Annotated in this window: 52 protein-coding genes, 5 pseudogenes and 1 riboswitch (1 of these 58 running past the window's edge); of the genes and pseudogenes, 9 read left to right on the top strand and 48 right to left on the bottom strand. The window is 40.4% G+C overall.

What is annotated here, in order from left to right:
• From AC04Q6_RS14565 to AC04Q6_RS14485, 17 genes and pseudogenes are all read right to left on the bottom strand, one after another.
• Positions 1-333 carry the 5' portion of a GNAT family N-acetyltransferase gene (locus AC04Q6_RS14565; RefSeq protein ID WP_118063099.1) on the bottom strand. Its footprint begins 180 nt before the window's first position, so the window shows 333 of its 513 coding nt (coding positions 1-333); the start codon lies at positions 331-333; the stop codon falls past the left edge of the window.
• A 79-nt stretch (positions 334-412) separates the two neighbouring features.
• On the bottom strand, positions 413-1,249 hold the full coding sequence (locus AC04Q6_RS14560) for a YitT family protein (RefSeq protein ID WP_174087644.1): 837 nt from the start codon (positions 1,247-1,249) through the stop codon (positions 413-415).
• Positions 1,250-1,394: 145 nt separating this feature from the next.
• On the bottom strand, positions 1,395-1,910 hold the full coding sequence (locus tag AC04Q6_RS14555) for a DUF2318 domain-containing protein (RefSeq protein ID WP_021976624.1): 516 nt from the start codon (positions 1,908-1,910) through the stop codon (positions 1,395-1,397).
• A 22-nt stretch (positions 1,911-1,932) separates the two neighbouring features.
• Positions 1,933-3,288 carry an urease accessory protein UreH domain-containing protein gene (locus AC04Q6_RS14550; protein WP_294417946.1) on the bottom strand — a complete coding sequence of 452 codons (1,356 nt, stop codon included), beginning with the start codon at positions 3,286-3,288 and terminating at the stop codon, positions 1,933-1,935.
• A 188-nt stretch (positions 3,289-3,476) separates the two neighbouring features.
• Positions 3,477-4,397 (bottom strand): response regulator, encoded by a 921-nt coding sequence (locus AC04Q6_RS14545; RefSeq protein WP_476389756.1) that lies wholly within the window; start codon positions 4,395-4,397, stop codon positions 3,477-3,479.
• Positions 4,333-5,052, bottom strand: a complete 720-nt coding sequence (locus AC04Q6_RS14540) for a PAS domain-containing protein (RefSeq protein ID WP_476389755.1) — start codon at positions 5,050-5,052, stop codon at positions 4,333-4,335. Before AC04Q6_RS14540 ends, AC04Q6_RS14545 begins: the two co-directional genes overlap by 65 nt.
• Before the next feature lie 143 nt (positions 5,053-5,195).
• Positions 5,196-5,271: riboswitch (cyclic di-GMP riboswitch) on the bottom strand.
• A gap of 78 nt (positions 5,272-5,349) precedes the next feature.
• Positions 5,350-7,512, bottom strand: a complete 2,163-nt coding sequence (gene gnpA / locus AC04Q6_RS14535) for a 1,3-beta-galactosyl-N-acetylhexosamine phosphorylase (RefSeq protein ID WP_021976627.1) — start codon at positions 7,510-7,512, stop codon at positions 5,350-5,352.
• 34 nt (positions 7,513-7,546) lie between these two features.
• Positions 7,547-8,662, bottom strand: a complete 1,116-nt coding sequence (locus AC04Q6_RS14530; RefSeq protein ID WP_118064697.1) for a phosphotransferase enzyme family protein — start codon at positions 8,660-8,662, stop codon at positions 7,547-7,549.
• A gap of 77 nt (positions 8,663-8,739) precedes the next feature.
• Positions 8,740-10,764 (bottom strand): beta-galactosidase, encoded by a 2,025-nt coding sequence (locus AC04Q6_RS14525; RefSeq protein ID WP_118064695.1) that lies wholly within the window; start codon positions 10,762-10,764, stop codon positions 8,740-8,742.
• Positions 10,765-10,885: 121 nt separating this feature from the next.
• Complete coding sequence (locus AC04Q6_RS14520) at positions 10,886-11,716, bottom strand: carbohydrate ABC transporter permease (RefSeq protein WP_021976630.1); 831 nt, start codon at positions 11,714-11,716, stop codon at positions 10,886-10,888.
• The gene (locus tag AC04Q6_RS14515) at positions 11,709-12,608 is read right to left on the bottom strand and encodes a carbohydrate ABC transporter permease (protein WP_118071565.1); all 900 of its coding nucleotides are present in this window, start codon (positions 12,606-12,608) and stop codon (positions 11,709-11,711) included. Before AC04Q6_RS14515 ends, AC04Q6_RS14520 begins: the two co-directional genes overlap by 8 nt.
• 107 nt (positions 12,609-12,715) lie before the next feature.
• On the bottom strand, positions 12,716-14,005 hold the full coding sequence (locus AC04Q6_RS14510) for an ABC transporter substrate-binding protein (RefSeq protein ID WP_021976632.1): 1,290 nt from the start codon (positions 14,003-14,005) through the stop codon (positions 12,716-12,718).
• 321 nt (positions 14,006-14,326) lie between these two features.
• Positions 14,327-14,839 carry a hypothetical protein gene (locus tag AC04Q6_RS14505; RefSeq protein ID WP_118064704.1) on the bottom strand — a complete coding sequence of 171 codons (513 nt, stop codon included), beginning with the start codon at positions 14,837-14,839 and terminating at the stop codon, positions 14,327-14,329.
• A gap of 85 nt (positions 14,840-14,924) precedes the next feature.
• Complete coding sequence (locus AC04Q6_RS14500; protein ID WP_021976634.1) at positions 14,925-15,860, bottom strand: helix-turn-helix domain-containing protein; 936 nt, start codon at positions 15,858-15,860, stop codon at positions 14,925-14,927.
• A gap of 198 nt (positions 15,861-16,058) precedes the next feature.
• A complete protein-coding gene (locus AC04Q6_RS14495; RefSeq protein ID WP_195565752.1) occupies positions 16,059-16,265 on the bottom strand; it encodes a hypothetical protein in 207 nt (68 codons plus the stop codon).
• A gap of 129 nt (positions 16,266-16,394) precedes the next feature.
• Positions 16,395-17,249 (bottom strand): annotated as a pseudogene (locus tag AC04Q6_RS14490) (aldo/keto reductase); the annotation flags it as partial.
• Between the two features lie 203 nt (positions 17,250-17,452).
• A complete protein-coding gene (locus AC04Q6_RS14485; protein WP_476389753.1) occupies positions 17,453-18,211 on the bottom strand; it encodes a hypothetical protein in 759 nt (252 codons plus the stop codon).
• 170 nt (positions 18,212-18,381) lie between these two features.
• On the opposite strand from AC04Q6_RS14485, the gene AC04Q6_RS14480 reads away from it, so the two are divergent.
• Positions 18,382-18,783, top strand: coding sequence for a TM2 domain-containing protein (locus AC04Q6_RS14480; protein ID WP_021976639.1), 402 nt, complete (start codon positions 18,382-18,384; stop codon positions 18,781-18,783).
• A gap of 180 nt (positions 18,784-18,963) precedes the next feature.
• Here AC04Q6_RS14480 and AC04Q6_RS14475 read toward each other — a convergent pair whose 3' ends face one another.
• From AC04Q6_RS14475 to AC04Q6_RS14455, 5 genes and pseudogenes are all read right to left on the bottom strand, one after another.
• Positions 18,964-22,083 carry a glycoside hydrolase family 38 N-terminal domain-containing protein gene (locus tag AC04Q6_RS14475; protein ID WP_476389752.1) on the bottom strand — a complete coding sequence of 1,040 codons (3,120 nt, stop codon included), beginning with the start codon at positions 22,081-22,083 and terminating at the stop codon, positions 18,964-18,966.
• Positions 22,084-22,113: 30 nt separating this feature from the next.
• Positions 22,114-22,353 carry a hypothetical protein gene (locus AC04Q6_RS14470; RefSeq protein WP_118064685.1) on the bottom strand — a complete coding sequence of 80 codons (240 nt, stop codon included), beginning with the start codon at positions 22,351-22,353 and terminating at the stop codon, positions 22,114-22,116.
• Between the two features lie 117 nt (positions 22,354-22,470).
• Positions 22,471-23,253: a ZIP family metal transporter gene (locus AC04Q6_RS14465; RefSeq protein WP_476389751.1), complete on the bottom strand. Its 783-nt coding sequence runs from the start codon at positions 23,251-23,253 to the stop codon at positions 22,471-22,473.
• Between the two features lie 205 nt (positions 23,254-23,458).
• Positions 23,459-24,580, bottom strand: a complete 1,122-nt coding sequence (locus AC04Q6_RS14460; protein ID WP_476389435.1) for an ISAs1 family transposase — start codon at positions 24,578-24,580, stop codon at positions 23,459-23,461.
• A gap of 155 nt (positions 24,581-24,735) precedes the next feature.
• Positions 24,736-26,436 (bottom strand): annotated as a pseudogene (locus AC04Q6_RS14455) (recombinase family protein).
• A gap of 314 nt (positions 26,437-26,750) precedes the next feature.
• Here AC04Q6_RS14455 and AC04Q6_RS14450 point away from each other — a divergent pair.
• The gene (locus AC04Q6_RS14450; RefSeq protein WP_118170809.1) at positions 26,751-26,939 is read left to right on the top strand and encodes a hypothetical protein; all 189 of its coding nucleotides are present in this window, start codon (positions 26,751-26,753) and stop codon (positions 26,937-26,939) included.
• A gap of 616 nt (positions 26,940-27,555) precedes the next feature.
• Here AC04Q6_RS14450 and AC04Q6_RS14445 read toward each other — a convergent pair.
• From AC04Q6_RS14445 to AC04Q6_RS14425, 5 genes are all read right to left on the bottom strand, one after another.
• Positions 27,556-28,812, bottom strand: a complete 1,257-nt coding sequence (locus tag AC04Q6_RS14445) for an RNA-guided endonuclease InsQ/TnpB family protein (RefSeq protein ID WP_243279087.1) — start codon at positions 28,810-28,812, stop codon at positions 27,556-27,558.
• Positions 28,813-28,829: 17 nt separating this feature from the next.
• Positions 28,830-29,240: an IS200/IS605 family transposase gene (tnpA, locus tag AC04Q6_RS14440; RefSeq protein ID WP_202030833.1), complete on the bottom strand. Its 411-nt coding sequence runs from the start codon at positions 29,238-29,240 to the stop codon at positions 28,830-28,832.
• Between the two features lie 562 nt (positions 29,241-29,802).
• The gene (locus AC04Q6_RS14435) at positions 29,803-30,579 is read right to left on the bottom strand and encodes an ATP-binding protein (RefSeq protein ID WP_118071948.1); all 777 of its coding nucleotides are present in this window, start codon (positions 30,577-30,579) and stop codon (positions 29,803-29,805) included.
• Positions 30,580-30,596: 17 nt separating this feature from the next.
• Complete coding sequence (locus AC04Q6_RS14430; RefSeq protein ID WP_476389750.1) at positions 30,597-31,367, bottom strand: nucleotide-binding protein; 771 nt, start codon at positions 31,365-31,367, stop codon at positions 30,597-30,599.
• A 743-nt stretch (positions 31,368-32,110) separates the two neighbouring features.
• The gene (locus AC04Q6_RS14425; RefSeq protein WP_118071949.1) at positions 32,111-32,737 is read right to left on the bottom strand and encodes a DUF3786 domain-containing protein; all 627 of its coding nucleotides are present in this window, start codon (positions 32,735-32,737) and stop codon (positions 32,111-32,113) included.
• A gap of 273 nt (positions 32,738-33,010) precedes the next feature.
• Between AC04Q6_RS14425 and AC04Q6_RS14420 the strand changes: the two genes are divergently transcribed.
• A complete protein-coding gene (locus tag AC04Q6_RS14420) occupies positions 33,011-33,460 on the top strand; it encodes an Rrf2 family transcriptional regulator (RefSeq protein WP_118064724.1) in 450 nt (149 codons plus the stop codon).
• A 283-nt stretch (positions 33,461-33,743) separates the two neighbouring features.
• Entirely contained in the window at positions 33,744-33,902 is a 159-nt protein-coding gene (locus AC04Q6_RS14415) for a helix-turn-helix domain-containing protein (RefSeq protein ID WP_118064722.1), read from the top strand.
• A 100-nt stretch (positions 33,903-34,002) separates the two neighbouring features.
• Here AC04Q6_RS14415 and AC04Q6_RS14410 read toward each other — a convergent pair whose 3' ends face one another.
• The 4 genes from AC04Q6_RS14410 to AC04Q6_RS14395 are packed head-to-tail and all read right to left on the bottom strand — an operon-like array spanning position 34,003 to position 37,146.
• Positions 34,003-34,980 (bottom strand): SIR2 family NAD-dependent protein deacylase, encoded by a 978-nt coding sequence (locus AC04Q6_RS14410; RefSeq protein WP_476389749.1) that lies wholly within the window; start codon positions 34,978-34,980, stop codon positions 34,003-34,005.
• A gap of 53 nt (positions 34,981-35,033) precedes the next feature.
• On the bottom strand, positions 35,034-35,429 hold the full coding sequence (locus AC04Q6_RS14405) for a C-GCAxxG-C-C family protein (protein ID WP_118071950.1): 396 nt from the start codon (positions 35,427-35,429) through the stop codon (positions 35,034-35,036).
• 5 nt (positions 35,430-35,434) lie between these two features.
• A complete protein-coding gene (locus AC04Q6_RS14400; RefSeq protein WP_242997052.1) occupies positions 35,435-36,271 on the bottom strand; it encodes an SIR2 family NAD-dependent protein deacylase in 837 nt (278 codons plus the stop codon).
• Positions 36,272-36,276: 5 nt separating this feature from the next.
• Positions 36,277-37,146 carry an SIR2 family NAD-dependent protein deacylase gene (locus tag AC04Q6_RS14395; protein ID WP_118071952.1) on the bottom strand — a complete coding sequence of 290 codons (870 nt, stop codon included), beginning with the start codon at positions 37,144-37,146 and terminating at the stop codon, positions 36,277-36,279.
• Positions 37,147-37,300: 154 nt separating this feature from the next.
• Here AC04Q6_RS14395 and AC04Q6_RS14390 point away from each other — a divergent pair, with 154 nt between their 5' ends.
• The 3 genes and pseudogenes from AC04Q6_RS14390 to AC04Q6_RS14380 form a co-directional block, all read left to right on the top strand.
• A complete protein-coding gene (locus AC04Q6_RS14390; protein ID WP_055052657.1) occupies positions 37,301-37,738 on the top strand; it encodes an Rrf2 family transcriptional regulator in 438 nt (145 codons plus the stop codon).
• A gap of 445 nt (positions 37,739-38,183) precedes the next feature.
• Positions 38,184-38,807, top strand: a pseudogene (locus tag AC04Q6_RS14385) (ATP-binding protein); the annotation flags it as partial.
• A 111-nt stretch (positions 38,808-38,918) separates the two neighbouring features.
• A pseudogene (locus AC04Q6_RS14380) lies at positions 38,919-39,335 on the top strand (MobA/MobL family protein); the annotation flags it as partial.
• Between the two features lie 185 nt (positions 39,336-39,520).
• Here the strand turns inward: AC04Q6_RS14380 and AC04Q6_RS14375 are convergent.
• From AC04Q6_RS14375 to AC04Q6_RS14345, 7 genes and pseudogenes are all read right to left on the bottom strand, one after another.
• Complete coding sequence (locus AC04Q6_RS14375) at positions 39,521-41,965, bottom strand: ABC transporter permease (protein ID WP_118071953.1); 2,445 nt, start codon at positions 41,963-41,965, stop codon at positions 39,521-39,523.
• Positions 41,962-42,637: pseudogene (locus AC04Q6_RS14370) on the bottom strand (ABC transporter ATP-binding protein). The gene AC04Q6_RS14375 and the pseudogene AC04Q6_RS14370 overlap by 4 nt, the downstream one beginning before the upstream one ends.
• A 177-nt stretch (positions 42,638-42,814) precedes the next feature.
• A complete protein-coding gene (locus AC04Q6_RS14365) occupies positions 42,815-44,080 on the bottom strand; it encodes a sensor histidine kinase (RefSeq protein WP_118071955.1) in 1,266 nt (421 codons plus the stop codon).
• On the bottom strand, positions 44,056-44,745 hold the full coding sequence (locus AC04Q6_RS14360; protein WP_118071956.1) for a response regulator transcription factor: 690 nt from the start codon (positions 44,743-44,745) through the stop codon (positions 44,056-44,058). The genes AC04Q6_RS14365 and AC04Q6_RS14360 overlap by 25 nt, the downstream gene beginning before the upstream one ends.
• A 197-nt stretch (positions 44,746-44,942) precedes the next feature.
• The gene (locus AC04Q6_RS14355) at positions 44,943-46,046 is read right to left on the bottom strand and encodes an RNA-guided endonuclease TnpB family protein (protein WP_118071957.1); all 1,104 of its coding nucleotides are present in this window, start codon (positions 46,044-46,046) and stop codon (positions 44,943-44,945) included.
• Complete coding sequence (gene tnpA, locus AC04Q6_RS14350; RefSeq protein ID WP_118071958.1) at positions 46,043-46,450, bottom strand: IS200/IS605 family transposase; 408 nt, start codon at positions 46,448-46,450, stop codon at positions 46,043-46,045. Before tnpA (AC04Q6_RS14350) ends, AC04Q6_RS14355 begins: the two co-directional genes overlap by 4 nt.
• A gap of 170 nt (positions 46,451-46,620) precedes the next feature.
• On the bottom strand, positions 46,621-47,349 hold the full coding sequence (locus tag AC04Q6_RS14345) for a TetR/AcrR family transcriptional regulator (protein ID WP_118071959.1): 729 nt from the start codon (positions 47,347-47,349) through the stop codon (positions 46,621-46,623).
• Between the two features lie 198 nt (positions 47,350-47,547).
• Here AC04Q6_RS14345 and AC04Q6_RS14340 point away from each other — a divergent pair, with 198 nt between their 5' ends.
• Entirely contained in the window at positions 47,548-48,330 is a 783-nt protein-coding gene (locus tag AC04Q6_RS14340) for a DegV family protein (RefSeq protein WP_334292217.1), read from the top strand.
• Positions 48,331-48,498: 168 nt separating this feature from the next.
• Here the strand turns inward: AC04Q6_RS14340 and AC04Q6_RS14335 are convergent, their stop codons facing one another.
• The gene (locus AC04Q6_RS14335) at positions 48,499-48,927 is read right to left on the bottom strand and encodes a DUF6040 family protein (RefSeq protein ID WP_242997051.1); all 429 of its coding nucleotides are present in this window, start codon (positions 48,925-48,927) and stop codon (positions 48,499-48,501) included.
• On the opposite strand from AC04Q6_RS14335, the gene AC04Q6_RS14330 reads away from it, so the two are divergent.
• A complete protein-coding gene (locus AC04Q6_RS14330) occupies positions 48,895-49,017 on the top strand; it encodes a hypothetical protein (protein WP_255820990.1) in 123 nt (40 codons plus the stop codon). The genes AC04Q6_RS14335 and AC04Q6_RS14330 overlap by 33 nt on opposite strands.
• 55 nt (positions 49,018-49,072) lie before the next feature.
• On the opposite strand, the gene AC04Q6_RS14325 is transcribed toward AC04Q6_RS14330, so the two are convergent.
• The 9 genes from AC04Q6_RS14325 to AC04Q6_RS14285 all read right to left on the bottom strand — a co-directional run bounded on the left by AC04Q6_RS14325 (position 49,073) and on the right by AC04Q6_RS14285 (position 57,444).
• Entirely contained in the window at positions 49,073-49,327 is a 255-nt protein-coding gene (locus tag AC04Q6_RS14325; protein ID WP_118071690.1) for a hypothetical protein, read from the bottom strand.
• Positions 49,328-49,390: 63 nt separating this feature from the next.
• Positions 49,391-49,651, bottom strand: coding sequence for a DUF6809 family protein (locus tag AC04Q6_RS14320; RefSeq protein WP_117598312.1), 261 nt, complete (start codon positions 49,649-49,651; stop codon positions 49,391-49,393).
• 122 nt (positions 49,652-49,773) lie between these two features.
• Positions 49,774-51,222, bottom strand: a complete 1,449-nt coding sequence (locus AC04Q6_RS14315) for an ATP-binding protein (RefSeq protein ID WP_173740230.1) — start codon at positions 51,220-51,222, stop codon at positions 49,774-49,776.
• 11 nt (positions 51,223-51,233) lie between these two features.
• The gene (locus AC04Q6_RS14310) at positions 51,234-53,252 is read right to left on the bottom strand and encodes a radical SAM family protein (protein WP_147343513.1); all 2,019 of its coding nucleotides are present in this window, start codon (positions 53,250-53,252) and stop codon (positions 51,234-51,236) included.
• A gap of 101 nt (positions 53,253-53,353) precedes the next feature.
• The gene (locus tag AC04Q6_RS14305) at positions 53,354-54,358 is read right to left on the bottom strand and encodes a ParB N-terminal domain-containing protein (RefSeq protein WP_117557944.1); all 1,005 of its coding nucleotides are present in this window, start codon (positions 54,356-54,358) and stop codon (positions 53,354-53,356) included.
• 9 nt (positions 54,359-54,367) lie between these two features.
• Positions 54,368-55,846, bottom strand: a complete 1,479-nt coding sequence (locus tag AC04Q6_RS14300; protein ID WP_476389748.1) for an SNF2-related protein — start codon at positions 55,844-55,846, stop codon at positions 54,368-54,370.
• 2 nt (positions 55,847-55,848) lie between these two features.
• Entirely contained in the window at positions 55,849-56,247 is a 399-nt protein-coding gene (locus AC04Q6_RS14295) for a hypothetical protein (protein WP_147343512.1), read from the bottom strand.
• Between the two features lies 1 nt (position 56,248).
• Positions 56,249-57,247: a ParB/RepB/Spo0J family partition protein gene (locus tag AC04Q6_RS14290; RefSeq protein WP_117557950.1), complete on the bottom strand. Its 999-nt coding sequence runs from the start codon at positions 57,245-57,247 to the stop codon at positions 56,249-56,251.
• Positions 57,244-57,444, bottom strand: a complete 201-nt coding sequence (locus AC04Q6_RS14285; protein ID WP_117557952.1) for a MerR family transcriptional regulator — start codon at positions 57,442-57,444, stop codon at positions 57,244-57,246. The genes AC04Q6_RS14290 and AC04Q6_RS14285 overlap by 4 nt, the downstream gene beginning before the upstream one ends.
• Between the last annotated feature and the right edge of the window lie 227 nt (positions 57,445-57,671).

Below are 57,671 nucleotides of genomic sequence, written 5' to 3'. Positions count from 1 at the left end.
TCTTGCAAGGCCCTGTCCACGGTATTTCGGGAGGACCTCAAGCCCCAGAAGCATATTATTTTTCCCATCAGGATCACAAAGATCTGCATTGGTAAAAAATTTATCCTGGAAAGCCTCCTCACTGGTCGTAAATCCTGTGAGATATCCTGCCAGCTTTCCGTTTTTCCGGTCAACTGCCACAAGGAACAGCTCCGGAATTTTTTCTACACGGTCTATAACATCCGCTCTGCTTATTGCCTCTGCCGGTGGAAAACAGATCTGCTCAATTTCCGCTGCCTGTTCTGCTTCCTCCCTGTGTATAGAACGGAATTCATATTTCTCTGAAAGTCTCATAATTCTTCTCCTTTGATTTTTCTCATCCATATATAGAATAACATTTTTCCGGAGAAAAACCCATCTTTTATTGTAAGCCTTATCGCAGGATCTCATCAATAGTTGAAACAGTACTGAAAGATCCTTTATTCCTGGAAATAATTTCTTTCACTTTCTGCAGTTCAAAGTAATTCACATAACAGATCAGTGTTTTATTTTCCCCCGCGATCACACCGGAAGAATTGATAATAGTACAGGTCTTATTCAGTTCTTCTTTAATATCGCAAATAATTGAATCTGGATCTTTTGTGATGATGGTCACCTGTTTCAATGCCTCAAAATGATCTGTGAAATGATCGATGATGGAAGTTGACACGATGTACACCAGAAGACTTAAAAGTGCGGAATCTCTGTCAAGAAGTACAAACACCGCCCCATATACACAGGCATTGAACGCAATTAATATGTAGGAAATACTGTAGTCTTTTCCCGAATGATTGTAGATTTTTTTTACAATGATATTGGCAAAAATCTCAGAGCCGTCAATGCAGCCACCATTTCGAAGGATCAGGGAAAGTCCCACACCAAGAATCGCCCCTCCGAAAGCCACCGCAATAAAATGTTCTGTATTTAGTTCAAAAGGGATTTTTTCAAAGTAGGAAAGACCTATTGTGTAGATCACAAAACCTACGAACGTTTTTGCAAAGAAATATTTACCGATAAGAATGATCCCGGCGATCAGAAATGGCAGAAAGACAAGCAACACACACAACGACAGATTATACCCAGTGAGTTTGCTTATGATAATGGCAATTCCGGCAGTTCCGTAATCGATGGCATCATTGGGAAGCAGGATACAGGCAACGGAAAAGCTGGCCAGTATGGCTCCGATAATGATCATCAGATACGAAAACAATGTTTTGATTTTTTTGTTCATAAAGACCTCCTTTTTGCAAGCAAAATTGTTTGTCAATAGTAACAAAAAAGCTGTTATAATAGATTTTTCTATTGTAACAGCTTTGTTTTCCCTCTTTTGGAATGGGTTTATTATATGATGTTTTCTTTTTCCTGTCAATGCTGCATTAACTCTGATATGCACCCTTCCAGTTTGCAAAAATATCTGCGGAATCCTTCAGAAAATCATAAGATATCTGGATCTTACCATCTGCAAGTATCCAGTCACTTTCCAGAATCGGCCAGGGATTGCAGCCTCCTGCAGTTTCTCCTACCTGATCCATGGTAAAAGAATTTCCACAGTTCTGGCAGACCAGTTTATCGTCTTCCTGTTTGTAATAACCATTTCCGGAATCATAACAGATCTGACAGGTATTAAAAGCGGTACGGATAGTTCCATCCGAAGTCTTTACTGCGATCACTTCCATTTCCGTGCCATCTACATTTGCAGGATAAAAGACTGCATTTTCTGTCAGTTCATCAACCGGTATGGTCAGATTCCCACCGGAACTGACGCTGATTTCCTGATTTCCATCTGCTGCGGAAGTCTCTTCTGTAGTTTCTGTTTCTGTTACATTTCCACATCCTGCAAGCGCCGTCATTGCTATAAGAAACGCCATACCTGTTATCATAATTTTTTTCATCTTTAACATTACTCCTCTGTTTTTATTTTCCTGTTACATAAATAGTCCCTGTGATCATGCCCATCCAGCAGCTATACGTATAGACGCCTTCTTTTTCCGGTATAAATTCGATGACATTTTCTCCGTTCTCGAAAGTATGATCCATTCCAAAATCCTGAAGGATCATCCTATAATTACATCCATTGATGCTGCCCTCCGGTACATTGATCTCCCACTTCACAGGTTCCCCTGCCTTCACAGTAATATCCGGATACCATCCAGAACACAGCGTACTGGAAACATACTGCACTCCATCTTTTTCCACTGCCACATCTGTCTGATCATCATTCTGCACATTATCCGCTTCTGCTGCTACCTTTTCGCCGGACCTGCTTTCCAAACCTGACAGCACACTTCCCTGAGACATCATGGCAAGTCCCATAACAACCACCAGGATCGCTCCTGTTTTCAGGATCTGTCTGGTAAATTTCTTTCCCAGTGCAGAAAAAATTGAGCCAAATCCAAGCATCAGAGGAACCGTTCCCAGACTGAAGCAGAACATGGAAAAAGCTCCTGCTACCCAGCTTCCGGAAGCCAGTGCAACAATCTCCATAGACTGCAACGGTCCACAGGGCATGAACCCGTTACACAGTCCAACTAGAAAAGGTGTCCTTTTTTTCCATAAAGATTTCCCTCCAGGAAATGGAATGTGGATTCTCAGTTTCCGAAGCCCCGGAAAAATCCCCAGCATATTCACACCCATAACGACCATGATAATTCCGGCCAGGAGTTTCAGAGACCCCTGAAACACTGTGGAAGCCTGTAAACTGTCCCCAATTCCAGCCAGACCTCCTACGGCCCCGAGAAATCCTCCGATCACGGTATAGGAAACAACCCGTCCCATATTATAGGAAAATGTATTCCGAAACATTGACCTTGATATTTCCTCTGCGTTCGCTTCTTGCTTCTGCAAGGTCTGAGAAAGATTGATCCCGCCGCACATGGCAATGCAGTGTACAGAAGTGATCAGGCCAATGACAAACAGCATTCCATATCCCATTCCTGTCTCGGCAAGAGAATCCGGCGCAAGATGGTTAAGGATTCCAAAACGCTGCAGGATCACAAATAAAAGGGCGATCGCAAAAATTTCCGCTGCTGCCTGACGAAGCTGTTTCCTGCGAAACTGTTCCGCGGGAATTACCTGATATCCCAGATCCTCGATCATTTTTACAATTTCTTTCATCCTGATTTTCTTCGGATCATAATCAAACTCTGCCCGTGAATATTCATAGCTGACTGTAATTCCCGTGATCTCCGGTCTTAATTTCAGTACATTCCAGATCCTCGACTGACAGTTAATACAGGTCATACCATCAATATAAATAACCGTATGCTTCACTGTTTTGCATCCTTTCTCATAAAGTTTGTAAAGCGATAAAATAAAAAACTGTTACAATAGATCTTATTTCTACTGTAACAGTTTTTATATCCTACTTTTACGATAGGTTTAATTATATTATTGTATTTTTCTTCTGTCAATGGCAAAGGCCGATTTCACAGAATCTTCACCTTTTAACCAGTCAGACTTTACAGCCACTTTCTCATCACATCCCGAAGCCTTGTCATATCCAGTGGTTTGGAAATGTGTTCATTCATTCCGGCACTTCTGGCAAGCTGAACATCTTCCGCAAAGGCGTTGGCAGTCATGGCAACGATCGGAACAGACCTGGCTGCCGGTATATTGGATGTGCGGATTGCTGCTGTCGCTTCATACCCGTTCATTACCGGCATTCGGATGTCCATAAAGATCAGATCAAAATCACCTTCAGATCCGGAAGAAATCATATCCACTGCTGTCTTTCCGTTTTCTGCTGTCACGACCTCTGCTCCGGTCATCCCTATGATTTCTTTTGCGATCTCAGAGTAGTCATACGCTGACAAAATAATAATGGTTACATCATTTCCAACTATTTTCCGGATCTGCCGGGTCGTCTCCAATCCGTCCATTCCCGGCATTTTCCAGTCAATGATAATGGCAAAATAATCGTTTTCTTTTTCATAACGCGCCGCAACAAGGTTAACTGCTTCTTCTCCGGATGTTACCCACTCCCCGTCGATTCCTATTTCTTCCAGAAGTGCCACCGTATTCTCGCAGCAATTCTGATCATCATCTACCACAAGTACCGGCAGATCGATCAGCTCATCCCAGGTACTGCTCTCCTCAAACAGTCCGGATAATGTTTCTTCCACCTTCAGAGAATTAAAGCTGTTTTCCTGAAGATCCACATAGTATTCACAGAGATTTGCCGTTGTGTATGCACGGTAAAAAGCATCTACTCTCTGCGTATACTGTCTCGCTCTCTTCTCCGCATCAATATTTATAAAAATCCCGGCCATACGAAAAGCAGTTCCGTCCGCACGACGGCTCACCTCTCCCTTATCCTTAAACCACTGATAAGTTCCATCCGCCATACGCATGCTGGTATTCCACATCATATTTTTTCTCATTGGTCTTATCCTGAAAAGCTTCCTGAAAAGTCCTGGAAACCTCCTCAAGGTCCCGGGGATGAATTCCCCTTTCCCATGTTTCCAGATTGTTGGGAAAATCCAGAGTATCATGATATCCAAGCATCTTTCGAAATTCATGACTGAAGAAAACTGATTCAGGATTTCCGGACTGAGCACATTCTACAGACCAGAACCCGGAACTGAGCACCTGATTTACCAGTTCCAGATTTTCCTGCATCTCGTCAATGTGCGTGGATAATATCCATAATGCGTTTCCTTCACTGTCAATGGTATCTTTCTTATATACACGCACATTAACCGGTGCACCTTCTTTATTCAGCATCTGTGCTTCGCCTACTCCATGGATCTTTTTAAAACGTTCGATCTTTGCAAACGTACAGTTCTGCCCACAGAATACATTTTTCAGCGATCCGGAAAATTTTTCCATAAATTCTTCATAGGTATATCCAAGATTGTGAAGAAAAAATTCACTGATATAAGCAATCGTAAGATCACGGTCATAATATCCGGCCAGAACACCTACCGCCTGGTTATTTTCGATGGTTTTCCGTATGGCCGCATACGTCTCCTCACAAAGATGGGACTCTCCCACTATATATAAATTTTCTTCTTCAAATAGTGCCTTGTTTATCAACTGTTCACTCCATATTTCACCATTTGCAGCTTTTGGAAAATCCCTGTAACGCGCAGGAAACCGCAATGCATTTTATCTGTTCTTCCAACAAAAAAACAGGGTCAGGCTATAGACATGCAACTATACCGTTCCCTGTTTCTATTCTCTGCAGCTGGCTGCCATTTTAAAGGCCCTTTAGCTTTGCGTCACAGCTTTTCAACTGCTTTGCCCATATATTCTCTTTCAAATCTGTACTATTATACACTCAATTATAAATGCCTGTCAACAGCTCTCTTACAGAGTTTTGCAAAACATCTGTCAGATCTGATACCAGCGGATCTCATTGGCAGAGAGATGAATTTCAAAGCTCTTTCCGTCCCCTGTATAAACAGTTGTATCCTGTGGTTCATAGGTGTTATTTACCACACAATACTTTCCGTTTTTCACATAGGCATGAACTTCCACATTATAATTAGACGAGAACCAGCGGTGAAGTTCATCCTCTGCTGCCGCAGACCAGAGCACGGATCTGTACAGAATACGACTGTTTTTAAAGCTGTAAGGCAGCCCGCTGATATAAACGCCACGACCCTTTCCGAAGGTTTTTACCGCCATCTGGACTTCCTGGTCTTTCTGGATCAGGATCTTCGTATCCGGCAGTGCAAAGATATTCTTTTTGCCCTCGCCGAAATCTACGGTTCCGTCTGTATCTTCCAGAATAAAATGATCTCTGTGTTCTTCCCAGTTGTATTTGTCTGTATTGAGATTAAATCCTCTTTCTTCCTCTACTCCCAGGATATCATCCAGCTGAAAGAATTTTCCCTGCCACTGGTGGGCTGCCGGCTCACCAACGCCGATAAAACCGCCGCCATTGTAGACAAATTTCCGCACTGCTGTAAGGATTTCCGGATTTGCCCAGTTCTCGCCGCCGGACTGTGCAGTGTCCGCATCACCTACATTGATGATCACGTCAAAATCATTAAGAAGATCTTTATTTTCACGAATATCATCGAAACTGATAAAGGAAACATCAAACGGCGCACCGCTTAATGCCTCGATGATTCCAAAATAAGAATAATTCTGTTTGTAATAGATAGCATGATGTACCATATGGTTGCCCCAGGAGCGCATTTTTCCCCAGCAGTTTAAAACTGCCACACGTTTTACGCAGTATGGCGTGGTTCCCTGGATATTGTCATAGAGCACACGAAATTCCTGGCATACTTCTTTGATATACTGTACGAAATCCGGAAATTCCAGAGCCAGCTTCAGATAGCCGCCATAGCCGATTCTCTGGATCGGGCTTCGAAGGATAGCTCTTCTTGCAGTTACCCAGTTTACTTTTGCCTCTTTTACCGGATCTCCGCCTTCATGGAAGGTATCCGGGAAAAAGTATGGAAGAAATCTTCCTTCTGTATATTTTACATGTTTGATATCGCTGAACAGACGTAAGGTTGCTCCGTTTCCAACACTTCCCACTACTGCATCCAGTCCGATGGAAGCAAACTCATCCATAAAAGGCTCCATGCCGATCCAGTGATCGCCCATGAACATCATGGCTTCTTTTCCATACTCATGGACAATATCTACCATTTCCTTTGCAAGCTTTGCCACTTCTCTTCTCTGAAAAGCCTGGAAATCTTTAAATTCCTTTGACGGGATACGGTAGGTATTATTCATATACCCCTGGTCAATGATAAACTCCGGACGGAATTTATAGCCTACTTCCCGCTCAAACTGTTCCAGAATATAAGGGCTCACTGAGGCAGAATATCCAAACCAGTCCACATATTTTTCTCTTGCCATCTCGTCAAAGATCAGCGTAAACTGATGAAAAAATGTGGTAAATCGTACCACGTTCACATAATCATGCGAATCCAGAAATCTGCGGAGACGTTCCAGGGAATGTGCCCGTGTTGCAGGCTGGCGCACATCAAAGGTGATCTGAGGCTCTACATCCTTCCAGTCATTGACAACAGCATTGTACATATGTACCGGGTCCCACATGATATATGCAAGAAAACTTACCGTATACTCATGAAACTCTTTTGCCGGACGGATCACCACATTTCCGGATTTTTCATCATAGGACCATTCTTCTGTACCGACAGCCTCTCCTGTGGTACGGTCCATAACTTCCCACCATCTTTTAATATCATCTCTGGTATTGACAGCAAGCATATCCGGATACAGATGGTCCATCAGGTGTATCTCCAGAGTATCGGAAACTGCCGTGTGAAAAGATGTCATGATATACATCTGCTGGATCTCTTCCGGATGTGCCTTCGCCCAGGCATTATCCTTTCTGGTAGTATAATAGGTAGCATATATCTTGGCCCCTGTATTTTTCAGCTCTGCCGGAAATTCTGTTCCGTCACAGTCACGGATGGCATCTGCACCCCACTCATCCAGCATTTTCAGTGTCTCCGGAATCACATCCAGATCTGTCGGGATGGTCACTCTTCCTTTTGTCTCGCTCATTATCTTTACCTCCATTGTAAAAATCCCCTGTTTTTTATTTCTGATATTTTTTTACGATTGCCTGCATCTGCTCCCATTTCTGCTCCATATCTGCCACCAGCTTAAACTGTGTACGACAGCGGTCCAGATTATGGTCTTCACGGTCGATTTTAAAATAATGATCTCCTTCCAGATAGTCAGTAAGAAAACGGATGCCACATTCATAGGTCATCACCTTGGCGCCCATAGGAAGCATCTCGATCTCCCTGGCGTTTAACTTGTCTCCACAACTTTCCAGAAAACCTTTCACGTAAATCTCGTAGAGCTCCATGTCACAGGAGACTTTACTTAAATCTTTCTCATCTTCCAGCGCAGTGCTGGCTCCGAACCGGATCGCATCACCAAAATCATTCATGGCCAGTCCTGGCATTACAGTATCCAGATCGACCACACAGATTCCCTTTCCCGTTTCCAGATCGATCATGATATTATTCAGTTTTGTATCGTTATGGGTTACCCGAAGTGGAACTTCCCCATTTTCCAGAAGTTTTCCAAATATTCCAGCCAGATCTTCATGCTGCAGTGCAAACGCAATTTCTTCTTTTACCGATGCGGCACGGTGACAGCAGTCCTTTTCCACGGCATCTTTCAGCGCCTGAAAACGCTTTTTTGTATCATGGAAATCCTTTATGGTTTCATGCAGAGTCTCTGCCGGATAATCAGCCAGCATTTCCTGAAATTTTCCAAATGCAACAGCACTTTCGTAAAAATCCTCCGGTTTTTCCACCAGATCATAGCTTACCGCATCTGTAATAAAAATATAGGCTCTCCAGCACTCTCCGTTCTCATCTGTCAGATATGCTTTTCCCTCTTTTGTGGGAATCAGATTCAGAACTTCCCGTTCCAGATCTCCACCCTTCTCAATGACCTTCTTTTTCAGATGTCCGGTGACTCCTGCGATATTTTCCATAAGCTCTTCCGGTTTCTGAAAGATCTCCCTGTTGATCTTCTGGAGGATCACCTTGATGGAGCCCATTTCTCCGATCCGGTATCTCAGCATGTAGGTTCCATTGATATGCCCGCTTCCGCAGGGGGCGCAGGAAATCAGTTCCCCGGTAAATGCAAACTGATCCGCGATTTTTTTTATCTCTTCTTTTTGTATCTTTGTCATCTTACCTTCTCTTTCCCAGACAGCAGTAAAAAGCATACCGTCCGAAAGCAGATATGCTTTATACTTTTTTGCTGTGATTATTTTTTCCCCTTTAAGATTCTTGTAGTAAGCGGGGCCATAATTTCACTGTCCGATCCATAAAGGACTTCGTAACCTTCCGGAACAGAAACTGTTTCCGTTTTCTCCCCGAAATTCTGGATAAACAGATATTCCGTATCTTCATTTTCCCTGGTTGTCACAGAAACTCCTTCCGGTATAAACGTAAGCGGCATCTCCACACCGGCTTCTTCTGCTGCTCGTCCCAGGAAGTCCTCATAAAAGGCTGCTTCCATATCGGCTGCCACATAGTAAACATGGCCTTTTCCATATTTTTTGTGAGTCAGCACCGGATAGCCCTGATAAAAATCTTTTCCGTAACGCATCAGCACTTCCGCATCGGAAACTTTTGCTAGCTCACAGAGATTTTTGCAGGTATAGCTTTCTGTAAGTTTGAGGTGATTTCCGGTTTCCGGAATACCGGTATTTTCTTCCCAGTCATAAAGCGCATCGATTTCTTCTGCACGGATGCCTGCTGTTTCCATGAGACCGTGAGGCGTTCCCCCAAGATAACATTTATCCGTCTCATCTACAAGTCCGGACCAGTAGGAAATTACCAGTGTACCTCCATTTTCAGCAAAGGTACGAAGCTTTTCGGCGTATCCGTGATAGAACATATAGGCCATCGGTACTGTTACCAGCTTATAATCAGACAGGTCATGTTCCATACTGATAATATCGGTATTATAACCTTTTCTTCGAAGTGCACGATATTGTTTCTGTACGTTTTCCTGGTAATGCATATCTTCATTTCGAGGTCCCTGGGCATCTTTCAGCGCCCAGTCATTTTCACGGTCATAAAGAACAGCCACCGGAGACTTCGTTACACTTCCCACAGTTTCCTGGATCTGTTCCAGAACTTTTCCTACCTCTGTCACTTCACGAAAAACTCTGGTATCATCACCGCCATAGTGATCGATCACCGCACCGTGGAATTTCTCGGAGGCACCCTGACTCTGGCGGAGCTGGAAATACAGGACACTGTCGGAACCATGGGCGACTGCCTGCAGGGAAGCAGCCAGATGCATTCCCGGTTTTTTCAGCTTATTGATCGGCTTCCAGTTGGTTGCAGAAGGACAGGATTCCATCAGAAGGAACGGTGCTTTTTTGATACTCCTCATAAGGTCGTGCTGCAAGGCTCCATCCACTGCTGTGGTATAGTTGTCTTTTTTATGCCAGCTTGGGTAATTATCCCAGGAAGCGATATCCATAACATCCTTAAACTTTTTATAGTCAAGTCCGTCGTAGTCGTACATCAGATTGGCGGTTGCCGGAAGATCTGACCCGCCTGCGCGGATCGCAGAAATCTCATGTTTCATGAAATCTACAGTTCTGTCTGTAACAAAACGTTTCCAGTCCAGAGTCAGTGCATGAAGCGCATTTTCTCCTTTTGGTGACGGACTTTCGATCTGGTCAAAGCTGTTGTAGGTATGGCTCCAGAAGGTTGTGCACCATCTGGAATTCAGATTCTCAATGGTTCCATATTTCTCTTTCAGCCATTCCCGGAATTTTTCCTGGCACAGAGGACAGTGACATTCCCCGCCGTATTCATTGGAAATATGCCACAGGATCACTGCCGGATGTTTTCCGAAGCGTTCGGAAAGCTTCTTATTGATATTAAAAATCTTTTCACGGTATACAGGAGAAGTATAACAGTGGTTATGTCTTCCACCGAAAAATCTTCTTGTCCGATCCGGGTCCATACGGAGAACTTCCTCGTATTTATCTGCCATCCATTTCGGTCTGGCTCCGGATGGTGTGGAAAGGATCGTATAAATGCCTTCTTTATACAGATTGTTAATTACCGCTTCCAGCCAGTCAAAGTTATATTTCCCTTCTTCCGGCTCCAGTACAGCCCAGGAAAACATCCCCATGGAAACCGTGTTGATATGTGCTTTCTTAAAATATTCGATATCTTTTTTCAGAATGTCCGGTCTGTCCAGCCACTGCTCCGGGTTGTAATCGCCACCGTGCAGGAAATGGTCATATCTGATCTGCTTTGCCATTTTTTCTTTCTCCTTATATTTTTTATTATGACACTTTATAAAAAGGATGCTGTGTGATCCACTTGAAGCATATTATACAATACACCTACAGCTTTCGACAGCATCCTTTTAAATTTGAATCTTATTTAACAGCTCCGGTAATACCTTCTGCGAACTGTTTCTGTAATACGAAGAATACGATCATAGTTGGAATAGAACAGAATAATACGCCGCACATCAGCATACCGTAATCTGTCACATATCCGGTGATCAAATTGGCGATCAGCATCGGCATAGTCAACGCCTTGTTGTCTGTCATGATTACCTTCGGCCACAGATAAGCATTCCATGCATTCATGAATGTGATAACTGCTGCTGCCGCATAGGTAGATTTCATTGTCGGGATAAACATCTGGAAGAAGATCCTTACCTCGCTTAACCCATCAATACGTGCTGCCTCAATAATGTCGATCGGGAATGCTCTTGCATTCTGACGGAACATCATGATCATGAATGGTGTAGAAAGGATCGGAAGGATAAAACCTACCGCTGTATTTAAGAGTCCTGCTTTGGAGAACATCTTAAATAAAGGAACCATTGTTGCAACCTGTGGAACCATCATGGCAAGAAGCAGGATGGAAAACAGTCTGTCTTTCCATCTGTCATGATATACTTCAAATCCATAACCTGCGATGGAGCAGATCAGAAGGCAGAGTACAGTAGTAAGGACCGCATAAAACAGAGAGTTTCCAAGTGCTCTCCACAGCGGCTGCTGTGCAGTCAGGTTCTTAAAGTTTTCCATAAAATATGTACCTGGAAGAATCCGGCCTCTGGATACATCAGTAGTTGTATTAGTTGCTGCGGAGATCATCCAGTACAGTGGAAATACAGAGATAAATGATACGATGATCAGAAAAATATAGGTAGGGATCAATCTTCTCTGGATCGCGGATTTGTTCTTTTTCTCAGTCACGTGTATCACCTACTTTCAAGTTGATAAATGCCAGGATCGCTACCATGATAAATATGATAAATGACATTGCTGCCGCATATCCGAAGTTTGGCACATTGATAAAGCATGTATTATAAACATAATGGGACATTGTGATGGTAGTGTTCGCCGGGCCACCTTTTGTCAGGTTGACAGACTCGTCGAACAACTGCAGTGTACCATTGATTGACATGATAAATGTCATGATAATTGTCGGTTTCAGAAGTGGTACGGTAATTTTCCAGAAAGTCTTCCATCCGTTGGCACCATCGATCTTTGCTGCCTCGTATACGGAATATTCGATATTCTGAAGACCTGCCAGATAGAATACCATGTTATATCCTGTCCATCTCCAGATCAGCGCGATGATGATTACAATCTTTGCACTTGTGGAGTTACCCAAGAAATTATAACCGGTTGTTAAAATTCCAAGCTTGATCAGGATACTGTTGATCAGACCGTCTGTTGCAAACATGGAACGGAAGATCAGAGAATAAGATACCAGAGATGTCGCACATGGAAGGAATACACATGTACGGAAAAATCCTTTGAATTTCAGATCTTTGTTATTCAGAAGCTGTGCAAGCAGGATCGCAAGGATCAGCATGATCGGTACCTGAATAATAAGATATAAAAATGTGTTGACGATGGACTGCTGAAATACTTTATCCATCATGATACGTTTGTAGTTACTGAAGATCGGGTCCGCAAACCTCATGTTTGCTCCGGCACCTGTCTGTAAAGAAATGATAAATGCACGGATCATCGGATAAAAACTCATGACAGCGATCATGATGGTTGCAGGTGCCAGAAAGATCCAGCCTGCCGCTCTCTGTTTCGCTACCAGAGACATGCCACTTTTTTTGGAATTCACAGGAACTCCTCCTTTCAAACCTCTTAAGCCTTTACATAAGACAGGGGACTGCATGCAGTCCCCTGCTTCGTATTTACTTATTCATTTCAGAATGCAGCTTTCAGATCTTACTCTGTCATCTTGAATGCCAGTGTATCCTGTGCTTCCTGAAGTGCAGACTCTTTGTCTGCGCCGTTTACGATATTAACAACTGCTGTGTTGATGCACTCTCTTGCCTCATAGTGATACGGAGTCTTTGTGAATTCCGGAATGTGTGAAGAGTACTCTACAATTGTTGAGAAGATTGGCTGGTTGTTGAAGAACTCGCTTGGCTCGTTGTAAACGTCAGACTCACCAGCTGGCAGGTAGCAGGAGATTGCTCCTGTTTCCGGAAGGATCGCATCATAGAAATCTGTACTGGAACCAAATGTGCTTGCAAGGAAGTCCTCAGCAAGCTCTACGTTCTTGCAGTTGGATGTGATATACCAGGAAGAACCACCGTTGTTCGCATAGTTTGTAGCTGTGTCAACACCGTCAACTTTCGGCATTGTTGTGATCTGCCACAGACCCTTCTGATCCTCTGTTCCCATCAGTGTAGCTGTGATCCAGTTACCGTTAACGATACCTGCTGCCTCACCGCTTGTGATTGTGGAGATGTACTCATCCCAGTTGTTTACTAATTTAACAACATCGTTCTTTACAAGGTCTACATAAAGATCTACACATTTCTCAGCTACATCATTTCCTACAATGTAAGCTTCTCCATCCTCATTTACGAAGTTTGCTCCACAGGACTGGATCATCATCATCAGAGTATCGCCGCCTGTTGCCTCACTTGTAAGGAGGTATTTACCGGTTTTCTCATGAACATCTTTACCGATCTCCTCGAATTTACTCCATGTGATATCTGTAAGGTCATCGATGGTGTATCCTGCCTCTTCCAGGATATCGGTACGGTAGCAGGCGATTGTTGCACCATTATCAAATGGAACACCGTAATGTGTATCATCTACCATGGAGTAGGACTGTTTCAGTTTTCCAAAATCATCCCAGTTGATGTCCATGTCTTTCAGATCTGTGAAAGCGTCCGGATAGCTCTTCAGATATTTCTGGTAACTGTTGTCCTGCATCAGAACGATGTCCGGAAGTGTGCTGTAATCTCCGGCGTTTGCAGCTGTTGTAAGTTTCGTCTGGCAGTCATCGGAAGATGTCTCAACTACATCTACTTTAAATCCTTCATGATCCTTTGCATACTGCTCACCTGCAATGTTCATAGCCTTGATGTTAAAGTTCTGGTCCCATGCCCATACGGTCAGTGTATTGTCATCGTCACCTTTTGCATATACTGCTGTAGTTGTTGCAGCGAAAGACATTGCCATAATGCCTGTCATTAATACTGCGAGTAATTTTTTCTTCATTTACTTTTCCTCCTTTATTAAGCATTTCCCGTTTGCTTATGAATGGATTATAGCATCCGTATTCCGGCCATAGTTTGCAGAACCGTTCATATAATGTGCAATTTCAACCATTTTATTGATTTTGCACTATTTCATGATTCAGGCACCTGCTTTTTTATGCATTTTGAGTGTTTTTCATTTTTCTCATTGGTCATCATGGCAAAGAAAAACCTTCTTTTTCGACATTCTGCGAATATTTTTCGCCAAAAAAGAAGGTTTTTGTTTCTATTTCATAAAAATATATGCTATTTTTTATACATATTTCACAAACATTTTAACATATTATGCAAAATAAACCTTTTCCGGAAACTGCGTTTTCATCGTATGCAGCATTTCTTCTGTCAGATCCAGAAGAAGTTTTATTTTCCGTCCATCTTCCCGGATGATCATGGTATAGTATGGTACATCCTCTTCATAAGAAGTATAATCATATTTTTTCAGCTTCTCTGTACCGGAATTCTTTTTGTATTTTGCCACTTTTTCGTGGTAATGAGGTGCGGTCACCTCCATCTCCTCGAGATTCAGCACATGAGCTGTTTTCCGGTATTTTTTACCATAGATCACATCAATGGTCAGCTGCCCGTTCTCCAGTATATATTCATAATCTCTCTGACTGAAAATATCATACACAAAATAAAGCAGCGCCAGCAGAAACCCCGGAAGCATAAACGCCTGGGAGATGGTGATTCCCATCAGTACAAAAAGTACCGCAAAGATCACCATCACTTTTCTGAGGGCGCCTGACATATGTTTCTTTTTTCGGGAGACCTGCTCCACAATTCTGTAGTCGTACATTTTTTCCTCTTTCCATCTGTCTGATCCGGCATATAGTACGATATTTATTCTGTTATGCCAGATTCTCAGATCTGTTTTTGTTATTTTACCAGCCTTCCTCTGAATGGATATCAAACTTAAGGAGCTGCTGTTCGTAATTCTCAGGACGTTTTCTCCACTCCAGAGGTGTCATCCCCGTAACCTTACGAAAATTCCGGTTAAAAGTGGAATTCGTCGTAAAGCCACACTTATGTGCCACATCCGCAATGGGCTGATCCGTCTTTTTCAGATAGTCACAGGCCGCCTGAATCCGGATGGTATTGATATATTCCAGCGGGCTCATCTTCATGTAAGTCGTAAAGATCCGGCGCAGATGTGTCTCGCTGATGTGACAGTATTCTGCCAGCTCATCAATCCGAAGATCTTCCATGTAATGATCAGAAATATAATCCTGGAATCTAGAAATCATATCCATGATTTTTCCTCTGCCCTCACTGTAACGTTCTTCCCCAGAATCCCGGTTGATCCTTGCGATTTCCACAAGAAGTGATGCCAAAATCCCCTTGGCTTCTTCCAGATAAAATTCTTCCCCGTCCCGCATGATATCCAGGATCTTCCGAATCTTGTCTGCCATAGAACGGTTCTCCTTTTCATTCAGAAAAAGTGCTCTGGAATTGATACGATGAACAATCTTTTCTTTTTTTACCGAATTATCAATGAATTTATCCAGAAAGCCTTCCACATCAATAAAAAGATATTCCCAGCGGCTGATGGTGCCAAGATCACTGTTTGTGGTGTGGGGATAGTTGGGCGGGATCACCGTAAATTCCCGGTCATGAAACCGTACCTTGTCTTCTCCAAGAACCAGAAATCCCTGGCCTTCATAACAGAAACCAATCTCCAGATAATTATGAAAATGAAGATAATCTACATCATTTCCGTAATTTTGTATCCATTTCTGGCCCAGCAATGCAAGGATCGGGCTACCTTCCGGCATTTTGTAATACCGTAGCTCCATTTTGGGTTTTCGTTTTTTTGCCACAGATATTCCTCCGTATATTTTTCCTGTGTCTGCATGTCAGGCAGATAAAAACATCCGCACTCGCATAAAGTCTTTGTTATCTTACAGCTATCTGCCAAAAAAAGCAACCGGCAGAAAGCTCTGATCTGTTGATATCTGTGCATTCTGCAAATTGCTTTTTTATTTATTTTCTTTGTTTTATTTATTGTTCTGTTCCGGTCATTCACCGATCACCCGATAGGTTTTCCATTTGCCCTGGCGGAAACGGATCCAGAAGATCACTCTCACACCAATGGTCGTAACCAAAGAGATTCCCATGGTAAGCATGGCATCACCTGCTGCCCGGAGGCCTTTTCCCAGAGGATCCGCAAATGGAAATACCACTGCATTGGCTATATTATGGATCAATACCAGATAGAGGATCATCTGTCCTGTCTGCCTGGAAACCGCAAAAATTTTTATGAGCAGTGGTGTTATCAGAAAGATCAGGGTATTCCATCAGGAGTGGAAGTATCATATCTTTTAACTGTTTATCAGAAAACATTTCGGCGCCTCTTATTTCTTCTCATCCAGAAGGATCACACCTTCTGCCGGATTTTTGTCGATTGCGCCTACGATGGGATGGGGAACGTACATCTCTTCCAGATATGCAATGTCTTCCGGAGAAAGTTTTACATTCAGTGCATTTGTCGCATCATCCAGATATCCTGTCCTGGTAGCTCCAACGATTGGTGCTGTTACTCCTTTTGCCCACTGCCATGCAATGGCAATCTGGGACATTTTACAGTTATGTTTCTCAGAAAGTTCTTGAACCCGTTTTACGATCTTAATATCCTGCTGTTCCATACGGTCGTATTTTCCCACCGCAACCCGGTCTGTTTTTCCTCTGAGGGAATCAGACTTCCACTGCGGCCTTGCCAGATGTCCGGCTGCAAGAGGACTGTATGGCATCCGTGAAACATTCATCTGGTTACAGATCGGGATCAGTTCTCTTTCATCTTCCCTGTAAAGAAGATTGTAATGATCTTCCATTACGGAAAATGGTGTCCAGTTATTGTCCCTGGCTGCAAGCTGCATATTGTAGAACTGATATCCGTACATAGCGGAAGCACCCAAAGCGCGTACTTTTCCGGCTTTTACCAGATCATGGAGTGCTTCCATGGTTTCCTCTATGGGTGTTTCATAATCAAATCTGTGGATGATATACAGATCCAGATAATCCGTTCCCAGACGTTTCAGGCTTCCGTCGATTTCCCGCATGATGGCTTCTCTGGAAAGACGGCCCGGGTTAAAATAAACCTTGGACGCGATCACAACTTTATCTCTGGCAATGTTATCTTTCAGCGCACGGCCAAGATATTCCTCGCTGGTTCCTGCTGAATATCCGTTAGCTGTATCCTGTGCTTTATAACGCCCCCAAAAATTTTATCGAGAAGCCATTTCGCTTTCAAGAATTTTTATTTTCTGTTTCTATTGTAAATGATTCCTTATGCTATGTAAAATACCCAGTTTATAAGTTTTATTATGCCTTTCAGGCATTGTTGTCATTCGTTCCATATCATAACCCACTCTGCACACAATTTACATCAAATCCGTAAATCTCACAACATATCTCAATGATCATAAACAGAGGAAAGCATCATATCCACTCCGATCAGAAGAATGATCACAACCGCCCACGCACCAATAGCAGATACCATTTTCAGATATGCTTTTTCACTCAGAAACAACAGCACCAGCAAAGTTCCTGTATAAGTGGCTGCAACTTTCAATGTATTTGTCAGAACAATCTTCAGAAAAACAAATCCAATTGCTCCGGCAAGTCCTATTCCCAGTACAAAATACAGGACACCAACAGCCCCACTTACTGTGATCAGGGTAACGAGAACCGAAATAATCCCCTGAACCGCTTTGGGCAGGGAAACCAGCTGCCGGCAGAGAACATTCAGGATAATGGATGCAGCAAACGTGGAAAGCAACGCAGCTACCATTCCACTGATCATCTGCAGGAGAACATTATAGATTCCGCCCTTTTCTTTCACACCCATAAGCACCTGTACAAAATTATTGACCGCCTCAAAGCACACTGCGGTCAGCAGCAATATTACAACATCCTGAAAAAAATCCAGCATGGTAAGTGCTTTTATACCGATCAGATATTCGGACATATTTTTTCCAAGATTAAATGATTCTGAAAAAAGATCCACACATAACGGCGCCAGCACGTTTCCAAACGGGATATATCCGATCATGGCATACCACGCATCCAGAATCACCCCATCATCTGCCATACTGCCCAGACCAACGGTAACCGCAGTTACGATTATAAAGGCCAGCAATGCAGCAGATATCACTTTTATTACTCGATACATTTCATATCTCCTCCTTCCGTATGTGATAAGTATATCAAATCACTCCGGTTTTTGGTATAAAAAATCGGAAAAGGAAGGTAAAAAACATGTCGAGAATTGACCTTTTTTCCACATTGGTATACAATAAAAAGCAGCTTCATACAAACTATATTTTAAGGAGGATATCGCGTATGTCTCAGGGAACAAAATTTTGCAAACATTGCGGTCAGATCATTGATTCCGACTGTGTTGTCTGCCCAAAATGCGGAAAGCAGGTAGAAAATTTAAATTCTTATGGTGGTAATGGCAATGGTCCTATTATCATTAATAACAATAATAACAACAACAATAATAACTTTATGGGTGGTTACAATAGTGTGGTCAGCCCAAAAAGCTGGCTGGTAACTTTGCTTTTATGTCTCTTTGTCGGTGTATTTGGAATACATCGTTTTTATGCCGGAAAGATTGGAACTGGAATCATTATGATCCTGCTTTGCTGGACCGGGATCAGTGCGATCTGGGCTCTTGTTGATCTTATCATGATCATCCTGAGTAAATTTAAAGATGGCCAGGGACTTTTAATCCAGAGATAAGTTTTCTGTAAGCAGGCAGCACAGCCGGGTGATCTCCGGCTGTGCTGTCTTTTTTAACTGCATCAGGCTTGTTTCCGTCGACATCCCGTGCAACCATGAAACAGTCGCTGCTCGATCCTTCCGCATAAAGTTCAGGATGCAAAAAATAAAAAAACGCCGGCGCCATATTTCAGTTATTGTTTATTTTTTCGGAGTTACCCGGAAAGTTCGGATCTCATAAGGACGTACCGTTACCTTAAGTTCTCCTGTCATTTCTTCGCCATCCGGATTTTCCATCAGATCCGTCTCCTGCCAGGAGTCTACCGGAAAACCAAAATTCAGCGTTACCGGGCCACGCATGCCTGCGTACTCGTGGAAACGGATGATCAGATCTTCGGAATCTTCTGCCTTCTTTATACAGTCAATGGCTACATGATCTGTATCTGCCTTGCAAAATGCAGACTGTACCTCTGCATCCACTGCCCCTTCCACAGTCCAGAGCGGATTGTTCAGTCTCCAGGCTTCTTTCTGCACACCGGATTCCTGCCAGCTACCACTGTGTGGATAAAGTGCATAGGTAAAATCATGGATTCCCTGATCTGCCGCATAATCCGGATGGATTCCACATTTGATCAGCGACATGCCAAGAACATATCCTTTGGCACTGTAGCCATATTTGCAGTCGTTCATCAGGCTGACTCCGTATCCGGTTTCGGAATAATCCGCCCACTGGTGAGCAACGGTTTCAAATTTTGCCATATCCCAGCTGGTATTCTCATAGGTCGGACGTTTTACATTTCCGTACTGGATATCAAAAGTTGCCTCGCTGGTACGGATATCCAATGGGAAAAGAACTCTCAAAAGCTGCTGATGCTCATGCCAGTCTGCATGGGTGACAAAGTCGATCCTGCGGTTGTCATTATAAAAACGGATTTCCTGTGAGATCGTGGAATCCTGATAATTCCAATCCATTTTTACTTTTGTCATCAAAGAAGATTTTTCCACAGAAACCGTTTTCAGATCATCTACCTCGTATCCTTTTTCCTGGTAATAGATATCAATATCCCAGGCATCATACTTCATCGGACGATCTTCATAAACTACCAGGTGGTTTCCTAATTCACCTGCCTTCAGGATCTCGCGGTCATTTTCCTTATCAAAAATAGAAGTCATACGGCCCTTTTTATCCCAGACAATATGATAAAATGGCGTATCCATTTCCCCAGTCCATTCTTCTGTGCAAAAACATTCCGCCTTGGTTCCAATTTTATAAGTCAGGGTTGTAAATCCGGCAGGCTCTATACCAGAAACTTTTACAAACCAGCCATCTTCCGTATATACAGCAGGCAGCTCTTTTCCATCTGCGGAAAACCAGCTTCCCTTTCTGCCCTCGTAAGCTTTTACTTTTGCTGTTACAATACCTTCGCCTGCAAAACTGCTGTTATTTACTACAGTTACAATGGAATCTGATTCTCTTACCAGAACCTTCAGAGCATTTTCCTCGATGGTATCCAGAATTTCATTGGCTTTTGCATACTCTGCCGTGGAATCCTCATATACTTCATGAATGGAAGATCCGGGAATGATATCATGAAACTGGTTTCTCAGTGCGATCTTCCATGCTTCATGAAGCTCTTTTTCCGGATAGGAAGAAAAATCTCCGGTCCTTATGGCTGCTTCACTGGCCAGCCATTCTGCCTCCCGCAGTTTCAGTTCGGTTTTACGATTATTTTTCTTATTCCGTGCCTGAGAAGTGTAGGTTCCTCTGTGATATTCCAGATACAGCTCGCCATCCCAGGTTGGTACATGACGGTCTGTAGACGCAATGGTCTTCTGAAGATTTTCGAAATAATCATAGGCCGTTCCAGGAATTACTTCCGGAAGTCCTGGCATAGCCTTCAGATGGCGTCCCATCTCCAGCATGTCTCGGTTCACTCCGCCGCCTCCGTCTCCGTTTCCGTAAGCCAGGAGAAGATCCTGATTGATCTCTTTATCATGGTAAAGATCCCAGGTACCTTTTACAGATGCCGGATTGATAACACCATTATATGTATAGCCGCCGTCATCAGAAAATGCCGGAACACTCATAAAATGAGTCAGAACTTCAGAACCATCCACTCCAATCCAGCGGAAAGTATCGTGAGGCATATGATTATACTGGTTCCAGCTAATCTTGATCGTCATAAAGCTTTCAATACCGGAACGCTTCAGGATCTGAGGCAGGGCCCAGCTGTAACCAAATACATCCGGAAGCCAGAGAACATTGGATGTTACGCCAAACTCTTCTTTGAAAAAGCGCTGACCATTAAGGATCTGGCGTACCAGAGCCTCCCCGGAAGAAATATTACAATCCGCCTCTACCCACATAGCTCCGTTTGGTTCCCAGTTACCGGTTTTTACGGCTTTTTGTATCCGTTTATAAATATCCGGATAATCCGTCTTAATATAATCATAAAGCTGTGGCTGGGACTGGACAAAGGTAAACTCCGGATACTGCTCCATCAAAGTGCACATCGTTGAAAAAGTGCGGGCTGCTTTTTCCCTGGTGTGTTTCAGCTGCCAGAGCCAGGCTACATCAATGTGTGAATGTCCCACAGTATGGACTGTCACCGGGCTGGTCCACGAGATTCTGGAAACCTCCTTCTTCCAGACTTCCAGAGTTTTTTTCAGAGATCCATAAAAGGCATCAGAACCAGGCCTTCTCCAATCTATAGCCAGATGTGCACGATCCATAGCTGTCAGAAGATCTCTTCTTATGGAATCGTTCTCATCCAGCATACGCACAGTCTCAACAACCGCTCTGCTGCTGTAATAAAAATCATCCGCAACCTCATCCAGAACGGCAAGCTCTGCCTGTTTGAACTGATGAGTCTGTTGTGTTGGTACTCCGCCGCCTTCCAGTCCTGCCCAGAGGCGGATAGCCAGCTCCACTTTCGTACCGGCAAGCTCTGAAGGAAAGATCACTTCTTCATGGTAAGAACCGGTTTCGCAGTATGGCGAACCATTGACGTAGATCAGACCTTCGAATCCGGAATTCAGGCCCTCGCCGGTTTTTCCCATATTAAAAAGCCCGGCGATCTTTTTCCCCACCCATTCCGCCGGGATCTCTACGGACTGTCGGATCCACAGATAAGTGCCTCTTCCGATCCAGAAATCACCTTTTTTCAGAGTTCCCGTATAGACCACGCTTTCCGGCCGTTTCCCCACCGGCTCCTCCTCCGGCGTGCTCGCGTCAAATGACGGGATCTCCATCCGTTCTCTGTAACGGAGATCTTTTAACTGTTTTGTGTTTCTTTCCAGTTTTTCCAGTGTAAAAAACATTTGCTACATTCCCCCTTGTCTGCAACCTGTTTATTTCTTGTTTTTTCTTATCTCCTCATATACCCCATATCCGAGAAACAAAAGTCCGACGATCAGTGCAACAGCAGAAGCGATTGACAGGAAAGGCCCCACATACCCCAGTCCGGCAGCAAATAATGTGGCATCCCAGGTATTCACACCGCTCATAAATATCGCAGCTGAGATGTATTTTGCAGAGATCAGGATTGCCGATATCAGACAGAAAACTGCGCCGATGCCTTTATTATTCATTTTTTGTTCCTCCTTTTCTTGTGGTTGATAGGTAGAGCATATCATATATGTAGGGTGTATTGCTACTCTATTCAAATTTTTACCTATTTTTTCATACGTGCGAAATAAACAGACCAATCATCCCAACGCCACATCTAATATCATCATAAAGGAAAAACCTGTTGCAAAAAATATGGTTCCAATATTCGAATGCTCCCCTGTTGACATTTCCGGGATCAGCTCCTCAACCACTACATAGATCATAGCACCGGCAGCAAGACTGAGTAAATACGGCAAAACCGGAATAATAAGATCCGCTGCCAGAATTGTGAGTATTGCTCCAAAAGGTTCTACAATTCCTGACAGCACACCACTTATAAATGCCTTTCCTTTTCCCATGCCTTCAGAGCGAAGGGGCATGGAAATGATCGCACCCTCCGGAAAATTCTGAATTGCAATTCCTATAGAAAGTGCCATCATTCCCTTAAATGTGATATGAGTATTTCCTATGAGATATCCCGCGCAAACCACGCCAACCGCCATTCCTTCCGGAATATTATGTAACGTTACTGCCAGGACCATCATTGTCGTTTTCTGAAACTTACTCTTCGGACCTTCGGCGCTGTCACTGTACTGGTGAATATGTGGAATCACATGATCCAGCAAAAGCAAAAACAACACTCCTGCCCAAAAGCCTGCCACTGCCGGTACAAAAGAAAATTTTCCCAGTTTCCCCGACTGTTCAATTGACGGAAGCAAAAGGCTCCAAACAGAAGCAGCCACCATAACTCCTGACGCAAAGCCAGTCAGTGCCCTCTGCACGTGTTCATTTAAATTTTTTTTCATAAAAATCACACAGGCCGCTCCCACAGAAGTACCCAAAAACGGGATCAGAATTCCATAGAATACATTTATGTTCATTTTAGCGTTCCTCCTTTTTGTCATGTGTTAGTTGTAGCTAACTTATTGTTTTAAAAGAAGCCATGTGAATTTCTAATATTCTTATCCACATGGCCTTATTTGTTTAAGTATAGCACTTTCATTTTATTTCCACAAGACACTTCTTAATTTTCTCACGACAAACGCATGAATGGTTAGCAACTGCAAATTTTATTTTTTCTACTTTTTAAGCTTCTAAAAGCTCCTCTAAATACTTAATTGGACGCAAACTTACTACGAACCTTTTCTTTCTCATTGACAACTTATGTCTTGATAGTTCTGCTGGTTTCAAAATACTCAGGCTCCATTTTCTTATAATGTTCAAATTTTGTGCCGCCATTTTATCGATTGTCGTATTTACATCCTCCCGAAACGTTACATCCAAATGCCAATGCATACTTTCTATACTCCAATGACCTCGCACCGCTCGGCTGACTTCGTTGATATCCGTTTTTAAACTGCTTATAAAATATCGATATTCATACGTTATCTTTCCTGCTTTTTCTATTCGTTTCTTCTCCATTACAATGCTTCTCAGGCCTTTCCAATTCTTCTTTTGGCTCAGCCACCGGATATCTTCCGTCTGATAATACTCTCGGATCTCAATTTGCCCATGGGCTTTCTCACGGGTCTTCTTATATGCCCCCTTTTCGCGCATTTCTTTTTGAAACTCCTCATTCGAAAAGTATTCTTTTACATCTTCGTACATTGTGTATTGATTTTTCTTCAATGCCAGAACATAATCCGCTCGTTTCTGCCTGATTTTTCCTGCGATCGCTGTCTGCGTTCCCATTGCATCAATCGTAATGATCTGACCCTTTATCTGGATTTTTTCCAACAGCTCTGGAATCGCTGTTATTTCATTGCTTTTTTCTTTGACTGCTTTCTGTCCCAGACAAAATCCATCTTCCTTACTCCATGCAGAAACAATGTGACTTGCTTTTTCTTCTCCACGTTTATTCGAACACATCGTTTTTCCATCTATGCAGATGATCTTCTTCAACAGTTCTCCATCATCTTTATCCAGCCGCTCCTGCCATTTTCCATAGAGCTGCTGCAGAATTTCGGGCGATATCATCCCCATGACACGCCGGATCGTATCATGAGAGGGGATTCCGTTTTTTAGTTCAATATACTTTCGAAGATAATCCTGATAGCTTTCTGCAAACAATGCCATCTCAACCCAGTCATCCGCATTCGCAAGAGTTGCAAACAACACAATGACAAGAATATCCTTCAACGTATGACGAACCTTTGTCTGCTGACGAGTATCTTCAATGTATTCCATCCACTCTAATAATTCCTGCATAAATAACACCCCTTTTTCTTTTATTTTACTAGAAAAGGGGTGTGTTCACAATTTATTTACTCATGCGTTTGTCGTGTAATTTTCTGAACTCATGCTTGTGTGTCAAGCGGATATTCGCAATCCGCTTCGCTACTTGCTCATAACCAAATATATTATTATCTCTCCGCTCCATATTTATCTTTTCTCGAAATCAACGCTATCGTCTCAACGGTACTCTCTTTGTCCCAACAAAGTTCCTGTGTCTCCCTGTCTCCGAAATACACCGGAAAACGGAACTTTATGTGCTTTAGGAATCTGCCATCTGGCTGCTCCTGCTCATAAATGTCCACCTGTTCTACAAAGCTGTTAAGAAATTCTTTCTTCTCCAGATCAGTGAACTTATCATATAGTTTATCAAAATATAAAAGAAATTGATAGACGTTTTCTTCTGATATTTTCTGTTGCTGAATATTCAGCAGGCGATTCTTTACTTCCTCTATACTGTTTTCCACGCCTTCAATTTCATCATACAGACGATATAATCGTGTCTCCATATCCTGATATTTCTTTTCATAAAATTTATCCATGATATCCAGACTGTCCATCTGCTGTCCAAGTCTCGCTTTTGCTCCAGTCAACTGCCTGTGCTGCTTTTCCAATCCTTCAATCTCTTTTTCTATTTCTTCTGTATCTATTCTTGAGCCGATTTTATTCAGTATTGCTTTCTCAAACTTCGGGTTCTGCACCAGCTTCCGAATAACTTCTTCCACTGCGTTGTTAATCTTATCCTCACTCCATTGTTTACGATATCCTCATTTATGACCATCTACCAGGCGACGATGTTTGCAGGCATAATAGAAATAATCCTTATATAAGGTTCCGTCTTTCTTTTTCTTTCGGTTCACGTTTCCATACATACCGCTTCCACATAACGGACATCTCAATATTCCGGATAAAATATGCTCATGATCGAGGTTATGTGTCTTTTCATATTTCACACCTGTTTTTTCCCGTTTTTGATGAGCCAGCTCTCAGTCTGTTTCCGAAATAATCCCTTCATGGATACCATCGTGCAGCATATAATTTTCCTGCTTTACAATGCGATATTCATTTCTTGTACCAGAAACTTTCTCGTTTTTCCTTCGTCCATAAGCCAGCTTTCCACAGTATACCGGATTATCCAGAACGCCTTTTATAAATGATGCGGCAAATGCGTCCAGTGTATTATTCTGTCGTTTTTTCTTTTTATATCCATGCTGGTTCAGCCATGCAGCAATCGCAGAGATTCCCATATTGGTATGAATAAATTTATCATAGATCAGACGAATAATTTCCGCTTCATCCTCTGCAATCTGCAATTCTCCATTTACCAATTCATAGCCATATGGAGCAAATCCGCCGTTCCATTTTCCTTCCCTGGCTTTCTGCTTACGTCCCTCCATTGTCTGAACAAGGATATTCTCTCGTTCAATCTCTGCCACCGCAGACAGAACAGAAATCATCAGCTTTCCACTATCTTTTGAGCTGTCAATTCCATCTTCAACACAGATCAGATTCACTCCAAAATCCTGCATCCGCTGCAAAGAATTTAAAGCATCTGCCGCATTACGACCAAATCTGGAAAGCTTGAACACCAGTACAAACTGCACCTCATCTGTGCCATTCTCAATATTATCCAACATTCTCTGAAATTCCGGTCTGCCCTCTACGCTCTTTCCAGATTTACCTTCATCGGAATACTCATTTACGATTTCCATGTTCTGAAATTCCGCATATCTCTTGAGTTTTTCTTTCTGAGCATCCAGACTGTAGCCATCTACCTGCATGGTTGTAGACACTCTGGTATATATATCGCATTTAACCTTTTTATTCTTCATAATTTTCCTCGTAATATAACTCCGTTTCATAGTCCCAACTATTTTCAATACATATTTTCCATATTGACGCATTTCTCTGTCAATCGTATAATTAAAATAGATTCAGAGCATATCTGTTATCAAAATATTGCCCGCCCACCGTTGGCGACTTATAAGTGATCGGTTCGAAAATATTGTTCGCTTACCGGAAGCGTCTAATAAATGTCCGGTTTGAAAATTATTTAGAAATAATTTCTGTTTTTGATATTGTGTTTTTATTACACATTGCATATACTATAAATACACAAAAAAGCCAAAAAAGAGGAGGTGTTAGTATGGCTACTTCAAGTATTACTCATAATTTTGTCGTATCCAATCCAAATAGCGTAAAGCGTTTTGTCGCAACAATTGACGAAGCCGACCGTGACCGCACACCAAAGCAGACACTTCCCGGACGTCAGTTAACAAACCCACAGGAAATCTTAGCTTTAATGTCAAAAAGGAAGAAAAAAGCGACAGTCTGATTTACATTTTGTATTTCAGAAAACTGCCGCTTCTTTTTCTTCCTTATTCTGTTTTTCTTCCTCCAACTCCCGGAGGACTTCTTCGCCGTACTTATCAATCATACATCATAAATAAGTTTTTTACCAAAACAGGCGTGAGCCCGCTTCTCATATTGAAAAAATATCACACTCATGCCTGTTTTTACTTTTTCATAACATTATTACCGATAATAAAATCCATCAAACGAATCACGATATCTATATTTTTTCTCAAAATCACCAAAATTGTCTATTAAATCTCATAAAAATGGCGAAATCCAGCCGCTGCAGACATCTCTGAAGCCCACAAACGACAATGATGTCTTCTTTTTGAATATGTAAAATCAATTGATTCAATACTTCTTTATACGTTTTTTCTTATAATTGGATAACTCCTCTTTTCTGTCTTAGTGCAGTTATTATTTTATAAATAACATTCTTGTGGCATGTCATTAGAGTTTCTACACTTCAAGTAGATACAATATTATAAATCATATGTGAACTACTCGGCAACTGAGTTACCAGAGCATCTGAATTAAGGCGGGATACCGCCTTTTCAGGGTGCGTCCATGACACCACTACTGTTTGCTCTTTAGAGCTATACAGCTACTTTTATTATTTCTGGCGTTTTTAGTCCGGTTACGGACAGTTCCTTTTTCTCTCCGGATACGGAGAGATATTTTCTCAGGATGTTATATGCACCTACAGCATCTGCGTTATACTTCCGGTTTCTGTCCCTGTACAGTCCCCTTTGTTTTCGGTTGCATGGCTGTGCATATCTTTTTTCCACCTCTGGTGACAGCGGACTGCACTGGCTGGTATAGCTTTCTTCCTGTCTTACAAAACGGATCCCGTACATCTTAAGCTTATATTCCATCATGCTATAGAGCCTGTTATACGGCAGATTGTGGAACTTCTGGTTTGTTCTGTGTCCCAGGTCTTTTCCTTTCCGGATATTCCGGATATCCCCTGCCACAACACAGGTAATTCCCTGTTCACGGCAGTATTTTGCAAAGTATCTTGTGATCTTGTGTAGATAATCCGTTACCGAGTTCTGCTTTTTCTGATATAATCTGCGAATATGTTTTGATGTGACTGGATGTTTTATTCCCTTCACAGACTGCTGTCCATACCATTGTGCCTGCACCCTTGCAATCTCTTTATGAAAATATCTTTCCAATGCAAGATATCTTCTGCCCAGGATAAATGTATTCCCATTCCCGGAATCATAGCATGTCATAAGATTATGAAGTCCCAGATCAACTGACAGATAGTGTCCATTCTGCGAAAGTTCTTCCCTCTCTGAAATCTCATAAACAACAATAACTTTACATTCACCTTTTTCCGGTGGGTAGATCCGCAACTGTTTGATCTGATCCATGCCCTTGAAAATCTTATTTTCAAGATAAAGAAAGTTCTCATGGATCTGATACGTTTCTTCCATATATCTTTTTAATGCTTTTGGAAGGGACAGACGGACTTTTTCTGTGTCCCATTCATGTACAATTCCCATCTGCATATAGGTAATGGGGATACTTTCCTGTTTAAACCGCGGTGGTCTGGGATTCTCAATCCCTCCGGATCTTTTCAAGGCGTAAAAAGATTTCCATGCTTTATCCAGCAGCTTGCAGACTTCCTGGGCTGTCTGAGATGGAAGCTGTTTATACCACAGATCCTCTCTATGGGATTTTTTCTGATAATACCAGTCCGGGTATTTCTCCATTCCCATTTCTTTGTAATGCTGACGTTCGTAATTACAGACATTCCAGAGCTTGGATGCCGCATAACACATATGTCCGATGACGTTTGCATATTCCTGACTGACCTTTATGGATGTTTTCTTTGACAGCAGCATTTCCCACCTCTATGATCTCAATAAGCTTTACTCTGATGCTCAATATATCTGCGGATATTTTCTTCCGACACAGACCCGACCGTTTCCACATAATAGGAATGGTTCCACAGCTCTCCTTTCCAAAGCTGTTCTCTTATTTCCGGAAAACGTTCGAATAATTTCCTGCCGGTGATCCCTTTCAGATATTTCACGATCGCAGTTATGGATAATTTGGGAGGAGCAGACACAAAACAGTGCACATGGTCTCCTTCCCCGCATTCAAACAAATGGACGGTAAAACCTTTATCCGCTGCGATCTCCTGCACCAGCTCCTGAAGATATGCTTCAATCTCCGCATTCAATATCTTCCGCCGGTATTTCACTGACCATACCATATGGTAATTAATATTGCACACACAAGTGCGGTAATGTATAAGATTCTCCTTCATACATATAGTATAGCATAGTATTAAGAATATCACAATAAAATGCCGAACATATTTTCTTTTTTAATAAAGCTGGATACAGCATTTTTTAGTAAAAAAATAAATATATTTTACTTATAATGTGCAGATATGCACAGTTTACGCTTTCATCTCGGCAATTGAATTACCGAGGATTCCCGCTTATCTTCCTAAATATTCTGATTCTCTTTTATTGTATAACCACATTGATCACAAACACTGTCTCCAACCGTTTTCCCGTCCCGAACAAACACTTCTATATCAGCACCGCATTTTGGGCACTTAATTTCTACGATTGAAATCATATTTCGTGCATCCTGACATCCTGAAAAAAAACTCATTCTTTCACCTGCTTCCATACTTTTTTCATATAATCTATAACAATATCCCCTACATATGCAATATCTTCTGCCGAAAAAGCCAGCGGAAAATTGTCGGAGAAAATATTCTTTCAAGTAATATTCAAAGGATTTTCATGTCAGATTAGTCTTTCCTACACCACCTTTTCCTGTTACGGCTATTTTCATTTCTTATTACTTTCTCTCATTTATTGTTTCAAAATTTTCCTTGCAAGCGTATGAATTTCTGGAATTTCCATCATTAGTTCATTTCCAAGCAGTCCCTTTCTTGCAATTTCTGTATCTTCTGAAATAACTGCCAGTACCTTACTCTGATCGTCAATGGACTCCAACATTGTTGGTAAAATCTGTCCGTTCACTTTATTTAACACAAAAAATACAGTTTTTCCAATGCTTTCCCCAAGCTGTTGGATTTTTTTCGTCAGCTTCAATGATTCAAAAGAAGGATCTACGATCATTAAGATCAAATCTACACTGTTATCTACGCCACGTCCAAAATGCTCTACACCAGCTTCCATATCCAGCAATACAACTTCATTTTCTTCTACCGTCAGATGTTTGATAAATTGCTTTAAAATACTATTCATCGTGCAGGCACAGCCTTCATTTGCCTGATGTATTTTCCCGCTTGAAATAAGCATCACACCATTGTTTCGTGCAATATATTCTTCAGGTATCTCATTCAATGTAAATGGTTCCGAATAGAACTTTTTTGCAAATGCAGATAACTTCACAGTATCAAGAATCTCACCTACCATCATTGTTTTAAAAGCTTTCTCCTTACCGCCAAAATACTCTATAAAGTCTCTTGGAAGTTTTACTCCCAGTTGGCGATGCAGCCCATAATTTGATTCATCAGAATCAGCTACAAGGACAGTCTTTCCCATTCGTTCAAATTCTTTGGCAAGCAGTGCTGATACTGTACTTTTTCCACAGCCACCTTTTCCACATACTGTAATCTTCATGCCTTCAATCCTCCAACTCACAGTCCTAACTTCTTTACAATTTCTCCCAGTGCACTTCTTACAGGAGAATCTTTCGGAAGCTGTATAATTGGCTTTCCATCGCAGTCATACTGATAAACCTGATTATCATGAGGCACCACACCCAGCAGCTCCAGTCCCTGGTTCCTGATTTCTTCCAGAGTTCCGGCATCCAGTTTTCCATCTGGAACACGATTCACGATCAATCCTGTTTTCTGTGGTTTAAAATTCAGTTCCTTCATCAGCTTTGCAATACGTCCGGCTGCCTGAACACCTCTTCTGGAACAGTCACTCACAAGAATCGCAACTTCCATCATTGGCAGAATTCCCCTGCTGATATGTTCCATACCTGCTTCGTTATCGACTACAATGTACGGATACTGGCTCTGTAATTTTTGTACCTGGGTCTGTACCAAACCGTTTACAAAACAGTAACACCCCTGTCCCTGTGTCCTTCCCATCACCATCAGATCATAATCATCTTCTTCCGCAATCGCATCCGAAAGACGCATTTCCAGATATGCCTGTTTCGTCATACCGGATGGGATCTGATATCGTGAGTCTACGCCTGCCCGCTCAATTTCTTCTCTCAGCTCTCCAAGTGTGATCTCCGGCTCCACACCAAGCACTTCATTTAAATTGGCATTCGCATCTGCATCCACAGCCAGAACCGGACATTTCCCACTTTCACACAAATACTGGATCAATAATCCACAAAGTGTCGTTTTTCCTACGCCGCCTTTTCCTGATACTGCAATTCCATGTCCCATGTTTTTTCCTCCTGAAATTCTGAACAATCTGTTGACTTTTTCTTTAAACCTCATTATAGTTGTCACTATATAAATTACAATAATCAATCTATGAAATCTGTTCTGTTCCTCAACACATCCCAAAAACTGTTGAGAAATGATACATTGTAAAGCATACATTCAATGGAGGACATTATGTCGGAAAAAACAAGAAAGCAGGACCGCCGCACCAGATATACCAGGCAAACTATAAAAGAAACCTTTTTAGAATTATTAAAGCAGAAAAATTTCACAAAAATCACGGTCACTGAAATCTGTAAAATTTCTGAAATAAACAGAGGTACTTTTTATCTGCACTATTACGATATCCATGACGTGTTGGAAGATATTTTAAATGATATAGCACAGGATTTGAAAACAACGGTAGAACATTTATTTTGCCCAAACCAGAAAAGCTGTTCCTATCCCTTCTGCCAAAAGATTCAAATGGAAACAAAATATAGATCTCTGTTTCTGGATGACACAATCGCTCCCATTCTTCTGGAAAAAATAGCAGCAAATACAAAAGAAGGCTATGTGACCTGGCTTATGTCACACAGCCTCCTGACCTTTGAGCAGGCAGAATCGGTTTTTTATTTTCAAATGAATGGCTGCCTTTCCATCAACAGACTAATGCTCCGCAATCACTGTAATGACTGGAAACAGATTCAGACAACAATTGACAAATTTATCAAAGCCGGACTGGAAAGTTTTCTGATTCATGATCAGAGGGAAGAAAATGCTTCCGATAATTTTTGTAGCAAAATTTCTCCAACTGTTACCGCATCTTCTACGCTCAGATAATGATCAGCATGATCCTGAAGAAATATTTTGCCAGATACAGGAAATTCTTCATCTGCAAACCATATCTTTAAAGTTACCGGATATCTTGGCAGAACTGGAAAAACAGCACACAGATCCGCCTTTGTCTCTGTGAATTCTGCACCCAGACTTGTACATGCTTTCTGAATTTTCTCAGGCTCTTTGTCCTGCAAAAGCTTTTCCAGTTTCTGCTCTGCAGTCCGGTCAAATTTGGTTCCCCGAATCAATCCATCTTTCAGGTTACCAAAAGTAATGAGCTTATGTGAGCCTTCTGTGCCATCAGCCATATCCAGATAATGCAGCAATGTCAGATAATGCCATTCATCCATATTTGAGTTAATATAAAACTCAGGAAGTTGAATTTCAATCACTTCGTGAAAACTTGGTACCTCAAGCATATTTCGGCTGCTGTGAAAAACAGCCCCACTTTTTGCAGCAAGATCCTCCCCAGAACGATTTTGCAGCCGTTTTACTGCTGCCTGCAACATTTCCTGAAATGCACGATTTTCTGTTTGATTTTTATATTCCATAAATTCTCCTTTGTGAATATTTTATCGCATCATATAATAATCAATGTTTATGCAAGAATTTGGTGATTTCATTCCTGTGTTGACTTTTCCTTCAAATTTCATTATAGTTGTAATTATATTATTTACAATCGTCAAAATAAAAAATATGTACAAGTTCTCAACACATTAAAAAGAACTGTTGAGAACTTGAGATGTTTTTGGCAAACCAGAAATATCTTGTCTCAAAAATGTGAAAACAAAATCATTATATCATACTACAAGGAGTTTCTTATCATGAAATACTCAACGAAATTAAGCGATACTGTTCATGTGATGGTTCTGATTGCTATCAACCAGGAAAAATCCCTCTCCAGTGCCTCAATTGCAGAAAGTGTCCATACAAATCCCGGCTTTGTACGCCAGCTTATGTTAAAACTAAAAAAAGCCGGACTTATGACCAGTGTAGCCGGACATGCCCGTCCTTCTCTTTCAAAACCAGCAGACCAGATCACATTACTGGATATTTATAAAGCAGTTGAAGGCGAGAAACCTCTGCTTCATTTAGATACTCATACCAACCCTGATTGCGGCATTGGCATTAATATTCAGTTGTCTTTGCAGGGATTCTATGATGAAATCCAAAAAACTGCTGAAGGAAAAATGAATACGATTACTTTACAGGATATCATAAATACCTATTATCAACGAACATCCATGCAAAATAATTTGCAAAACATTATATGACAGGAGAAATAGGCAGGAAACATTTTGTGATAATTTTGGAAAACTCACTCCAAGAGTTCTCCTGCATCACTTGCTGCATACTCCCTGATGCTCTGTACATGGCGTCCTGAAATACTTTTCTTTTTGGTGCATTAACTTAATTGACTCCTTTCAGATTTGACTAATAGATTTTCAGATAAAAAGAAAAAGCCGCTGACACGTTATCTTCTAACGCATCAACAGCTTCTATCCTGCTTTAATTCAGTGTATTATTCGGTTTTGTAAAGGTTTATTTGCTTTCAGCATGAAGTTGGCATCGAATATGCTGATGCAGGAAGATAAATCTATTTCGGAAATTGCCGCCGCTGTGGGATATAAAAGCCAAAGTAAATTTACATCGGCTTTCCGAGATATATTTCAGATATTACCTACTGCATATCAGAAACTGTATCGTAATCAATAATTTTAATGCAAAACTGCACCCACAATATCCCTGAGTGCAGTTTTGTATCAATCAATATTCTAATGTTTCTCCATTAAGTGGAATATCAAGAACAAGTATCCTATACAAATGCACTTTCCTCTTTTGCTTTCCGCAAATCTTTTAACACTGTTCCTATATCTCCCAAAATAGCAATCCCCTTATCTTCAATGAATTCCGGCAAAAACTGATATTCTGAATTTACGGAGATATAATATGCATCTTTCAAGCTGTTTGTCAGTTCCCAAAACGGTTCCTGTATAAACATCGGTGTCATGCGCCCTACTCCAAGTTCTATCAAGAGAATTTTTCTATCTTTGTTCTTTTGAATGTATTTTGAGATTTTCTCATATTCTTCTTCGTATTTTTTCCCTTGCAGAAAATTCCCATATCCCCTTACCCACGGAAACATTTCCGCACCACAATGAGGGCAGCGAGGAATCAGTTCATCCGGCACCATTGTCCCCTCTCCCATAGCCGCAATCATATCTGCCACAGGTTGTACGGCATCCCATGTTTCATCCTGACAGCACCGGGAACACTGGAAGAAACAATGATCTCCCTGAATCTCACTGACCTTTTCTTCCGGATAAATCTTTACAAACTGTGTATCCTGATTAGTCGTTAAGATATGAAAATCCTTTCCCTGCAAGATTCTATCCAAATCCAGATATGGCTCTCTGATAGGAGCATTTTGTGTAGTATTTAAAAAGGTTGCCACATATCCCCAGTGTTCATTTCTTGTAGAAAACCGATGCATCATTCCGCTAAAAGCACCTTTGAATCCATACTTATCTGCAAATTTTCCAAAATGCTCACGAAAAGAAGGGGTATCACTATAATAAAAGTCACCACCTCCAGCCGCTGATAAACCGGATGCTCCGCCTACTATGATACACTCTGCCTCCTGCACTCTGCGAACAAATTCCTGAATCTGTTCCTCATAAGGAAGTGGTTTTTGTTTGCTCAACACTACAGCAGTACCGCCGGATGCATAGGTACTATAGTGTCTGGAATAGTTCATTTGTGTTTTCATTACCAAATTTTCATAACAGCTCATTATTTTCATTCTCCTATCTCACAACTGTAATATCTTTAACCACTTTACTTAGTCTATCCTTCCCTTTCTGATTCCATTGGCAACACCTCGTCAAAAGCCCGTATTGCATTGCGAATGCAATCATCACATTCACAGAGTACAACACCTGTATCCTTTCCCTTTAGGTCTTTACATATGGTTGCACCTGAATATTCCTGAAATTTGTTCAATATCTCCCGTGCCGTTATCGCACTTTTCTTCCCTGGCTTTACAATTCCCGCCATCATGGTTGCTCCGATCAATGCACCACAAGTTGCTTCCATACCTCCCATACCTACCGCAAATCCGGATGCAGCATTCGTCAGTATTTCCTTATCAGAATCTGATAAATCAATCATTGCCTTGATAACCGACTGACAGCAATTAAATCCATTATGTTTGTAATATACTGCTTTTTCTTCTCTTGTCATTTTCCTTAGATTTCCTTTCTGATTTCCTTTAACGCTACCGTAAGATTACCATCCACACCGATGGATTTTTCTTTGATTTCCTCTGGAATATAAATTTCGCCCTTGTTAAATGTGATATATCTTGCCTGTGGTTCTACTGCTGCTAGCTGCATCAAAGGAGCTTTAATCATCTGATTTCTCCAACCAATGCCAAATTCCAGAATTACCAGCTTCTTTCCATGTAAATTCTGAATAAATTCTTGATAGCGGGCAGCCTTTTCCTTCCAATTTTTCGTTTCTGTAAACGAGGACATCTCACCCCAATTTACTTCCATATCTCCACCACATTTTGGACATTTCGGCAGTAACTCTTTGGGTACTCTTCCGTTTACTTCCTCTTCTGTCATGGCGAGAACTGCTTTTTGATTAGGATAGACCTCGTCATGACATCTGTTCTTGCACCGCATCTGGGTTAATTTCCCTTCCATTTCAAAAACACGGTCTGCCTCAAAACCTGCCGGCACAAAATGATCCTCCGCATTGGAAGTTACTACGAAATATTCTTTATCCTTTACTAGTGCATAGATGTTTTTCATAATCTCACTCGGCTCATCCTGCATAGCTTTTGCCTTAACAAGTCTGCTTACAAACGCCCACTTTTCTTCTACCTTCATTGACACTGAAAATCCGTGTAAAACACAACGCAGTCCGTATTTTTCTCTGAAATCTCCCATATTTTCCTGAAACCATGCGTCATCTGCAAAAATATTATATCCCTCTGCGATAGACAAACCATTACTGGCTCCAACCAAAATACCATCTGCTTCTTTTATGATTTGACTTATCTCTTGATAGATATTCATCTTCATCACATTTCCTTTCCCACTATGTTTTCTTTTAAATCCCGCAAGGTTTCTGCCAAATCTCCTACTATATAAATGCCTTTGTCTTTTATATGCTCTGGAACTGAGGATTTCTTCTGATTCAGACAGGCATAAAACACCTTTTCATTTTTGTATGTCATTTCCCAAAAAGGAAGTTTAATAATACTGGGTGTCATATCACCAACCCCCAGCTCCAGCAGTACAACATTCTTATCTGTTCCATTCATGAGATATTTTTTTAGGAAATTCTCATATCGCCTTACACCTTCACTCCAGTCTTTCCCCTCCAAAAATGTATCATCCCTTACCCAGGGAACCATGATTCTCCCGCACTCATTACATCTTGGCAGAAGCTCAGAAGTAACACGCAGCTCCCGGATATTTTCGTTCATCCTGCGAATCATTTCTACATTGGAATAAATTTGGTCATGGCAAGGCTGACTGCATTGAACATAGCCGCTGTTACCTTGATAATCGCAAATCCTTTCTTTCTGAAAAATCCGTTCAAACTGCATATCTATATTGGTTGTTAAAACAAAGACTTCTTTTTCCGCCACAATATCACGCAGGTCATAGTATGGCTGTCCTGTAGGTGCATCCCACATACTTTGTATGTAACGTGCATAATATGCCCACTGTTGTTCCGGCGATGAATAACAGTAGTAAAAACCGTCAAAGGGAGATTTCAGTCCATACCACTCCTTGAAATCTTGTAAACATTCCTCCATATAGGGTAGCCAATGATAATGGTTATATCCCGCCGCACTGGAAAGACCAGAACCACCGCCTATTAAAACGGCATCTGCCTGACGGATTTTTTCTGCCAGAAAACTGACTTGTTCCTCCTTTTGCATACACCACCTTATCTCCTTTTTTATATCAGATTCCACACTTTTTATTTTGCTTGACTTTTATTTTTTTACTTGTTAAAATTAAATTTACATCAAGCATTAAAATCATGTTATCATGTAAGTTTAAAAATTGCAAGAAGAAAATTCGAGGTGACAAATGAAATATTCCACAAAGCTTAGTGACACCATTCATATTCTTATATTTATTGCTCTTGGAGATGACGAACAACTCTCCAGCACAAAAATTGCAGAAAGTATCAAGACAAACCCGGCTTATGTCAGACAACTTATGGCAACCCTGAAAAATGCAGGCATTGTTGTCAACACACAAGGTCATGCGAATGCCGCTCTTGCAAAATCGGCAGATAAAATCAATATGTATGACATCTACCGAGCTGTAGAGGGCGATAAGCCGCTGCTTCACCTGGACACAGATACCAATCCGGATTGTGGAATCGGTATCAACATTCAATTCGCTATTGGGGACTTCTATCATGAAATTCAAAATATGGTAGATGAAAAAATGAAATCCATTACATTGCAGGATATTATTGATCGGTATTATTTTAAAATCAGGAAAGTTAAAAGTCTCTAACTAATCAAGAATAGCAAGCACTGCCTGTGTCATGACACAGGCGAAATTCCCCACACTTTCCTATCGTCTGTGTGGTTAAATTTCCATAGGGAAGTATCCCTAACCCTCTTTCGATTTTTCTCCGGTTTTCCGTTGGAATACCTTGACCCTTCCTACCGTCTTTGCTACAATTTGCCTTGGGTAGTTACACCCAAAATTGAATTAAACACGAAATATACTGTTGTAAAAACCGAACATTTTACAGCAGTTTTTTTGTACCCATTTTAGGAAGGACGTGACTCAATGGCAAACAGAAACCGCACCAATCCGGTGTAATTTTATCTCAGCGATGATGAGCAGTACATTCTCACTACCAAATTCAAAGCATCCGGCATGAAAAGCATGTCAGCCTTTTTACGCAAGGCATGTACTTGAGCATGCAGGAATAAACTTAAAAGGATTGAATGTTGATAATCTTAAAACCAGTGGCTTACAGGACAAAGCACTCTACGACTACACGTTTGCCAGGGATAACGGCATCAATCCGGAAATAAAACTGGCACACAATTATGTAAGTAACTGGGAAGAGATGAAAGCAAACGCTTCTGGACTTCTTATTTGGGGTGATGTCGGTACTGGAAAATCTTTTTTTGCAGGCTGCATTGCCAATGCCCTTCTGAAAAAAGGCATTCCTGTACGGATGACCAACTTTTCCCGGATTCTGAATACTCTTACCGGAATGCATTTTGAAGACAGAAACCAGTTCATCAACAGCTTAAACCGCTACAGTCTTCTGATTATTGATGATCTCGGAATTGAGCGGAACTCTGACTTTGCACTGGAACAGGTATTCAATGTGATTGACAGTCGTTACCGCAGTAAAAAGCCCCTGATCATAACGACCAATCTCACTTTATCAGAGCTGAATAACGCCGCTGATATCGCACACAAACGAATTTATGACCGCATTCTGGAGAGATGTATTCCTGTCCGTATCAATAACCGGAATATCCGTCAGGACAACGCTTCCGCCAATTTGAAAGAGGCGAAGAAAATCCTGCTAAGCAATCCTGATTTGAACCAGAATTGAAACAACGGAGTATAACTCAATAGTTATTTCTCACTGGCAGTGGTGCTACTTTCTTTTCATATTCATCACCAGAAATATGCCACTGTCAGTTATCCGAAACTATAGTACTAGACCAGAAAGCATGGTCTCATTTATCAGGAAGTATTGCTCCCACCGATGGCTCCACCAGAATGGAAAGACCGTGAACAACTCTGGAATGCTGTGGAAGCTACAGAAAAAACAAAAGACAGCCGACTGGCAAGGGAATTTGTTGTCGCACTTCCCATTGAATTAGATAAGGACAGTAATATTTCTCTTCTTCAAAATTTTATTCAAAAGAATTTTGTGGATATGGGCATGTGTGCTGACTTTGCTATTCACGATACAGATGGACACAATCCTCATGCACACATTCTGCTTACCGTCCGTCCACTGAATGAAAACGGAACATGGCAGTATAAAACAGAAAAAGAATATCTCTGTATAAAAAATGGGGAAAAAAACGGATTTACAGCTACTGAATCCAAATGCTGTTCTAGCAAGGGATTTTTCCCTTGAACCCATCATTTATGATATATAGTGGCGCTTTTCGCCCCCAAATAGTGAAAGTGGGGGCACTTTCTGCCCCCACTCAGGAAATGTTGCTAAAATACTGTTTAGATTTATCATACATACAAAATGGAAGTTATCTATTTCTCCTCTTCGTTAAGACCTAGTTCATTACATATTACTTGCTATCCCTGATACCTTATTCTTTCTACCAGCGTTTCCTTTTTCAGATTACTGCTTAAAACGCAGGAAAGTACAATCTGCAACAGACCGACCAAAAAAATCATAATAAAAATTGGTACGATTGGAACATGATAGATATTCATTCCAAATATTCCATTATGTTTTGCATAGGAAAAAAGTGCATAGCCGAGCGGCAGACCAATGATCAAAGCTACGCATATGGTACCAACCGTAAACATCATTCCCTGTAACTGCAGACATAAATTTAATTGTTTATTTGTCATACCCACAGCCTGTAATACACCATATTCCTGCTTTTTTGTCGTAATATTCATGATTATGGTGTTTGCCATATTCATAAAACCGATGAGTCCTACAACCGCCATAAACAGATAACAGCCAAGCTTCATCATGCGAGCTGTGAATTCTGCAGATTGTAACTGTGCATGATAGGTATCCATTTTTATATGCGAAGTATTAGAAATCAAAGTATTCAGACTTTGTTCCACAGATGCAACATCTTTTTTATCACAGTCCACCCACAGATAGCCATAGGCTGTTCCCCTCGGATTCATGGAACGGTATACACCTTCCGGAATGACAAGATAAGTGTCCGCGCTTACAAAGGATCCTGCAATCTTTCCCTGATAGGTATAGGTTTCACTTCCATTCTCAAAGTCAAATGCAATGGATTCACCCGGAGCATATCCATCTTGTTCCATCCACATCAACCAACCAAAGAAAATATCACCATTCTTTACCGCCTGATCATAGTCCATAGAGCCAATATCCCCGTCTTGGCGCAAAAAATCAAAATCATTTTTACTCACAATATCAGCCGGAAATCTTGTTCCGTTCAGATTTACAGAGACAATCTCTCTCGCCATGACATCTGTCACTCCTGGAATGCTTTTGATTTCTTCAATCATTGAATCATTCAATGGATTATCCGTCAGAATCGTATCCAGATTATTCTCCGGATATCTTTCATCGTACTCAGCAGAATAGTCAAGCTGCAGTTCAAATTGTCCATGATTAACGGAAAGACGTGCTTCATGCTCCGTATCAATATTTCCTACATAATTAGAGATAATCACAAACAATGCGCAGGAAAGCCCCAGTGTGAGGATGGTACCAATGGTTCTTTTTGGATTACCCGTTATATTTGCCATTGCCATAGAAAACACGGTGACATTTTTTCTGCCATTTCGTTTTCCTTTTTTGTGTGTTTCTGCATTTTCTAAATACCGTGTTGCTTCGATAGGTGAAATCCGTGAAACAATTTTCATTGGTTTACGCAGCGCCAAAGCAACGGTAAAAAATGACACGAAAATACATAGAAGCATAACAGGCAGGGAAAACAGTGGCATCTGCTGATTTTGGACTCCCATAGAGCCAGTTCCGGTTGATACAAGGTTTCCCTGTTCTACCAGCCAGTTAAAACCGCATTTTGCAATCAGAAAACCAAGAAGCAATCCAACTGGTATTGAAGAAATTGTCAAAAACATACCCTCTCTGAAGATCAGTTGTTTCATCTGCTTTTTTGTCGCTCCCAGAGCCTTGATTTTTCCATACTCCTGTATCTTGTTGGCAATACCGACCTGAAAAATATTATAAATGACCACAACAGAGAAAAGTACAATTGCAAGAATCAAACCCCCGCATACCGCAATCGTTTCATAACTCGGCTGCAAGACCCATTGCAAATAGAGATCATTGACTATAACGTTTTTTTCTTCGATCCCACAAGCTGCTGCAATCTGCTTTATAACCGACTCAATATTATTCATAGATACATTTGCAGAATCATTTAAAGTAAAATAAATATTATACTGTCTGTCATTCTCTGCGACGTGCTCATCATAAAACTCCTGTGATCCGAAAGCAACATAAGATGCCTCGATGGTATACTCATCCCGATCATATAGGATTCCGCTGACAACAAATTCTTCCGGCTTATATTCTGACTGCATCCCTGCGCGGTAATCCAGTGTAACCGTATCTCCGATCTTTACATCACCATACCCCATTGCACGAAAAAATGCTCTTCCTGCGGCAATTTCCTGCATTTTTTCCGGATACTTTCCTTCCTTCAACTCATATTCTTTATTATAAGGAAGCATTTTTCTTGCAGTCTCATCCATGCAGACAAACCCGCCTTTTTCATTGCCTTTTATGATACCTTCGGTGCACATAGTGCCTGTAGCATCTATTTCCGCACGGCGGTTTACTTCTTTTAACTGCGATCCGTCTGCGGAAACAAACAGACCATAATTGCTTCCATATGATCCTGCCGCCTGACTTTTCTGTAAATGAATTACCCCATTTCCCACGGTACTGATGATAACAAGCAGCATCGTGGTCAGACAGATTGCCATCATGATCAGTATACTTCTTGTCCTGTTCCTTTTGTCATTGCTATATGCAATCCTGCTTATTGTCTTCATCTGAAATCCACCACCTGTCCGTCCTCAATCACCAGAATACGGTCAGCGACCTGTGCAATTTCGTCATCATGGGTAATCATTACAATTGTCTGTCCATATTTTTTTGCTGTCATCTTAAGCAGAGCGATTACCTCATCACTGGTCTTAGAATCAAGATTTCCTGTCGGCTCATCTGCAAATATAATTTCCGGACGATTCACCAGTGCTCTTGCAATTGCTACTCTCTGCTGCTGTCCTCCGGATAACTGATTTGGCAGATTATAAATCCGGTTTTCAATCCCCAGAGTTGCAATAATATCATTTACATACGCTTCATCCACTTTTCTTCCATCCAGCCCCAGTGGCAGTACAATATTTTCCCAGACATTAACAGATGAAACCAGATTAAATGCCTGAAAAAACAAATCCGATTTTTCTTCTGCGGAAAACAGCAAGGGCATCTTCCTTCATCCTGTATAAATCTTTCCCTGCTAAAGTAACACTGCCTTTTGTCGGGGTATCAAGCCCTCCAAGCATATGAAGTAATGTACTTTTACCGGAACCTGACTTTCCAACAATTGCGACAAATTCTCCCTGCCCAATCTGAATGTCCACCTGATTGACCGCTTTGACCTGATTCTCACCTGCGCCATAAAACTTACAAAGCTGCTTGGTTTCTAATATCACACTCATGTGTTGCCTCCTTTTTAATTCTGTAAAGCGTACCTTTTCAGCACGCTTTCTTTGCCTGTTTATATATTTGGTCATTTTTCAACCTACATCCAAATTGTATCAGGACAATCTTTCATTTCACTTTCAAAAAACGAGCAGAAATCTTACAGAATTGTAAGATTTCTGCTCACTTAAAATTTAACCAACATATGGTAATTGAATCACAAACGTGCTTCCTTTTTTCTTTTTGCCGGAGGTTACCGTAATCGTACCTGCGTGTTTTTCGATAATTTCTCTCGATAGAAAAAGTCCGATTCCTGTACCACTCTTTTCCATGACCTCCTTGGAACTTCCTCTGTAAAATCGTTGAAAAATTTTGTGATACTCATTCTGCGGAATACCAATTCCCTGATCCTCAATTTCCATTCTTACAAGATCGTTTCTTTTTTGTAACCGGATAAATATTTTTGAACCATCCGGACTGTACTTGACCGCATTATCCAGAACGTTGATCACAGCTTCACCAAGCCACCTTTTATCCTGCATAATCGTGCATGTTTCCAGCTCTTTTTCATAGTCAAAAACGAATTCAATTTCTTTCTCATCCGCTTTAGGATAAGTGCGGTTCACAGCAGATATGACAGTATCCATAAGCGGAAGTTTTTTCTTATTAATCTGAATCAGTCCAGTTTCCATCTTGGATATTTCAAGAAGCGACTGCAATAATGTCTCCAGTCCATCCAGAGCACTCCGACAACGGATACGAAACTCCTCCTGTTCTGTGGCACTTAAGTCATTCTGCATCAGCACACTAAAACATGTATCCAAAGCTGCAACCGGTGTCTTTAACTGGTGAGAAATATCAGAAACCATTTCTTTCGTGTTCTCCTTTTCTGCCCTTGCTTCTTCCTTTATCAACTGAATATGATGTCCGATTGCTTCAAGCTGGTCATTCAATTTTTCCAGTTCTGCATGATTTTCCGTTTTCAGTAAATCATCAAATTTATTTTCACGGAATCTGATCAGAATTTCTTCCAACTGGTCTAAAATTTTCTGATGACACGCATCTTCTTTTTTCTTCCAATAAAGTAAAAAAGTCAAAAGAAGCACGCATATCACAGTGCTTACAGCACCGGTCACCATAACCTGATGCCGGAATTGCGAATAAAATGCATTCCCTTTATTCCCCCAGTATCCATATTGCTCCAATAATCGCCTTCCCTGTTCGTTAGTTTCAATATCCTTATCCTTAAGCAATTCCGAAACAGCATCCAGCCCGGAAAATTCTTCCTTTGCAGCAATCTCTGTCATAAGATTCATTTTATATTTATAATCTTCATAAAACACATACGTGGTAAAGCAATTTAATATTGCAAACAATAATATGACAGGTAATACCAAGGAGAGCACTACTGTAATCTTCTTGCGATATCTCTTTGTCACTGCCTTACCTCCTGATTCCATATATACCCAAGACCTCTGATATTCTTTATATAGACCGGTGCAGCCGGATTGTCTTCGATTTTCTCACGGAGTCTTCTGATATTGACAGCGATTGTATTTTCATCCACAAAATCCCCTTCCAGATCAAACACATTTTCCAATATTTGTGTTTTTGAAAGAATCTGTTTCGGATTCTGAAGAAAAAAAGTCAGCATTTTCAACTCCGTTTTTGTCAGACTGATTTCACGACTCTTTATCAGGACTTTCATTTCTCCTGCGATAAATACGATATCTCCTGAAATCATCTTTCCGGCTTCCGGTTTCTCCTGTCTGCGGCGGAAATATGCTTCTATTTTCAAAAGAAGTACCGAAAGACTAAACGGCTTTGTAATATAATCATCTGCCCCTGCTTCATATCCCATAACCTGATCCATCTCCTGATCTAGTGCTGTAAGACAAATAATGTATGTATTATAATTGCATCTCATCCACCTTACAAATTCCAGTCCATTCCCATCCGGAAGATTCACATCACAAATGGTAACATCCACATTATTATCACTTGCAATTCTTTTCGCTTTTTTCACTGATTCTGCTGAAAAAACCTCATATCCGGATTTTTTCAGTGAAAATGTAATTCCACGATTTAGATTTTCATCATCTTCAACCACGAGTATACCTGGCATAGCATATGCACCTCTCTTTATTAACTATTCATCGTGACATGCTCCCACCACTTAAATCCCTGATTTTGAAGTGGGGGCTTCTTGCTCAATGGCTCTACTGAGCCAAGTATCTACAAGCTATCCTCGCGTGCCCCACGATTCTTTTGCCCGGACACGGGCATATTTTCTTGTTTTTCTATTGTCCGGATACGGACAGTTTATGCTGTCAACATCCTTCTTGCCTCTTCACGGATGTTGATTGCTGCATTACGATCTCTGTCCATCTTATTTCCACACTCACAGTGATAGACTCTTTCGGATAATTTCAGCTCTTTCTTTATCCTACCACATTTACAGCATTTTTTACTGGAAGGAAAAAAACGGTCTACTTTTACCATTTTCTTTCCTTTCCATGCCAGTTTATAGTCTAACATTTCCCTGAACATTCCATATCCATTATCCTGTACGCTTTTTCCGAAATGCAGGCACTGTCCCATCGCTTTCATATCGATATCTTCCACTGCAACTGCATCAAAACTATCTGCAATCTTTCGACTAAGTTTGTGCAGATAATCTCTTCGCTGATTCCGTATCTTTTCATGACATCTGGCAACTTTCTTTTTCTGCAGTTCGTAATTATGACTTCCCCGTACGCATCTTGACAACTTTCGTTGCTCCCTCGCCAGCCTCTTTTCATTTTTTCTGAAAAACCCTGCTTCTTCCATCTCAATCTTTTCTGAAAATACTGCCATCCCCTGCATTGCATAATCTATTCCAAGTATCGTTGCAGTACTGTAATCTGGTTCAGCTGCTTGGTTTTCACAGCTGTATCCTTCATACAACAGGCTTGCAAAGTATTTTCCGGATGGTTCCATACTGACTGTCACTGATTTCAGACGAAAATCTTCTGCTGGCTCTCTGTGTTTTTTCATGGCAACCCATTTTAATTTCGGAAGTCTGATCCGCTTACTTTCCACCAGGATATTTCCATTGACCACATTCGTTGTATAGCTGTTTCTGGAATGATGCTTTGATTTGAACCTTGGAAATCCAATCTTGGGTTCTCGAAAAAAATTCTTATATGCCTTTTCCAGATGAAGCTGGACATTTGCCAGTGCCAGCGAATCTACTTCTTTCAAAAATGGATATTCCTTTTTATACATGGCCGGTGTATTTTTTAACATTTTCTTCGTCTTTTCATACTCCTGGATCTTATCATTAAGCATTTGATTGTACAGGAAACGACAACAGCCAAATGTTTTGCCCAGAAGTATCTTCTGTTCTTCTGTCGGATAAATTTGGAAACGATATGCTATGTTCAATACTTTTTCTCTCCCTGGCTTTCAATATATTGACGGATTACTTCTACCGGAGCGCCTCCAGCTGTCAGTAAGCAAAAACTCTGACTCCAAAAGGCTTCTTTCCAAAGTTTTTCTCTGATCTCTGGATACTCCTTTTTCAACAGTCTGCTACTTGCACTTTTATAAGCATTGATAAATTTACTAAATTCTGTTCTCGGCTGCGCACGGAACATTACATGCACATGATCAATGTCATGATTCCATTCTTCCAGAACTATCCCATACCTTGGAGCAATATGTTCCCATATCTCTTTTGCTCTTTCTGAAATCGGATTATCAATCACTTTTCTTCGATATTTCACCACCATGATCAGATGATAATACATCAGATATACTGAATGCGCATTATGATCTATTTTTTTCATGCAAATCAGCCATTTCTCCAATAATTATCTTTTCGACTGATTCTATTATACCATAGATCGTTTTATCGAACAAGTGTTCTTTTTGTTTTTGCGCAATTCATCCCCCACCTGTAGAGGAAGGAGAATTCTTGCTATATTATGTTAAACATATAATCGCCTCTATTCTGGGTTTAGCCCGTCTGTTTTCTTAAATCATATAAAATTGTTGCAACATCCTCTGGCAATTCAAGAAAATCCCCCTTACTCCATTCCCGATACATATTATAAATAGCACCGGCAAACGCACTGATTCTCAGATTTTCTTCTCTTGTTCCTTTTTCTACATCAATCCATTTCTGGATAAGATACTCTGTAATTTTTGCTAAAAATAAATCCCCCATTCCGGCTGTAATCAGAGCGTCTATAAATTCACGATGCAAATAGAAGAATCTGAAGCAGCGCAGCATATATTTTTTCTCATAGAATACCGTTTTGCTTTCTGTATCGGATTCTTTTGCTCTATATTCTTCCACCACCTCAACTAAATGTTCCGTCAGGATATCCTCTATCGCATTATAATTTCTATAAAACGACATTCTGGAAACATTCGCCTCTGAAGTGATATCTGAAACAGAAATGGAAGAAAATGCTTTATCTCCCATCAGCCGCAGCAGTGCTTTGTACATATCCTGTTTTACCTGAATATTGGTCTGACTTATTCTTTTCTTCATCGCTATAACTCCATTCCTGATGAAATATTTCTCTTGTAGATATTGAAATGTTTCTCTTTTAATGTTACAATCTGTAACATCATTATAAGGTATTTTATTCTTTTTTACAATCCAATATTTTACTATTAGTATTTTGTAACTGTTCAGAGCCAAGCAAAATTTCAAAAAACAGGTATAAAATGCTTGCATTTTTAAAACTGTTTTTGAAATTTTATTTGGCGGATACGCCACACCGACGAAATGCGTAGCATTTTGGAGGCTGGCTCTGAACAGTTACAGTATTTTTAATAATCAGGAGAAAAGCACTATGAAAACAGCCATCATGACTGACACAAACAGTGGTATTACTAAAATATCGCCGAAAAACTTGGAATATATGTTATACATATGCCTATAATTATTGATGAAACAACTTTTTATGAAAATGACACTATCACAGAAGCCGAATTTTTCCATGCGCTTTCCAGCAGCAAACACATTACCACTTCTCAACCCTCCCCTGGTGATGTAATGGATTTATGGAGTCAAATCTTAGACGAAGGATATGATGAGCTTGTATACATTCCAATGTCAAGTGGTCTATCCAATTCTTGTGCTGCTGCTACAGGATATTCACTGGATTATGAGGGAAAAATTGAAGTTGTTGATAATCATCGAATTTCCGTTACCATGTACGAATCAGTGCTCCATGCAAGAGAAATGTCCCTGAATGGAGCTTCTGCAAAGGAAATAAAAGCAGCCTTAGAATCTGATGCCTATAATTCAAGCATCTATATTACTGTAAATACATTAGAATACCTGAAAAAGGGAGGACGTATCACCCCTGCGGCAGCTCTGATTGGAACAGTACTATCCATAAAACCGATTTTAACAATCCAGGGCGAAAAGCTGGATTCTTATGCCAAAGCACGTGGTTCTATGAAAAGAGCTGAAGAAAAAATGATTCTTGCAATTCAGTCTGATCTTGAAAAAAGATTTGTCCATCAAGATATGTCGAAATTGCATATTGGAGCCGCCGGTGCCGGACTTACAACTACACAGCAGAAAGAATGGCTGACTCTGCTCCACAATAAATTTCCGGAAGCTGACGTTTTTTACAGTCCGCTTTCTGCCAGTATCAGTGTTCATACTGGTCCCGGTGCAGTAGGTATTGGTATCAGTTTCAGATAAAAAACAAATCAAATACATAAAAAATCAAAATACAAGATTTTATCAACACTTCCTATGGTTTCTGCACCGGAAGTCATGTCGGACCTAATACAATCACACTTTTTTTCCTCGGTAAAGATAAGGTAGAAATCGGCATTAGCCGATTTCCCCTTTTCACCTTATTTCATTTTACAGATAATCAAATTTCTTTTGAAGATATACTCGTAGCAGCATGATTCCTACATTGATAAATCCAAATAACAATATCAAATTCACAGGCAAATATCCTCTGATTATATCTCCAAGTACTGCTATCCCAGAAAGACTTCCAACTAAAAACATTTGCGAAATTTCATCCCACATTCTTTTGTATCGTTTTATTACTTCCACGATTATCACTATCATAATTGCCAATATAAAAAGTACAGCTACGATTGCCAGAATTCTGTTAATCCATGCCTCTTTTCCTGTATATGCTATTTTCTGATTGAATCCGTTATCATAAGTCGGATATACCAGCCAGTCACAAAATCGCACATACCATATATATGGAATTTTGAAGAAATTGAGCAGTTGCCGGACCACATGAAGGCATACTTTACCCGTCTCCTCAATCATTTATCAGATGAATATGCCTGTCTTGCCGAGGCATCTTACGATGCTGGTATTGAACGAGGCTATTCCAGAGAAGAAGCCTATGAAAAATAGAATACAGAAAAGACAGAAAGCTAGTGAAAACCAAACTGGAATTCACTAGCTTATTTTAATGCCAATAATCATAAGGTGAACGATACCCTCGCTGCTGTGCTACCACCGGCTTTGGCTCGGCCTTTGATATGCTCTCCTCTGCAGCTTCTTTTGTGGCAAACAACCTATTCTTGTTTACCTGGATCCCACCGCCATTTTCAAATCTTATAATAATCAAATTTCCAGCCGGGCGCACCACCGTACACTCCCGGACTATCCTATTACTTTCTACAATATAGGCTTTATCGCCTGCTTTATATCCTGCTGCCATAAATGCCTCCTACAAAAGAAAAGGCCAGCTCAAAGGGAAATCAAAGCTGGTCATCCTTACAACCTATTTTGCTGTTACCTTCTCTCGTAAAGCGATACCATCAACAACTCCATTCACGTAATCCTGAGACGCTAATGCACTATGTACTTCCGTAGTTGCGTCCATGTATGCTCCAAGTTGCTGCTTCTGCATATCACTTAACCCTGCTTGCAAATATGATAACAGCCTATCTTCCTGCTGCTTAAGTCGGGTATATTCTTGAGACTGAATATACACACGAAGTGACTCATCAAAATTATCTTTGATGCATTCTTCCAATTCCATGTCAATCACACCTCCAATACCGGGATAAATATTGATCGGCCTGTTTAACAAAATATAAAAAACCCTAGGTAGCGAACCTAATGTTATTAGGTCAAACATATGTTCTTTTGTCAATTTTAGAATTAAAACGAATCGATTATTGTCTGGATAATATCATTAGCTTTGGCATTAGTATATTTTGCATACAATGCATCAAAAACATGCTCTAGCGTCTGCTTCTGGTCGACTGTAAACTTACTATTAAGATTCAAAACATTATATTTTGTTTTCTTTTTTCCCATATCCATAAGCAGTGATAACTTACTGAGCAGATCTGTATTGGCAACCGAATCAGAATCATCCATATCATAACTATCTAATTCTGTCCCAAGAGAAATGTCCACTCCATCTACATCCGTAACACTTTCATCAGACAAAAATTTCTTATCGCTCTGAGTTAAACTTCTTTCGTAAGATCGGTGACGTATCTGCCTTGACATTTCATTAGCCCATTCCGTGAACTGACTAAGCAGTTCTTTATAGGCACTATTTTTTTCATAGTCATCTCGTCTTGTATTCGGAATGATATCTTCATTAAAGACAAGCAACTCTCCAACCATCCAGCTATTAAATCGTTCCTCTTTATAACATTTCCTTAATGTATTCTCGTCACCAATAAGAATATTTCCTTGCCTGATCCTAATTCCCTTTATATCTTTATCCAAAACGGTTCCTAAAAAGTTTGTCTCCGCATACCAAAGCATAGCCGTAACTTTTTCGCCAGAATAAAAGGGCACGAAGTTAATATCTGATATAGAATCATTTATTTTTCTTATCCTATCAGCAAGTATTTTATTCTTGTACGGTTTGCAAATATCTATTACCGTACGGTCTGTTCTCAACTCCACATTATATTCCGCAAGTTCAACCTCCATCTGGACCAACTTTTGTTTTATCATTGAGCCCCATACAAAGTCTCTAGAAAACGGAACCGGAAGATTCTGTTGTAAATACGGGACCACCTCGGAATCATTCAGCAAATCACTTTCTGGGACTACTCCGTAAAGCTCAACTGAAAAGTAATGCTTATTAATACGCTCGGGTATTTCTTCAATTGTGAGAACACTTGATAAAACTTGATCAATCGAATCACGACTGTCCACTTGTGGAGAGAGTAAGTACTTTAATTTTTCAGCATCATATATAATACAGGATGCCTTTTCTTCTCCATGGATAGATGTCAAAAATTTCAACTTCTGACAATATCCTAATCCTGATAATCTTCCAATTCCCCTAAAGCCTCGACTATTAGAATGTCTTTTCTTGGAATTTCCTATATCTATAAGATTTGAGTAAATATCATTTGCTCCAACGCCAGTTCCATTATCTGAAATCTTTATTATCCTTTCAGATTCTGAAACCGTAATTGAGATCTTTTCTTCTCCTTTCTTTAGAATCCCCTGCTCAAGAGCCTCGTCAATTGAATCGGCTGCGTTTTGTACATACTCCCTATATAAGTCTAACGGAGATACATACAATCCGCTTGTAAGGGACTCTAGTGTGAACTTTCCAATTAATAACTGATGCTCCACTATTCTGTCTCCTATAATTCAAATATACTTATCTGATGATACAGTTCTTTAATCTGTTCTTCTATTACAGAAATTATTTGTGTATCACCAGGCTGAGCGCCATTTGTCTTTATTAATACATCTTTCAATTCATCCAAATGTAATAATAGAATTTTTCTTATTGGCGCCTCTTTTAATTCGTATGCGCTGTTCATAATAATCTGCTCCTCTTGTTTTGAAAGCAAATTACTCACGTGAAAATATGGAATGAACTGTAATAATGAGAAATCAAAATCAACTAAGCGTTTGGATTTGTTTGCCTTTATTAGCATCGTTAATTTATCATTATCATGCCCGCTGAACAGATCGATTTTTTTCAACAAATCTGTACATACTTTTTCCCCAAAATTTTCAAGTATACCGGCGATTACTTTGTATCCCGGTTTCGAACTCAGTATCGTTTCAACGATACGAGAATACATAAACGGGAGTTCTTCTAAAATAAATGTGCTAATTATTCTTTTTGTATCCTCCGTGCAATCCGAGAATACTCGAATTGTTGCACTTGGCGTAAGATAAAAAAAATACAATTTTTTCAGTTCTTCATTTTCAATTTTGTCTAACGTTTCCACGCTAAATCTATTACACCCAATATATTCCAGAACTGTATCCTTCTCGAACATCGAATAATACTTCATCCAGGTGTCGATAAGATGTCTATTTTCAGACCACTGTGTATACCGAATCTCTCTTTCAAATTTCGGCTCATCTTTTCTTTCTACAAAATGACCACGTTTATTTAACAATCTTTCAGGCATTGCAAGATACATCACGAAGTCTTCGGCTGTCTTACCAAAATCTGCCTCAAAGAAGGATCTTCCCTGGATACCTTTTCCCTGTGTTGGTATCAACATGCACTGTAGAGCTCGAAGATATTTTGCATTCCAATTAGCACCAATAAATCCTCTTTGATCATTATCTAGCGGAATATATCTCATAGGGAACGAAAAAATAGCAATTTTTCTTCCCAGCTCCTCGGTTAAATTTTCGCCAAGCTCCATAGTCAGGTGCATGCGATAGAATAAGTCCTCTGGTGTATCCGCATGATAAGAGTGCCCTTTACCAGTGAAATCCTCTCCATTGTATAAAAGGTAATTGGACATATGATCAATCCCTGCCCTTGCACACAATGTAATCGCGCGCACATATACATCTTCATCTTCAATATGATCAAAGGCGATACGTGCTGGTTTTATTGCTAATTCTCCTAACCTTTGTGCTTTATGCTCATTAAGTAAAAATGCATCTAACCCCTGGTTGAAATCAACATGTCTTACAACAGTTTTTCCTGTTTTCGGATTTACAAATGTTGCACCTTTTTCAAATCCTAATGCTTTTATCTCATCAATTATTTGATCAAATTTGGGAGATCTCAAAACATTATTATCCATCAACAAAAGGTCTCGTTTTGGTCCAAACTCTTTATCAATTCTCTTAATACTATCTGAAATAGATACATATGGCTCATATGTAGGTTCCAATGTTTTAACCGCACAAAAAGTACAGTTCATACCACAGCCCCTAGTCATATATGTAAAGTATGCATCCTCCGCAGGATATTTATACTCATCCTTTATATCGTCCAATATCCCGTAATCCAAAGGAAGTGTGTCGATACACTCCTCCCCTTTTAATCCAAGGGTACCTTCGTGATTAAGAAGTCCGGTATTATTTATTACAGTAGGAAATTCCTTTGCAATCCACTCCGGCCGCAGTGTTGCCAGGATACCTCCCGTAAAAACCTTTCCGCCTGGTTTTACTACAGACAGCGCATATTGTAATGCTTTTTTTGTATTTTCCCACTCGAAGGTAAAAAGAGTAGTTACATATACTCTATCCCATTTTTTATTTTCTAGTCCCTCCGGTAATCTTCCCTTTGCGAATCTTACATAATCGTGCATGATATAACGATGAAAATACGCAATTTTCATTAGCCCGATTGGTGGGTATTTATTTTTGTATGCCGGTTCAATTAACAATATATCTTCCACGATTAAACTCCTACGCATAGTGAAACCGTCCTGGAGCGCTATCACCAGAACGGTTTCATTATAACCATTTTCTTTTGATTTGTCGATCCCTGACTTCTCTACTATTTTTTCTTATCAATTTCTTTCATTAACTGAGTTACTGCTGTATTAATTTTTCTCAATGAAAATAATATGTCTTTACTATTGCCAACAGCCTCTTTTTTTAACTCATCGCAAAAATCTTTTTCTGAAATTAATCTCTGAAATTTTTTTACTTTTTCATAGTTGTCACCGCTTCTTCCGGTGGCCTCAAAACGTGCATGGGCCTCTTCTAAGTCGATATCACCTTTAATATAATCCTGCATTATATGCGTTGAACTTTTACCCTCATCAGAAGCAATTTTTCCCAGTATATCTCTTACGTCCTGAGCTCTGACAATTTCCCCTGTCTTTACCTGCTTTGCGAAAAACGAATCCATCTCTGGATAAGTGTTTCGATATTGTTTAATGCCTTTGTTCTGTACATACTGCTCATACATATTCCAATGAGATTGATGAGTATCATTATGCTCTACCATCAAGCCATATATCTCACAGTATTTTTTTACAGTTATCGCTGAAATACCCACTTGTTTTCCCAAGGCGGAATCCGAACATCCCAATTCCTTCTTTTGTCTATAAATATAGGCGGCTTGTTCAAATTTACTCCAATCCTTTTTAGGATTTAAATGGAATGTACCGAGAAGTGTAAATATATCTGAGTCAGAAATATCCTCTGGTAATATCTGCACCAAGACTCTAGACCATTTAAGCGGGTCATTTTTTGCTAAGATTCTGTATGCTGCCAGGCGGCTATTTCCCTCCAACACAACATATCTATCTTTTCGTTTGACCACTATCAGCGGCTCAATAAGGCCACCATTTTGCATGATTTGTGACTTCAAACTCTTAACATGGTCCAGTGAACACATTATCTCTTCAATTTCTGTCTGAGTCGGATTATCGTGTCCATTTTCATGCAATACCGAATATACTCTAGGATTATCAAGGTAAAACAATAAATCTTGTTGTAATAATTCTGTTTCGGTAACTTCAAACTTTTTCTGTCCAATAACTCTTATTCCCATACTGCCACCTTATTCATTTACTTCTTCAAATCCCAAAATGCTTTTTACAATATCTCCAAAACTATAATCAGCCACGCCTTGATAATCTCCTAAGCTGATATCTCCCTGTGATAATTCCGCTGCATTTTGCTTAGCTTTCAATAATAAGTCAACCCATTCATCTATACTGTCCTTAATAATAATATTATGAACATAGCATGTTTTTTTCTGTGAAATGCGGTGTATTCTATCCTGTGCCTGCAAATAATCATCTAGGCTGAAACCTCTATCATAGAAAATAACATGATTAGCCATTGTTAGTGTCAGACCTTCTTTTGCAGATGCTGGAGTTGCAAAGAGAATACGAATATCATCATCATGAAATTTTTGGACAGAACGATTTCTAGCATCCATATTCATTTTCCCATGTATTTTTACAGCACCTAAATCCTGATACTTTTTAGTGAAGTAATCTATATTCTCAATAAAATTACTCCATACAATACATTTTTCACCATTTGCCAATATTTTTTGAATAAGTTCATCCAACAAAGGCTCCTTTGCAGATGCTTCGCATTCCTCGTCTACCAATTTGGGATTTGATGTAACCTGTATTAAGCGAAGTAGACGCTTGACAATTGCAGAGGAATCATCAATATATCTTTCACCATCTCTTACCACTTCAGCATATAATTCAGTTCTTATCCGCTCGTACAACTCCTCTTGCATACGATTGAATTCTGTAACTTCCTGTATATATACTTTATCCGGCAGTGTAATGATTCCACTATTTTTTGTTTCGCGAACTGTAAAAGAACTTATCCTATTAAAAATCTGGGAAATATTATCTTCAAACTCTTCCTGTAAATCAGTATTTCTACTAAGTTTATTGCTAAGGTCTGTTTCCTTTTTAAACTCGTTAAAATCAGCCCCCAGACTTTCTCCAAAGTCCAAAAAATATATCTGTGCCCAGATATCATATGGTCTATTGGCTACAGGTGTACCTGTCATTATAATTCTTCGCTGAAACAACGGAGCCAACTCAAAATAGGTCTTTGTTAATTTTGAATTAGGATTCTTCAATTTTGCAGACTCATCAATAATTATCCCGACATTTCTAACTTTCAAATACAATTCGAATTGTTGTTTTTCTGTTTCTAGAGTCTCAAAATTTGTCAACACCACTCTGTATGGTCCACAAAAAATTCGGTAGTTATTATTTTTATCTGTATTTAACACTGCAGGTTTTATCGAAGTATGGTCTTTAAACTCGTTAACCCAGTTTGCAACCAGCTGTTTTTTGGTAACAATTAAAGCAGTATCCATCGAACACTCTGACAGCCAATATAAAAGCACATCAATGGCAATTTTAGTTTTACCCAATCCTTGCTCATGAAAAATCGCAGCATATTCTAAATCTTTCACCGCATCTACAGCTTCTTGCTGATACGGAAAAGCCTTAAATTTGGCTATATATTTAGGCTCTCGTTTTAACTTGTTACTTTTCATAACTATACAATCATTCCAATCGCTTTTACTTCATAATCCCCAGGTATTTCTTTCTTGATTTTTCCAAGAATATTATTTGCCCTGGCCCGGTCTTCAAGAGGAACTGCCAAAACAAATGTTGCATGTCCCTGGTTTAATGAACATTTTTTCAAGTATGAGTAATATTGATTTATACTATGTTCTCTCAAAATGTCATCACTTGTTTTTGCCTCTCCTATAAACATAACACCGTTGTATTCAAAAAATACGTCTGGTCTGTATCCTTCCATTGTCAATTGAGGAAGCGGTCGTCCATCATTAATATCGGTTTCGATAAAATAACTCAACTCCTCCCCAACGCTATCTTTAATAAATCTTAAGGCGTATTCAACTAAAACCTTATGCTTATTTGATTCTCCCATATCAGTTACCATCAATTTCATCTAAGACTATGCTCTGCACTGTCTCAACTACTTTTCGTAGTGCGTTTAATTTTTCCTCATACTCAGCATCTGTTTTTAGCTTAAGGACCTCCACATGTGTAATGTCAAACATTCTCTTTGAAAGTTCATTGGCCAACATCTCGTAGGTAACATTTTTCAGAGAATCCGGTGTGATATCCTCAGCTTCTAAAATTTTCTTAGCCGCAGCCGTGTCATGCTTTAAAAAAGCCTGCCTTGCTCTTTTACTATTCAGAATCTGTGGTAATCGTCTCACGTCTTCTAATCGAGAGAATTTTTCATCTACCATCCATTGTGCAAAATCAGTTTTGTCATATCCATGTAGCTGAAGACTTTCCACAACATTCTTTTTTTGTAATTCAACAAAGCCGGAAAATTTCTTTTGATCGAACTGTGTGTCATCCTCACATAGTGGAGCATATATATCTCTCATATCTTTATATGCTTGAATCATGTAGCGAATTTCTGATGCTTTTGAGGATCCACCACAATACGCCAAAAGTTCTTTCATAGGCATTTTCTCTTCGTCCGAAAGAAAGGTTAAATATTTCGCCTTGGCATAAGCATCCCAATCTCTTGGTCCAACCAAATGTGCCTGTAACCGAATTGAGTGCATTTCATTATTTTCGAGATTCTCATAGATGATAGCCCTGATTTTATTCCAATTTCCTGGCACATTGTCCCTAATAAAATCTCTATATATTTGCAGACGAGTGTTACCCTCGATAACTACGTATCTGCCATCCGGAAAGTGATTTACAATAATTGGATTAATGATTCCACCATGCTCCTTGATAGACTCCTTTAAACTTGCACAACTGTCAGTTCCAGTTCCTAGCAGCATAGCAAGTAATTCTCCTGATCTGCTTTCTTCCGGATAGTTTTGTAAATAATTTTGTATACGCGGATTTGTAAAATCCAAATCTAATAAAGCTGTATCAATCTCAGTATATGAACTCATTTAGCGCCCTCCTCTATCTCATCACTATTTTTTCTTGTACGCCTGGGATCTTCAGGCTTTATCGCATTATCAGGTATTAGCCATGTATTTCCCTTCATAATCGCTCCTTCGATCCGCCCATTTGTACAGTATGTTGTTACTCTTCGTCTGGAGAGCCCCCACTTTTTTGCCATTTCGGTTGTTGTTAAAAGTTCCATATACTTCCTCCATATTACAATGACAACATATTTATTATAATCCTTTAGAGGAACACTTTCAATGGAATATCTTGTACAAATGGTAAAATCCGCGGACACGCTTTATGCCGATAAAGTTTCGGCGCACAAGCAGTTGTCCGCGGATTTTACTTACACCCCTTGTGGGGAAATTCTATATTCTCATAATTTTTCGCTAAAAACACAGGTTCATATCCTGCGATAATCGC

The sequence above is a fragment of the Blautia sp. HA9023 genome, assembly GCF_056504095.1.
This window is presented reverse-complemented; position numbering and strand designations above follow the sequence as displayed.

Excerpts from the sequence above, each read along its gene's own strand:
- AC04Q6_RS14435 (WP_118071948.1), bottom strand. The coding sequence starts at position 30,579 with ATGAAGATTACAGTATGTGGAAAAGGTGGCTGTGGAAAAAGTACAGTA.
- AC04Q6_RS14400 (WP_242997052.1), bottom strand. The coding sequence starts at position 36,271 with ATGAATATCTATCAAGAGATAAGTCAAATCATAAAAGAAGCAGATGGT.
- AC04Q6_RS14420 (WP_118064724.1), top strand. The coding sequence starts at position 33,011 with ATGAAATACTCAACGAAATTAAGCGATACTGTTCATGTGATGGTTCTG.
- AC04Q6_RS14485 (WP_476389753.1), bottom strand. The coding sequence starts at position 18,211 with ATGTATCGAGTAATAAAAGTGATATCTGCTGCATTGCTGGCCTTTATA.
- AC04Q6_RS14295 (WP_147343512.1), bottom strand. The coding sequence starts at position 56,247 with ATGGGAGAATCAAATAAGCATAAGGTTTTAGTTGAATACGCCTTAAGA.
- AC04Q6_RS14555 (WP_021976624.1), bottom strand. The coding sequence starts at position 1,910 with ATGAAAAAAATTATGATAACAGGTATGGCGTTTCTTATAGCAATGACG.
- AC04Q6_RS14305 (WP_117557944.1), bottom strand. The coding sequence starts at position 54,358 with ATGGGAATAAGAGTTATTGGACAGAAAAAGTTTGAAGTTACCGAAACA.
- AC04Q6_RS14290 (WP_117557950.1), bottom strand. The coding sequence starts at position 57,247 with ATGAGTTCATATACTGAGATTGATACAGCTTTATTAGATTTGGATTTT.
- AC04Q6_RS14545 (WP_476389756.1), bottom strand. The coding sequence starts at position 4,397 with ATGAGAAAAAATATGATGTGGAATACCAGCATGCGTATGGCGGATGGA.
- AC04Q6_RS14300 (WP_476389748.1), bottom strand. The coding sequence starts at position 55,846 with ATGAAAAGTAACAAGTTAAAACGAGAGCCTAAATATATAGCCAAATTT.
- AC04Q6_RS14340 (WP_334292217.1), top strand. The coding sequence starts at position 47,548 with ATGCCTATAATTATTGATGAAACAACTTTTTATGAAAATGACACTATC.
- AC04Q6_RS14430 (WP_476389750.1), bottom strand. The coding sequence starts at position 31,367 with ATGGGACATGGAATTGCAGTATCAGGAAAAGGCGGCGTAGGAAAAACG.
- AC04Q6_RS14285 (WP_117557952.1), bottom strand. The coding sequence starts at position 57,444 with ATGGAACTTTTAACAACAACCGAAATGGCAAAAAAGTGGGGGCTCTCC.
- tnpA (WP_118071958.1), bottom strand. The coding sequence starts at position 46,450 with ATGAAAAAAATAGATCATAATGCGCATTCAGTATATCTGATGTATTAT.
- AC04Q6_RS14495 (WP_195565752.1), bottom strand. The coding sequence starts at position 16,265 with ATGATCCTCTATCTGGTATTGATCCATAATATAGCCAATGCAGTGGTA.
- AC04Q6_RS14475 (WP_476389752.1), bottom strand. The coding sequence starts at position 22,083 with ATGTTTTTTACACTGGAAAAACTGGAAAGAAACACAAAACAGTTAAAA.
- AC04Q6_RS14480 (WP_021976639.1), top strand. The coding sequence starts at position 18,382 with ATGTCTCAGGGAACAAAATTTTGCAAACATTGCGGTCAGATCATTGAT.
- AC04Q6_RS14450 (WP_118170809.1), top strand. The coding sequence starts at position 26,751 with ATGGCTACTTCAAGTATTACTCATAATTTTGTCGTATCCAATCCAAAT.
- AC04Q6_RS14510 (WP_021976632.1), bottom strand. The coding sequence starts at position 14,005 with ATGAAGAAAAAATTACTCGCAGTATTAATGACAGGCATTATGGCAATG.
- AC04Q6_RS14445 (WP_243279087.1), bottom strand. The coding sequence starts at position 28,812 with ATGCTGCTGTCAAAGAAAACATCCATAAAGGTCAGTCAGGAATATGCA.
- AC04Q6_RS14410 (WP_476389749.1), bottom strand. The coding sequence starts at position 34,980 with ATGAGCTGTTATGAAAATTTGGTAATGAAAACACAAATGAACTATTCC.
- AC04Q6_RS14390 (WP_055052657.1), top strand. The coding sequence starts at position 37,301 with ATGAAATATTCCACAAAGCTTAGTGACACCATTCATATTCTTATATTT.
- AC04Q6_RS14375 (WP_118071953.1), bottom strand. The coding sequence starts at position 41,965 with ATGAAGACAATAAGCAGGATTGCATATAGCAATGACAAAAGGAACAGG.
- AC04Q6_RS14425 (WP_118071949.1), bottom strand. The coding sequence starts at position 32,737 with ATGGAATATAAAAATCAAACAGAAAATCGTGCATTTCAGGAAATGTTG.
- AC04Q6_RS14530 (WP_118064697.1), bottom strand. The coding sequence starts at position 8,662 with ATGACAAAGATACAAAAAGAAGAGATAAAAAAAATCGCGGATCAGTTT.
- AC04Q6_RS14460 (WP_476389435.1), bottom strand. The coding sequence starts at position 24,580 with ATGCAGGAATTATTAGAGTGGATGGAATACATTGAAGATACTCGTCAG.
- AC04Q6_RS14320 (WP_117598312.1), bottom strand. The coding sequence starts at position 49,651 with ATGGAATTGGAAGAATGCATCAAAGATAATTTTGATGAGTCACTTCGT.
- AC04Q6_RS14360 (WP_118071956.1), bottom strand. The coding sequence starts at position 44,745 with ATGCCAGGTATACTCGTGGTTGAAGATGATGAAAATCTAAATCGTGGA.
- AC04Q6_RS14395 (WP_118071952.1), bottom strand. The coding sequence starts at position 37,146 with ATGCAAAAGGAGGAACAAGTCAGTTTTCTGGCAGAAAAAATCCGTCAG.
- AC04Q6_RS14325 (WP_118071690.1), bottom strand. The coding sequence starts at position 49,327 with ATGGCAGCAGGATATAAAGCAGGCGATAAAGCCTATATTGTAGAAAGT.
- AC04Q6_RS14345 (WP_118071959.1), bottom strand. The coding sequence starts at position 47,349 with ATGCAAGCATTTTATACCTGTTTTTTGAAATTTTGCTTGGCTCTGAAC.
- AC04Q6_RS14415 (WP_118064722.1), top strand. The coding sequence starts at position 33,744 with ATGAAGTTGGCATCGAATATGCTGATGCAGGAAGATAAATCTATTTCG.
- AC04Q6_RS14505 (WP_118064704.1), bottom strand. The coding sequence starts at position 14,839 with ATGTACGACTACAGAATTGTGGAGCAGGTCTCCCGAAAAAAGAAACAT.
- AC04Q6_RS14365 (WP_118071955.1), bottom strand. The coding sequence starts at position 44,080 with ATGGAATCAGGAGGTAAGGCAGTGACAAAGAGATATCGCAAGAAGATT.
- AC04Q6_RS14525 (WP_118064695.1), bottom strand. The coding sequence starts at position 10,764 with ATGGCAAAGCAGATCAGATATGACCATTTCCTGCACGGTGGCGATTAC.
- AC04Q6_RS14470 (WP_118064685.1), bottom strand. The coding sequence starts at position 22,353 with ATGAATAATAAAGGCATCGGCGCAGTTTTCTGTCTGATATCGGCAATC.
- AC04Q6_RS14560 (WP_174087644.1), bottom strand. The coding sequence starts at position 1,249 with ATGAACAAAAAAATCAAAACATTGTTTTCGTATCTGATGATCATTATC.
- AC04Q6_RS14465 (WP_476389751.1), bottom strand. The coding sequence starts at position 23,253 with ATGAACATAAATGTATTCTATGGAATTCTGATCCCGTTTTTGGGTACT.
- AC04Q6_RS14405 (WP_118071950.1), bottom strand. The coding sequence starts at position 35,429 with ATGACAAGAGAAGAAAAAGCAGTATATTACAAACATAATGGATTTAAT.
- gnpA (WP_021976627.1), bottom strand. The coding sequence starts at position 7,512 with ATGAGCGAGACAAAAGGAAGAGTGACCATCCCGACAGATCTGGATGTG.
- tnpA (WP_202030833.1), bottom strand. The coding sequence starts at position 29,240 with ATGAAGGAGAATCTTATACATTACCGCACTTGTGTGTGCAATATTAAT.
- AC04Q6_RS14335 (WP_242997051.1), bottom strand. The coding sequence starts at position 48,927 with ATGATTGAGGAGACGGGTAAAGTATGCCTTCATGTGGTCCGGCAACTG.
- AC04Q6_RS14330 (WP_255820990.1), top strand. The coding sequence starts at position 48,895 with ATGAAGGCATACTTTACCCGTCTCCTCAATCATTTATCAGATGAATAT.